We start from the raw sequence: 57,671 nt of genomic DNA, 5'->3' as shown, positions 1-57,671 counted from the left end.
ACGCCGTCTATGAGGGCACCTATCTGCTCGGCACCTCCATCGCCCGGCCGCTGATTTCCAAGCGCCTCGTGGAGATCGCCCACGAGACCGGCGCCGACGCGATCGCCCATGGTGCGACCGGCAAGGGCAATGACCAGGTGCGCTTCGAGCTCTGCGCCTATGCGCTCGATCCCGATATCAAGGTCATCGCGCCCTGGCGGGACTGGGAGTTCAAGTCGCGCACCGATCTCCTCGACTTTGCCGAGAAGAACCAGATCCTCGTCACCAAGGACAAGCGCGGCGAAGCGCCCTTTTCGGTCGACGCCAACCTCCTGCACTCCTCCTCCGAGGGCAAGGTGCTGGAGGATCCGGCCGAGACGCCGCCGCCCTACGTCTTCATGCGCACTGTCAGCCCGGAAGAGGCGCCCGACACGCCGACCGTGGTCACCATCGGCTTCAAAAAGGGCGATCCGGTCTCGATCGACGGCAAGGCGATGAAGCCGCACGAGCTTCTCGCCGCCCTCAACGACCTCGGCCGCGACAACGGCATCGGCCGGCTCGACCTCGTCGAGAACCGCTTCGTCGGCATGAAGTCGCGCGGCGTCTACGAGACGCCGGGCGGCACGATCCTGCTCGCCGCGCACCGGGCGATCGAATCGATCACCCTCGACCGCGGCGCGATGCACCTGAAAGACCAGCTCATGCCGCAATATGCCGAGCTGATCTACAATGGCTTCTGGTTTTCGCCCGAGCGCGAAATGCTGCAGGCGGCGATCGACAGGAGCCAGGAGCATGTGGAAGGCACGGTGCGGCTGAAGCTCTACAAGGGCAACGTCATCGTCGAGGGCCGCGAGAGCCCGAAATCGCTTTATTCCGACGCGCTGGTCACCTTCGAGGACGACCACGGCGCTTATGATCAGAAGGACGCTGCCGGCTTCATCCGCCTGAATGCCCTGCGGCTGAGGACGCTGGCGAAGCGCAATCGGACCTGAGGCGGCCGTTCGCCGGAACGGCATGACGGCGCGGGGCGAGTTGATCGCCTCCCGCTCAGTCCTCTCGACTTCCTGTGGGAAGCAATCTGGAGCCCCCATGGTTCGACAGGCTCACCATGAGGGTGCCGGGTTTGCGGGCTCGCCATGAGGGCACAGGCCCGCCATTAGGACGCAATGGAACGCCGCGCCGATAGCGTGATGCTGCTGGGGCAGGAACAGGGCGATCATGCCCCGTGAAGCGGATCGCCCCTCCGCAGTAGCCCTCATGCTGAGCCTGTCGAAGCACGAGGGCGCTCGGTGCCGCGCATGATCGGCGCAAAGAAAACCAATCCTGCAGGCCGACATCAGGGGGGCGCGATGCGCGCCCCATCATCACCATGCCAGTGGCGAGGCCCTTCCGGCCCCACCATTCTGCATCGTCAGACGCCGAACCGCTTCGCCAGCTCGTCGCCCATCGACCGGGCGCCCGGATCACGGCCAACCGCATTGGCGCGGATCAAACAAGCTTCGGATTTCAGAATCACCCCGTCCCCCAGCACCTTGAGGTGATTGGCCGCGAGCGTCGAGCCGGTCGAGGTGATGTCGACGATGATGTCGGCCGACCCCGCCGCCGGCGCGCCCTCGGTGGCGCCCAGGCTCTCGACGATGCGATAGCTCTGGATGCCGTGCTGACGGGTGAAAAAGCTCTGGGTCAGGCGCCAGTATTTGGTGGCGATCCGGAGGCGCCGGCCGTGCCGCGCGCGAAACGCCCCGGCGACGTCGCCCAGATCCTCCATGTTCGACACGTCGACCCAGGAATCGGGCACGGCGACCACCACATTGGCTTGGCCGAAGCCGAGGCGGGAGACGAATTCCACCGTGTGCTCGGGATCGGCGATCGTCTCGCGGATCAGATCTTCGCCTGTCACACCGAAATCGATGGCGCCGTCCCGCAATTCGCGAGCGATCTCGGAAGCCGAGAGCAGCAGGACCTCCAGCCCCTCGAACCCTTCGACACTGGTGCGATAGGAGCGTGTCTCTCCGGCCTTGACCACGATGCCGGCGCTGTCGAGCGTCGCCAGCGCCTTTTCCATGAGCCGGCCCTTGGAGGGGATCGCCAGAGTGAGGCTCATTGCGCGCCCTCTCCCTTGTCGAGGCAATGGCCGATCCGGTCGAGCCACAGCGAGAAGCCGACCGCCGGGATCGGCCGGTCGGCCCCGAGCATCGTCAGCAGCCGGTCGTAGCGTCCCCCGCCCGCGAGCGTGTCCGAGGCGCCCTTCAACCGCGCTTCGAAGACGAGACCGGTATAATAGTCGATCGGTCGGCCGAAGGCGGCGCGGTAGCGCACCCGGTTCAAATCCACACTGGCGGCCTGGAGCGCGAGATTGCGCGTCTCGAACACCGTCATCGCACGGCCGAGATCGAGACCCGCCGGCCCCGCCACTTCGCCTAGCCTTTCGCCGGCCTCGGCCAGTGAGCAGTCGATCGCCAGGAACGCCTCGAGCGTCGAGAGCGCGTCCGCGCCGAGCCGCGCCTCGGCGACCGCAACCTTCTCGATCAGCCGGCTCGCCACCTCACCCGGCGAACGACCGGAATGCGGCGGCAGGCCGGCATCTTCCATACGCATCCGTATGAGCCGCGTCAGCGCGCCCTCTTCCCGGTCGCGGGCAAGTTCGATCAGCTGCGGATCGAGGTCCGACAGAATGTCCTCTGCGCCCTTCGACAGGGCGTCCAGTGCCTTTTCGAGCGCGCGTTCGTCGCCGAATGTGCGGATCAGCCGGCGCTGCCAACCCTCCGGCAGGCCGAGCGCCCGCAGGACCGCTTCGAACAGGCCCTGATCGCCGAGAATGACGTCCAGCCGGTCGAGATCAACGCCGCAGGCTTCAAGGCCGGCCAGGGAATCCGCCAGAGCGCGCGCGTCGGCCGTTGCGCGGTTGTCTTCGCCGAGATCCTCGATTCCGGCCTGCACGAATTCCCCAGGGCCATCGGCCCGCTGGCGAAAGACGAGGCCGCGATAGGAATAGCGTTTCGGCAGATCGGCGCCTTGCGCAACATGGCGCATACAGACCGGTATCGTGAAGTCGGGCCGCAGGCAGAGATTCTCGCCGCCCTCGCCGCGGGTCAGAAAGATGCGCCGACGCAGCGCTTCGCCGGCGGTGTCGAGATAGGGTTCGGCCGAAAGCACGATCCGCGTGTCGGCCGCCTCGGCGCCGCGCTTTTCGAACAATTCGTCGAGGGCCTGCCCGATCCTCTGTTCCGTGCTGGTAACGGTGGTGGCGGAAAACATCGCTCCTCAGCCCTCGCGGGACTGACGCGCGAGAATGCGCTTCACCGCGTCGACCAGGTCGCTCTCGTCGACCGTCTCCTGGCCGGCGCGCGCCTCGCGCCACTCGGCATTGTCGGTGATCGTCGCCGACATCTCCTTGCCGAGCTTCAGGTCCTTCACCTGCACCTTGCCGGCGGCCTTTTCGTCACCGCCCTGGATGACGACCACAGGCGCGTCGCGGCGATCGGCATATTGCAGCTGCTTGCCGAACTGCTTCGGATTGCCCTGAAACACCTCGACGGGCACCGGCGGCAGCAAGGGATCGGCGTTCAGCGCATCACGCAGCTTCGTCGCCATCGCCTGATAATCGGCCATGCGGTCGCGATCCATCACGGTGACGACCACCGGGCCGGAGCGCTTTTCGGTCTTCAGCCGCCCGAGATTCTTCAGCGCCGTCATCAGCCGCGAGACGCCGATGGAAAAGCCCGTCGCCGGCACCGGTTGCGACATGAAGCGCGAGACCAGCCCGTCATAGCGCCCGCCGCCGCCCACCGAGCCGAAGCGCACGACCTCGCCCTTCTCGTTGGTCACGTCGAAGAGGAGCTCGGCTTCGAAGACCGGGCCGGTGTAGTATTCAAGGCCGCGGACGACGGACGTATTTATCGCGATGCGATCAGGCCCGTAACCGGCAGCCTCGATGAAACGATAGATGTTGTCGAGTTCATCCACGCCGGCCACGCCGAGTTCGCTACTGCCCACAACGGAACGAGCGACTTCTATCGAACCGCGAGAATCCTCCACCCAGAGAGTATCACTGTCGTCTATTCGCCGCCCCACCAAGGGACGAACTGCGCTACTCGACTGCTCCAGCGGGACGTATCCCGCGCGCCCAAAGAAAGGAGATATGCGTTCAATTTGCGCATCCGTGAGTTCGGCGCCTTTTGTGAAATCACCGCTTTCATCCAGGCGGCCCTTCCCAAGCAGGCTCCAAACACCCTCAGCCCCAACCTTGTCGAGCTTGTCGATCGCCCGCAGCACCGTCAGCCGGCGCCCCGCATTCTCCTCACCACCAAGGTCAATTGCTTCCAGCACCCCGTCGAGCACCTTCCGGTTGTTCACCCGGATGACGTACTGCCCCCGCTGGATGCCCAGCGCCTCCATCGTGTCGGCCATCATCATCGCCATTTCGGCGTCGGCCGAGACGTTCGGCGCGCCGACGATGTCGGCGTCGAACTGCATGAACTGGCGGAAGCGCCCCGGCCCCGGCTTCTCGTTGCGGAACACATAGCCCGCACGGTAGCTGCGATAGGGCTTGGGCAGGCTCTCGAAATTCTCTGCCACATAGCGCGCGAGTGGCGCCGTCAGATCGTAGCGCAGGCTCATCCACTGTTCGTCGTCGTCTTCAATGGAGAAGACGCCTTCGTTCGGCCGGTCCGAGTCGGGCAGAAACTTGCCGAGCGCATCGGTGTATTCGAACACCGGCGTTTCCACCGGCTCGAAGCCGTAGGTCTCGTAGACCCGGCGGATGGTGGCAAGCATCGCCTCCTGGGCGTAGAGCGTCTCCGCGTCCCGATCGACGAAGCCGCGCGGCACCCGCGCCGTCACCCGTTTCGGCTTTTTCCCAGCCATTGCATTTCACCAGAGTCTTAAAAGGAACGCCGGCGCGGAGTTTGCCCCCACGCCGGTTCCTGTCATTCACAATCTATCGTGATGCGGCTTAGCCGATCGATCCGTCAGGCTCAAGGCAGGGCGGATCTCCCGTGCGAAGCTCACCCCGCCAGCGCCAATTCCGGCACCGTTTCCAGCGCCAGCGCCATGTCCGCCTCGAAGGCCTTCGTCTCCCGCTCTTTCGCCGCCTGATCCGGCAAGCGGAGGATGTAGGAGGGATGGACGGTCACCAGCAGTTTCGTCTCGGGATCGAGATCGATCAGCTTCGAGCGTGTCGCCTTGATCGTCACGGTCTTGCCGAGCACCGCATTCGCCGCCGTCGCTCCGAGCGCCACGATCAGCTTCGGCTTGATCAGCCGCCGCTCCTGGTCGAGCCACCAGCGGCAGACCTTGATCTCGCTCATGTTCGGCTTGGCGTGGATGCGGCGCTTGCCGCGCGGCTCGAACTTGAAATGCTTCACCGCATTGGTGACATAGGCTTGGCGCCGGTCGACGCCGGCCGCCGCCAGTGCCTGGTCGAAGACCTTGCCGGCCGGGCCGACGAAGGGCTCGCCGGCAATATCCTCCTGATCGCCCGGCTGCTCGCCGACGAAGATCACCGGCGCGTCCTCCGGCCCCTTGCCGAACACGGTCTGCGTTGCCGGCTCCCAGAGCGCGCAGGCTTGGCAGTGCGCCGCCTGTTCCCGCGCTTCCTCGATCGTATCCGGCGCCTTGTTGTAGCCGAGGCCCGGGCTGATCTCCGGTGTCTTTTCCATCCGCGGGAGGGTCATGGCGTTTCGCTCCTTCAGTCTCTCGGAGCGGAAACTCGGCAGGCTCGGCGCGGTTTCGATCATGCGGCGCGAGGCTGCTTCCGCGCCGGCGACAAGCGGCTTGATCAGCGCCGTCTCGGGCATGTTCGCCCAGTATTTCTTCGGCATCTCTGCGGTCATCGCCTTCACCTTCAACCGCGCCGGATTGAAGATCGAGGCGTAATAGGTGAGCCAGAGCGCCTCCATGTCGTCGTCCGCCGGCGCCATGTCGCGGGTTGCGCCGGGGAGAAACGACAGTTCCTCGCCGTTCCAGTGGGCGGTGCGCTCCGGTGTCAGGATCGTCCAGACCATGCCCGCAAAGCGCCGCGCGAAGAAGGGCGCGGTCAGTTCGACGGTGTGATGAAAGGGCTCGAACCAGGCGATGGAATGCCGTCCGATCTCGTTGTCCTCGATCTCGCGAAACCGCACGAAGGCCTTCATCTTGTGACTGTCGCGGCGAACGGCCTTCTCCATTTCGGCGGCGCGGATCATGTCCGGATCGGAGGCGATGTCGAGGAGCGTCTTCTCCGTCTGGAGCCGCCACAACAGCTGATAAGCGAAGACGAAGCGATCGGCGTCGGCATGGCAGACGAGCTTTCGCGCCAACTCCGGAAACGCGCGCGGCACGGTCGGCTGCGGCGCATTCTCCGGTGGCGCCGGCAAGGGCTCGGCGAAGAGTCCCGGCGCCTCGTCCCCGACAGTAAAGCTCATATCCTCAGGCGACACCCCCAAGGCCAGCGCCGTCCGCGCAGCCGCCCGCCAGCCCTCGAAATCGGCGGGGAATGCGAGCCGGGCGTTGAACATGGCGAGGCGTTCCAAGTGCAAACAAATTGCAGCCCTAGATCGAAATCGGTATCATCAGACTGTCCGAAATGATGTCAGGTCGCGCGTTGACTGGAACCGAACATAAGATGAACGCAGACGCATTCAATCGGCGACCTTCTGCCGCAATGCGGGCTGCAGAGGAGGGGCCGGTGATCGTCACCACCAGAGGGAAGCCGACCCACGTCCTCATGACGTATCTGGACTATCAGCGATTGCTACACGGCCGTGGAACGGTGCCGGCGATTCTTACCGGTGAGTTTTGGGACGAGGTCGCTGCGCCCGATCCGCAGGAGAAGTAGTCGCTACGCCGGGCACCTATTGATTTTTTGCAGGCTTCGTTACTTGCGATGCACCCGCTTGTGCAATGCCTTGATCTCGTCAGCAAACTCTTCGAACGGCCCGACGACCTCCACATCCGGCAGCATCTCGCGGAGCGTTACCGGCATGTAGGGCAGCGAAGGGGCGCCAAACTCGGCGAGCCATTCGATCAGTTGCGGCGTGGACGTCGCATAGACCGCGCGACCAACACCGCACCAGCCTTGCGCCGTCGCGCACATCGGGCAGTGTTCGCCGGAGGTGTAGATCGTCGCCTTCGCCCGCTCCTCCTTCGACAGGTTCAGTGCAGCCCAGCGGGCGAGCGCGATCTCCGGATGGGCGGTCGGGTCTCCAGAGCCGGTGCGGTTGTGGTCTTCCTTCAGAACCGTGCCGTCGCCCGCGACCAGCACCGAGCCGAAGGGCCGATTGCCCAGATCCACGGCCTCGCGGGCGAGTTCGACGCAGCGCAGAAGGTGCTCGCGGTCGGTTTCGTGGGCAGTTCCATCCGTCATCGGGGCGCTTCCTGATCTGAGAGAGATCCTGTATCATCACCTGATACAAACTGGATCGATTGCATGATAATCTCGACGAAAGGCAAGTTCGTCGAAGTGATCGCCGCCGGCAAGGCGCCGAAAGGGTTTCCGGCCGAATTGGTGAGACGTGCCGAACGCAAGCTTCGCGCACCCGATTTCGCAACCCGGCTCGATGATCTCAGATCACCGCCCGGCAATCATCTCGAAGCCCTCAAAGGGGACCGCAAAGGCCAGCATTCGATCCGGATCAACGACCAGTGGAGAGTCTGCTTTCGCTGGACCGACGCAGTCCCGGAAGACGTCGAGATCCTTGACTACCACCACGGATAAGGAATTCGCCAAGATGCCCATTCGATTTGCCCGGCCCATCCATCCCGGCGAATATCTGCGGGAAGAATATCTGGCGCCCCTCTCCATGACAGCGGGAAATCTCGCCAAGCGGCTGGGTGTGCCGAGAACCCGGATCGAGCGCCTCGTCCTCGAAGAAGTCGGCATCTCCCCTGATACGGCGCTGCGCCTTGCGAAAGCCTTCAACACGTACGGCGCTGCGCCTTGCGAAAGCCTTCAACACGTACGGCGCTGCGCCTTGCGAAAGCCTTCAACACGTACGGCGCTGCGCCTTGCGAAAGCCTTCAACACGACACCAGCGTTCTGGTTGAATTTCCAAAACGGCTACGATCTCGAAATCGCCGCGCAAAAAATCGGTGATGAAATCGCTAAAATCGATCCGATTGTCGGGGCTGATCAAGCCGCCTGAAGGTCTCAAAAAAGCTCCAGCTGCCGCGTCTCCCGCTTTGCCTTCGGCGTGAAGCTCTCGCGCAACCCTGCGCCGTCCGTCAGGCCGCCCGGCGACCAGTCGAGCGCCAAGATGAAGGGGCGCACCTTGTCGATGGACTGGCAGAGCCGCGCGACATCGTCGAGGCGGAGCGTGCGGTGCCGTCGCGTCGAGAGGATGCGCTTCACCGCCCGTGTTCCGAGCCCTGGAACGCGCAGGAGCATTTCGCGGTCGGCGCGATTGACGTCGACGGGGAAATGCTCGCGGTTCTTCAGCGCCCAGGCGAGCTTCGGATCGATCGAGAGGTCGAGCATGCCGCCCTCCCCGCCCGAGACGATCTCCGGGCGCGAAAATCCGTAGAAGCGCATCAGCCAGTCGGCCTGATAGAGCCGGTGCTCGCGCATCAAGGGTGGCTTCATCGCCGGAAGGCGGCTGGATGAGTCCGGGATCGGCGAGAAGGCCGAATAATAGACGCGGCTGAGGCGGTAATTGCCATAGAGGTTTTCCGAGCGGGTCAGCACGTCATCGTCGCTCGACGGGTCGGCGCCGACGATCATCTGGGTCGACTGGCCGCCGGCTGAGAAACGCTTCGGCTTGGTGCGGTCGCGCTTCTCGCCCCGATGCTCCTCGATCTTGGCGCGCAGATGCCCCATGGAGCGCCGAATGTCGCGCGGGTCCTTCTCGGGCGCGAGCGAGGCGAGGGTCACATCGGTGGGCATTTCGATGTTCACCGACAGGCGATCGGCAAAAAGGCCTGCCTCCTCGATCAGCGCCGGCGATGCGTCCGGGATCGTCTTCAGATGGATATAGCCGGAGAAATTCTCCTCGAGCCTCAGCTTCTTCGCGATCCGGACCATCTCCTCCATCGTGTAGTCGGAGTTCCGGATGATGCCGGAGGAGAGAAACAGCCCCTCGATGTAGTTGCGCCGATAGAAGTTCATGGTCAGCGCCACGACCTCGTCCACCGAAAACCGCGCCCGCTCGACATTCGAGGACGAGCGATTGATGCAATAGGCGCAGTCGTAAATGCAGAAATTGGTGAGCAGGATCTTCAGGAGCGAGATGCAGCGCCCGTCCGGCGCATAGGCATGGCAGATGCCGGAGCCTTCGGTGGAGCCGATGCCCTTCGACTGCACGGAATTGCGACCCGCCGCCCCGCTCGAGGCACAGGAGGCGTCGTATTTCGCGGCATCCGAAAGGATGGCCAGCTTCTGGCGAAGATCGAGTCGGGGCATGCATCAGTGATAACGTTCCTGAAACGTTCTTTCCAGATCCCGAGCGGCACGGCGGCCGCTACCGTTTGTCGCGCCAAAGCAGGCGCGAGAGCGACCGGAATCCTCGGCATGCGCCACGGCTTGCGGAAGAGCACCTCTAACAAGCTGATCATAAAAGTTTTTTCTGAGCGTGCCCGAACTTGGCCGCCGTGTTCGGCGTTATTGCCGCGGGGGACGCGGCAGCGCCGTTCCGGCTCCCGGACGCGCATTCAGGAGACACAGACAATGCGCAAGTTCTTTACATCGATCGTTGCCGTGGCGGTGATCGCCACCGGCTCCGTCAGTCTTGGCACCGTCACCGCGCAAGCCGATCCGCACTGGCGAGGGCATGGCGGTCATTACGTCGGTCACGGCGGGCCACGACATTACCGCGGGCATTGGCCCCGCTATTATCGTGGCGGCCATCGCAACTCCGGCGCAGCGCTCGGGGCCGGGATCGCGGGCTTTGCCCTTGGCGCGATCGTGGGCGGCGCTCTTTCCGCACCGCGCTACTACGACCAGCCGAATGTCTACTACCGACCCGTCGCGCCCCGCCGCGTCTATCGCGTGGCCCCGGGCAGCTCGTCCCACGCCCGGCATGTCGCGCGATGCGAGGCCAAATATCGGTCCTACGATGCTCGAACGGACACCTTCCTCGGCTATGACGGCTACCGGCATTACTGCCGATACTGACCGGCATCACATCGGGCCAATTCGACGAAAAAACAGCCCCGGCGAAAGGATCACGCCGGGGCTGTCGCGTCTCTGGTGGTGTCGACCGGCGATCCGCGCCAGTCTCCTGTGCTATTGGCCGAGCGCCTTCTTCACCGCGCGCTTGGTCACGACCTTCACGAGGTTCGCGCGATAGGCCGACGAGCCGTGAATATCGCCCACCATGTCGCCCTCGGAAACCGACAGCCCGCCGACGGCGTCCGGCGCGAAGTTGGACGAGAGCGCCTGCTCCGCGTCGCTCCAGCGAAATGCCCCGTCGGCTCCGGCGCCGGTGACGCCGACCTTCACGCCGTCGGCGCGCTTGGCGACATAGACGCCGCACATGGCGTAGCGCGAGGCCGGATTGCGGAACTTCTCATAGGCTGACGCTTCCGGCGCCTCGAAGGAGACGGCGGTGACGATCTCGCCCTCTTCGAGCGCCGTCTCGAACATGCCGACGAAGAAGTCGTCAGCCGACATCTCGCGCTTGTTCGTGTGCACGGTCGCGCCGAGCGCCAGTAGCGCGGCCGGATAATCTGCTGCCGGGTCGAAATTGGCGACCGAACCGCCGATCGTTCCCATGTGGCGCACGGCCGGATCGCCGATCAGCTGCGCGAGGCCCGCGAAACCCGGGCACGCGCTCTGGATCTCGCTCGACGCGGCAATCTCGGCATGGGTGGTGCCGCCGCCGATGCGGATCGACGAGCCGTTGACGGAAATGCCCTTGAGATCGCCGACATGGCGCAGGTCGATCAGGGCGGACGGTGCCGCCAGCCGCTGCTTCATGGTCGGGATCAGCGTCATGCCGCCCGACAGATATTTCGCCTCGTCGCCCATCTCCGAAGCGAGACGAGCGGCCTCGTCGAGAGATGTCGGGCGGTGGTAGGTGGTCTCGTACATGGTTCTAACCTCTCGGTTCGCCGGGCTTTTCTGTCGAAAGCCGCGCGGCGCGTCTCAACGTCCATGGTTCGTTTTGTCGGCCCGGCCTCAGGACCTGTTTGTTCCGTGGCCGGGCTCCAGGCCTTTCGGCCTTATTGAACGGCGTTCAGCGCCTTCCAGACCTTTTCCGGGGTCGCCGGCATGGTGAGGTCGTTGTTGCCGATCGCGTCGGTGATCGCGTTGATCACCGCCGGCGGCGAGCCGATGGCCCCAGCCTCGCCGCAGCCCTTCATGCCGAGCGGATTGCCGGGACAGATGGTCTCGGTGGTCGACACCTTGAACATCGGCAGATCCCAGGCACGCGGCATGGCGTAGTCCATGTAGGACGCCGTGGTGAGCTGGCCGGTCTCGTCGTAATGGGTGCCTTCCAGGATCGCCTGGCCGATGCCCTGGGCGAGGCCGCCATGGACCTGGCCTTCGACGATCATCGGATTGATCACCCGCCCGAAATCGTCCGCCGCGACGAACTGGATGATCTCGGTGACGCCCGTGTCGGGATCGACCTCCACCTCGCAGATGTAGCAGCCAGCCGGGAAGGTGAAGTTGGTCGGGTCGTAGAATGCCCCTTCCTTCAGGCCCGGCTCCATGCCGTCCGGCAGATTGTGGGCGGTGTAGGCGCCGAGGCAGACCTCATGCCAGCCGAGCTTCTTGTCGGTGCCCGCGACCTTCACCTCGCCATTCTCGATGACGATGTCGCCCTCGTCGGCCTCGAGCACGTGCGCGGCGATCTTCTTGGCCTTGGCTTCGACCTTGTCGAGCGCCTTGTGGATCGCCGACATGCCGACGGCACCGGAGCGCGAACCGTAGGTGCCCATGCCGAACTGCACCTTGTCGGTATCGCCATGGACGATCTGGACGTTGTCCACCGGCAGGCCGAAGCGCTCCGCCACCAGCTGGGCGAAGGTCGTCTCATGGCCCTGGCCGTGGCTGTGCGAGCCGGTGAGGATCTCGATCGTGCCGACGGGATTAACCCGGACCTCGGCCGATTCCCACAGACCGACGCCCGCACCCAGCGAGCCGACGGCCTTGGACGGCGCGATGCCGCAGGCCTCGATGTAGCAGCTCATGCCGAGACCGCGCAGCTTGCCGCGCGACTGCGCCTCCTGCCGCCTTCCCTCGAAGCCGGCAACGTCGGCGGCTTCCATGCCGGCGTTGAGGCAAGCCTCGAAGTCGCCAGCGTCGTAGTTCATGATCACCGGTGTCTGGTGCGGGAAGGAGCGGATGAAGTTCTTGCGACGGAATTCGGCCGGTGAAATCCCCAGTTCCCGGGCTGCCGTCTCCATCGTCCGCTCGACGACATAGGTCGCCTCCGGACGTCCGGCGCCGCGATAGGCATCGACCGGGGCGGTGTTGGTGTAGACCGCCCGCACATTCGCATGGATTGCCGGGATGTCGTACTGGCCCGACAGAAGCGTCGCGTAGAGATAAGTCGGCACGGACGACGAGAAGAGCGACATGTAGGCGCCGATATTGGCGATCGTGTCGACCTTCAGTCCGAGGATCTTGTTGTCGGCGTCGAGCGCCAGTTCGACTTCCGTCTCGTGATCGCGGCCGTGGGCGTCCGTGAGGAACGCCTCGGTGCGGTCCGACGTCCATTTCACCGGTACGCCAGCGCGTTTGGAAGCCCAGAGGCAGACGATCTCTTCCGGGTAGATGTAGATCTTCGAGCCGAAGCCGCCGCCGACGTCCGGTGCGATGACGCGCAGCTTGTGCTCGGGCGCGACATTGTAGAAGGCGCTCATCACGAGCCGGGCCACATGCGGATTCTGCGAGGTGGTCCAGCAGGTGTAGTGGTCTTCGGCCGGATCATAATGGCCGAGCGCCGCGCGTGGCTCCATCGGGTTCGGAATGAGCCGGTTGTTGTGGATGTGCAGCTTGGTGACATGGGCGGCCTTGGAGAAGGCCTCGTCCGTCGCCGTCTTGTCGCCGAGCTCCCAGTCGAAGATCAGATTGCCCGGAGCCTCGGGGTGAAGCTGCGGCGCGCCTTCCTTCAAGGCGTCGACCGCCTTGGTGACGACCGGCAGTTCCTCGTAATCGACCATCACCGCTTCGGCGGCTTCGCGGGCCTTGGCCTGGGTCTCTGCGACGACGATCGCCACCGGCTGGCCGACATAGCGCACGGTCTCGGAAGCGAGCGCCGGATAGGCGCCCATCTTCATCGGCGTGCCGTCCTTGGAATTGACCGCCCAGCCGCAGATCAGATTGCCGATGCCGTCGCCCTGCAGCTGCTTGCCGTCGAGAACGGCGATCACGCCCGGCATGTCCTTCGCCGCGCTCACGTCGACCCCGGTGATCTTCGCATGGGCATGCGGCGAGCGCACGAACGCTCCGTATTTCATGCCCGGCACGCTCATGTCGTCGACATAGCGACCGCGTCCGGTGATGAACCGGCGGTCCTCCTTGCGCAAAACCTTTGCGCCGATACCTTCAACACCCATTCTCAAAACCTCCCGAGGATCTCGACCGGTCCGCGCTCACCCGGATGATCCGGCGAACGCGCCTCCCACGATCGATTCGATGTCTTACTGTCCGTTCAGTGCCGATTTCCGGCCCGGCCTAGTCCGCCGGGCAGGTGTGTTCCAAGCGGGTTTATTCGGCCGCCATGGTCTGCGGCTGCGAAGCGCCCGCTGCCGAGAGTATCGCCTTGACGATGTTGTGGTAGCCGGTGCAGCGGCAGATGTTGCCGTCGAGTTCCTCGCGGACCGTGTGCTCGTCGAGCGAGGAGCCATGCCGCGCGATGATGTCGACCGCCGTCATGATCATGCCCGGCGTGCAGAAACCGCACTGCAACCCGTGATGCTCGCGAAATGCCGCCTGAACGGGGTGCAGATCGGCGCCCTGCGCCAGCCCCTCGATCGTGGTCACGCTCGACCCGGACGCTTGCGCCGCCAGCATGGTGCAGGCTTTCACGGCCTTGCCGTCCACGTGAACGACGCAGGCACCGCATTGCGACGTGTCGCATCCCACATGCGTGCCGGTGAGGCCCAGATTCTCGCGCAGATACTGGACCAGCAGCGTCCGATCCTCGACCGAGCCTGAGACCTCGCGGCCATTCACCGTCATCGTGATGTCGGTCATGCACTCCTCCCAAAACAATCTTTGCGAGCCGGGCGGGCGCTCTCGTCCCTGAACGCTGCCCAGCCTTGCCCCCGCGATTTCCGACCGTCGGGAGGCGCCGACCGGGACATTGCCCCTTCATGGCCCGGGCTTCAAGCGCTTTTGAGAACGATTCCATATCCGAGTCTCAAAACTGAGACGGCGATTGACCGCTTGCGACTTTCCCGGCTTGCGCAGATGGCGCGGCTGTGGTGAGCGGACCGGTTGCCCCCTCCTCGAACGAAGCTCTCCGGCTTCGGCGCCCGCTATGACGTTCCGGCTGGCTGCGACAGAAAGTCCCGACAATGGGTCTTGCCTGTGATCCCGCCGGCACAGTCGATGCGCAATCACGCACCCCCAGGCCGTCGGCAGGCTGATTGTGCCCCGGATGCAGTTGTTATTTCACCATTTGCCGGCATCCTTAGGCTCCGACCTGAGGGGGGAGGCGATGCGCGAGAAAGCGACGCCCGCGGCCGTCATGACGACCGGCCGGCCCTTCGGCATGATTGCTGTTTCAGGGGATGTATGCGTTTGTCGATCACGAGCCGCCTGCCTGTCCTTTTGGTGTCGGCCACCGCGGCTCTCCTCGTTGCGCCGCAGGCGCAGGCCTTCGAAATTTTCGGCGTCAAGTTCTTCGAAAGCGCGGATTCCGACTTCGAGGTCATCGACCCCCTCGACTATACCGTTACCCTCAACGTGGAGCCCACACCGGAGGATGCGGAGGGCGCGATCGAAGAGACCATCCGCAACGCCTCGACCCTGATCGCCGACGAGGACGACCCTGTTTCAGGCTCGCTCGGCCTCCTTTCCAAGGCGAAGAACGACCGCAAGCGCCTGGTCGCCGCGTTGTTCGAGCAGGCGCGCTATGACGGGCTCGTGGACATCTACATTCAGGGGCGCAACGTCGCCGATCTGCCGCCGGACACGGATTTTGGCGCAGGGCCCGTGCCGGTGACCATCCAGGTGCGCCCGGGGCCGAAATACCAGCTCGGCCGCATTGCCGTCTCCAGTACCAGCGTGCCGGTCGATCCCTCGGAGTACGGCCTCGTCGCCGGTGGCGACGCAGGCTCGGCAAAGGTGCTCGAGGCCGAAGCCAGGATGTTCAAGGCCCTGCGTGACGACGGGCGCCCCTTCGTCGCCGTCACCAATCGCGACATCATCGCCGACGCCGCGACCGACCGGCTGGAATACGAGGTCGACATCGATCCAGGCGATCGCGTGCCCTTTGGCGAGACCTGGGTCGCCGGCGCGGAAGACGTCGACCCGGGTTTCATCGCCTATATGGCCGGCATCAAGGCGGGCGAGGTGTTTTCTCCGCAGGAGCTGGCGGCGGCGCGCGACCGGCTTCTCAAGCTCGGCGTGTTTTCTTCGGTGGTCGTGAAGGAAGCCACCGCCCAGGCGCCGGACGGCACGCTGCCGGTGCAGATCGAGGTGGGCGAGCGCAAATTCGGCTTCTACGGTGTCGGCGCCACCTATTCGAACACCGAAGGCGCGGGCCTCTCCGGCTATGTCGGCCATCGCAATCTGTTCGGCCGGGCCGAGTCGATCCGGCTCGACGCCGAAGTCTCGCGGATCGGCGCGACCGCCGTCACGGGGGAGGCACGCGACACCGACGGGATCGACTATTCCGGGTCGCTGGTCTTCAAGAAGCCCGGCGTTCTCGGCCCGGACTCGGTCTATATCGGCTCGCTCGAAGCCAAGAAGGAGCAGCCGCTCGCCTATGACCGCACGAGCTATGCGGCGACGAGCGGGGTCGAATACGACCTCACCAGCGAGCAGAAGCTCAACGTCACGCTGCGCGCCGAATATGAGGAAATCACCGACTATCTCGGCACACGCGACTACTTCATCACCTCGCTGCCCATTACCTACACCTGGGACGCGCGCGACAACGAGCTCAATCCGACGGAGGGATTCTACTTCCAGGCGCTGGCCGATCCCTCCTACGGCTTCAACACGGGGACCTTCTTCGCTCGAACCCGTGTGGACGCCCGCGCCTATCTTTCCATGACCGAGAGCGACCGTCTGATCCTTGCGGGACGACTTGGCTACGGCACGATCTTCGGCGCAGACCTGTCCGACATTCCCAACGATCGGCGCTTTTATGCCGGCGGCGGCGGCTCGGTGCGCGGCTACGAATTCCAGTCCGTCGGGCCGTATTTCCCGTCCAACGTCCCGCCCGGCTCCGGCTTCAATTCCGAGTTCACCGATACGCCGACAGGCGGCCTCTCGCTTTTCGAGGGCTCCCTCGAGGCGCGCATCGGCGTGACGGAGAACATCCAGATCGTGCCGTTTCTGGATTTCGGCACAGTTGGTGACGATCTCGCGCCGGACTTTTCCACCTTCAAGCTGGGTGCCGGCGCCGGCGTCCGCTATCTGACGAGCTTCGGCCCGATCCGCCTCGACGTCGCCGTGCCGATCGACCCGGGGCCGCGCGACGCCTCCTATCAGATCTACGCCGGAATCGGACAGGCCTTCTGATGACACGCGAACGCCTTGCCGCCCTTCTGTGCACCTTCTTCCTGGCGATCGTGGCCCTGGCCGCGCCGACCCGATCGGCCAGCGCCCAGGAATTCATCGCCAACCAGATCGAGAACCTGATCTCGACCGACACAATGCAGGTCGAGATCGAAGGTCTGTCCGGCGCGATCTCGGGCGAGGTGCGCATCGAGAGGCTGACCGTTTCCGACCCTCAGGGCGTATTCCTGACGGCCAGCGAACTCGCCATGGACTGGTCGCCTCTGGCCCTCGTGCGCTCCAACGTCTCGATCGAGAACCTCTCGGCCGGCCAGATCGTTCTGGAACGTCTGCCGGGCGGGCAATCCGCGTCCGAAGACAGCGAAGGCGGCGGGTTTTCGCTGCCGTCCATCACCGCCGATATCGAACAGATCCGGATCGAGGAGTTCATCCTCGGCGAAGCCATTGCCGGCACGCGGGCGCGGCTGCGGGCGAATGCCAGCCTGACGCTCGAGGACGACCCGACGGCGATCAGCGCCCAGGCGAATATCGAGCGCCTCGACCAGCCCGGGCAGGTCGCGCTCGACATCGCGTTTGCACCGGACGACAATCGCCTGACCGTCGACATCGAGGCCAGCGAACCGGAAGGCGGCCTGGTCGCGACGCTGCTCGGCATTCCCGGCGCGCCGCCGGTCGAACTCACCGTCAACGGTTCCGGCCCGCTTTCAGGCTTCATGGCGAATGGCGCGCTTTCGGTGGCCGGCGAACAGGCAGCGACGCTGACAGCGCGTGTCGACCGGGCAGACGAGGGCTACCGCGCTTCTCTCTCGCTCAATGTCGCGGCGCAGCGTTTCGTCCCGGATGCTTATGCGCGCTACGTCGAAGGCGGCGCGACGCTCGACGCACAACTCCTGATTCGCAATGACGGGTCGTATGTCATCGAACAGGGGACGCTCGCCTCCCAGGCGATCGAGGTCTCGGCCTCGGGCACCATCGATCCGTCGGGCCCCGGCAACGATCTCACCCTCCGCCTTGCTTCGCCGGACGGCCAGCCGATCGCATTCTCATTCGGCAGCGGCGAGGATGCGCCTGCCCTTTCCATCACCAGCGTCGAGGCGGCGCTGCAGGGCGCTCTTTCCGCAGCGACCCTCGAAGCGACCACCAATCTACCCCAGGCCTCCTTCGGCGACTACGGTCTCGACACGATCGGCGCGCGGCTCCAGAGCGACGGGTTCGACCTCCTTGGTCTCAGCGGCCCGTTCGCGCTTTCAGCCACGGCCGAATCCGCGACCGCGCCCGACGGCGTCGCCGACCGCTTCCTGGACGGCTCCCTGCGCATCGAAGGCAACGGCACGCTCGGTCCCGACCAAGTCGAGCTTGCCTCGGCCACGATCCAGACCGGGACGGCGACCGCCGAGGCCAGCGGCACGGCCGCGCTCAACTTCTCGACCTTCGATCTCACCCTCGACTCCGAGTTCCAGACGACGGCCCTTTCGGCCGCCCTCACCCCGATCGCCGGTCAGAATCTATCGGTGTCCGGCCAATTCGCCCGCACCGAAGACGGAGCCTTGAACGCCTCGAACCTTTCGGTCACGGGCGACCAGCTCTCCATCCAGGGCTCTGCTGGCCTCTCCGGTGAGACGGTGTCCGCCGACATTTCCGGCCGGCTCGCCAATGTCAGCAGCTTCAGTTCGGCGCTTTCCGGCGGTGCCAGCTTCTCGCTGACGGCCAACGGTCCTTTGGACAGGCCGGACGTCAATCTGACGGTCGACGGCAACAGCCTGTCGATCAACGGGCGGGAACTCGCCAATCTCACAGTCGAGGCCACAGGCACGCTCGATCCCGGCTCGCCGACTGGCAGCGTTTCGATCAGCGGGGTCGTCGACGGCGAAGAACTTTCCGGCAGCGCCGATCTCGCCACCCTCGACAATGGCACGCGGCGGATCTCGGACCTCAGCATCGGTCTCGGGTCGAACCGCATCACGGGCGACCTGACCCTCTCCGAGAATTTCCTGCCCGAAGGCACGCTCGACGTCAGCCTCGACCAGCTTGCGGCGCTGGCGGCACTTGGCGGTGTCACCGCCAGCGGCGACGTGACCGGCACGATCGGCTTCGATGTCGAGAGCGACGGGACGCCGGTCGCGGCCCTCGACCTTTCGGGCAGCAGCGTCACGGTCTCCGGCAACACGCTCGCCGGCGCCGAAATCGATCTGACGCTCCGCGACTATCTCGGCATTCCCCGGCCCGACGGCACGGTGACCGCGCAATCCATCGAAGCGGCCGGTGTCTCGATTGCGGATCTTGAGGTCGCGCTGTCGCCGGAGAACGACACCACCGCCGTCAGGGCCACGGCCCGCGCCAATGGCGTGCCCGTCACACTCGCCGGCACGGTCGCCTTCGAGCCGAACGAAACGCTCATCGCGCTTGAAACCCTTTCCGCCGACATCCCCGATGCCGCGCTATCGCTGACCGAGCCGGCCCGCCTCAGGATCATGGACGGCACGACGACGCTGTCCGACCTCGTCGTCGCCATCGGCGAGGGAACGCTGCGCGCATCCGGCAGCGCCGGCGAAACGCTGGACTTCTCCGCCTCGCTCGAACAGGTGCCAGCGGCTCTCGCCAATCTCGTCCTGCCCGACCTGTCGCTTGCCGGCACGATCAGCGGTACCGCCGATGCCAGCGGCCAGCCGAGCGATCCGAATGCACGCTTCGACCTGAGAATGAGCCAGATCGTCGCCTCGCGCTCCAACGGCGTTGCGACGCCGCCCGTCGACGGCACGATCGCCGGCCGGTATGACGGCGGCACGGTGACGCTGCAGCGCGCCCAGCTCGATCTCGGCGGCGGCAGCCTGTCGGCGATGGGCACGATCGGCGAAGAACTCGCCCTCTCCCTGCGGCTGAACGCGGCCCCGGTCGCGCTCGCAAACGCTTTCGTGGAAGGCCTGGACGCCTCCGGCACCCTGTCCGGCCGCGCCGAAGTGACAGGTTCGACCGCAAACCCGAATGCCACCTTCAGCCTGAACGGCGACGACATCACCGCCCAGGCGATCACCGAAGCCGGCATCGCGCCCCTGACCCTCGACGCCTCGGGTTCCTACGAAGAGGGGACGCTGACCCTCGAAAATGCCGCGATCGACGTTGGCTCGGGCTCCCTCACCGCGTCCGGGACGATCGGCGAGGAACTCGACGTCTCGGTCCGCGCGAGCAATCTCCCGGTCGGTCTCGTCAACGGCTTCGTGCCCGACATTGAGGCCGAGGGCGTGATCTCCGGCACGGCCACTGCAACCGGCTCGATCTCCGACCCTGAGGCCGATTTCGACATCACCGGCTCCGGCATCACCACCCGTCAGATCGCCCGGTCCGGGACCGCCCCGCTCGATCTCCGGCTCGCCGGAAGCTATGCGGAGGGAACCGCGACGATCGAGACCGGCGTCGTCAATGTCGGCGCGGGCTCGCTGCGGATCTCCGGCCAGGTCGGCCAGACGCTCGATGTCACGGCCGAACTCAACCGCCTGCCGGTCGGTCTCGTCAACGGCTTCGTCGACGGGCTGAACGCCGAAGGCACGCTTTCCGGTTCGGCCCGGGCATCCGGCCCGCTCGCCGATCCCACCGCGACCTTCGATCTGTCCGGCTCGGGCATCACCACCGAGGACATCGCAGCCGGCGGCATCGCGCCGCTCTCGCTGGAAGCGGCTGGTTCTCTCGAAGACGGTACGGTGCGCCTCGAAACGGCGCGGGTGATCGTCGGCGACGGCTCGCTTCGCGCCAGCGGCACGGTCGGCCAGTCGCTCGATCTCGACCTTTCGATCGAAGAGCTTCCTGTGGGTCTCGCCAACGGTTTCGTCGAGGGGCTGAATGCCGAAGGCACGATCTCCGGCACCGGCCAGGCCACCGGCTCGCTTTCCGAGCCGCAGGCGACCTTCGAACTGACCGGCTCGGGCATTACGACCGATCAGATCGCCCGCTCCGGCGTCGCTCCGCTCACGCTCGACGTCGCCGGCTCCTATGCCGACGGCACCGCGCGCATCGAAACCGCGGAACTCGAAGTCGGCACCGGATCGCTCACGGCCAGCGGCACGGTGGGCGAAACCCTCGATCTCTCGCTTTTATTGAACGAATTGCCGGTCGGACTCGCCAATGGCTTCGTCGACGGGCTCGGCGCGCGCGGCACCGTCTCCGGCAACGCCACGGCGACGGGCTCCCTCTCCGATCCCGTGGCCGAGTTCAGCCTGAGCGGCACGGGCATCACCACGGCGGATGTCGCGCGCTCCGGCGTCGCTCCCCTCACCCTCGACGTCGCCGGCACCTATCGCGACGGCACGGTCAACCTCGCCAATGCGGAGGTCGCCGTCGGCAACGGCTCGCTGACCGCCAACGGCACGATCGGCCAGTCCCTCGACATCGACGTCACGCTCGATCAGTTGCCGGTCGGCCTCGCCAACGGCTTCGTCGACGGGCTCGGCGCGCGCGGCACGATTTCCGGCACCGCGTCGGCGACCGGCTCGCTGTCGAGCCCGAATGCCAGTTTCGATCTCGCGGCCCGCGACGTGTCGGTGGCCCAGAGCCGGGCCGCCGGCGCCCCGAGCCTCAGCGCCGACCTCGAAGGCAGCTATCAGAACGGCAGCGTCGATCTACGCCAGGCCGTGGTCAATGTCGGGGGCGGCACGATCCAGGTCACCGGCAGCGCCAGCCCGAACGATTTGAACCTGACGGCGGAAATCCGAAACCTCCCGGCCTCGATCGCCAGCGCCGCCGCAGGCGGCCTCGCCCCCCAGGGCACGATCAACGGCACGGCCCGCGCCTCCGGCTCGCCGAGCAATCCGCAGGTGCGCTACGATCTCAACGCTTCCGGCGTCTCGCTTCAGCAGACCCGCGACGCCGGCGTCGGTGCCCTGTCGATAGACACGAGCGGACAGTATCAGGGCAACCGCGTCACCACAGACACGCAGCTGTCGGGCAATGGCGTCGCGCTTTCGGTCAACGGCTCGGTCGGGCTGTCCGGGACGCCCACGCTCGATCTTTCGGTGGACGGCACCGCTCCGCTGTCGCTTGCCAACCGCATCCTCGCAGAAGGCGGCCGGTCCATCGAAGGCACAGCACGGATCGACGCCCGCCTCAGCGGGCCGGCGACCCAGCCCAATGTCAACGGCACGGTCAGCGTCGACGGCGCCCGGCTGGTCGATGCCAATTACAACATCGCCCTCAACGGGATCACCACCACGATCGCCCTCAACGGTCAGTCGGCGACGATCCAGTCCTTCACCGCCCAGCTCTCGTCCGGCGGCAGCCTGAGCGTCGGCGGCACGGTCGGGCTCAACGGACAGTTCCCGGCGGATTTGTCCATCCAGCTCGACAGCGCCCGCTACAATGACGGCGAACTCATCGCTGCCCGGCTTTCCTCGGACCTGACGCTGACCGGCCCTCTTCTCGGCACACCGACGCTCGCCGGCACGATCAACGCCGAAGAAATCGACATCATCGTGCCGGAAAACCTGCCGAGTTCGCTGGCTAGGATCGACGTTACCCATCGCAACGCCCGTCCGGCCGTCTACGAACAGCAGCAAGAATTGTTTCCCGATCGCGGCCGCGGAAGCGCGGGCGGCGGCGGCGTCAATCTCGACATCACCTTCAATGCGCCCAACGAGGTGTTCGTTCGCGGACGCGGTCTCGACGTCGAGCTCGGCGGCCGGATCCGCATCACCGGCTCCAGCGCCAATCCCTCGATCGTCGGCGGTCTCGACCTGATCCGCGGGCGGTTCCAGATCCTCGCGCGCCGGCTTGAATTCCAGCGCGGCCGCCTGACCTTCACCGGCGACCTGATCCCAACGCTCGATCTCGAAGCGACCTCGGACGTCGAAGACGTCACCGTCTATGTGACCATCACCGGCCCGGCCACCGATCCGTCGATCGACTTTTCGTCCAACCCGGCCCTGCCGCAGGAAGAAGTGCTGGCCCGCCTGATCTTCGGCCAGGGCACGTCGGACCTCTCTCCCCTGCAGATCGCCCAGCTTGCCGAAGCCGCGGCGACGCTTGCCGGTGTCGGCGGCTCGACTGGACTTCTCGACAATCTGCGCTCTCAGCTCGGCGTCGACGATCTCGACATCACCACGACCGAGGATGGCCAGACCGCCGTTGGCGTCGGCAAATATCTGAACGACAACACCTATCTCGGCGTCGACTCGACCGGCCGGGTGTCCCTCGACCTCAAGCTCGGCGGCGGCGTGAAAGCACGCGGTGCCGTCAACGCCGAGGGCAATGGCGAGGTGGGCATCTTCTACGAAGGCGAATTCTGAGCGACGGCCTTGGGGTAGGAGGAGCCTGAGGGGTTTGGCGTCATACCAGCGGCTCGGGATGCTGAGGCATCGTGCCGCTGGAGACGTTCAGGCCCCGCCGGCTTCACGCTCACAGTGCACGACACATCGATAGAATTGCTGGTTTCCGGCGCCCGGCTTCTCCCAATTGAATGCGCGAATGGGAAAGGTCGTTATGCTCGAGCTCCGTCCCGAGCATCCAGGGATGCTTCGCAACCGTTTGAAATCGAATGCTTTCTGGATCCTCGGGACGGAGCCCGAGGATGATGGTGCGTGAGTGGCGACGGCCCCACCGCCCAATAACGTATACTCGACCAGCGACGTCTCGTGCACAGTGCTTCATACTGGCTGCCCCGACTTGGGACAGCAGCACTGCCGGTGTCGAAGGCCTTGCCCCTTACCCGCCGAGATATTCCTCGATCAGCGCGGTCACTTCGGCGTTGCGTTCCCGCCCCGTGCGCCCGCCCATGACCACGACGATCAGACGGCGACCATTGCGCGTGGCGGTCGCGACCAGATGGAAGCCGGCGTCGCGGATATAGCCGGTCTTCAGGCCATCAACGCCGCGCACCTTGCCGAGAAGCTTGTTGGTGGCGTGGTAGGTGCGGCCGTTATAGTTGAATTCGGTGGAACGGAAGAGCGGGGCGTATTCGGGAAAGCGCGACAGCAGCGAGCGGCCGAGGATCGCCATGTCCCGCGCGGTCGAGATCTGACGCGGGTCCGGCAGCCCCGAGGCGTTGACGAAGCGGGTGTTGCGCATGCCAAGCGATTTCGCCTTGGCGGTCATCACGGCGGCGAAGGCCGGCTCGCTGCCGGCGAGGTTCTCGGCGATCACCGCGGCAACGTCATTGGCAGACTTGATCGCTATCGCCTGGGCCGCATCGCGAACCGCGATGGTCTCGCCGGGCTTCAGACCGATCTTCACCGGCGGCTTGGAACTGGCGTATTCGCTGACCCTCAGCCGGTCGTCGAGCGACAGCTTGCCCGCGTCCACCGCCTCGAACACGAGGTAGAGGGTCATCATCTTGGTGAGCGAGGCCGGATAGCGCAGACCGTCCGGCGCCTCCTGGCGCAGGATGCGGCCGCTCTGATAGTCCATCACCAGGATCGAACGACCCCGCACCTGGGCCTGGCTCGCATCCGACAGCGTTGCGACACCCAGGCCTGCGGGGGAAAGCTCGGCGGTCTGGCAGCCTGCGAGGAGACCCAGGACAAGAAAGGCGGCAGCCCGGAGTGTTCGGGCGATACCAGGCTGTGGAAACCGTCGGGTCATGAGCTGCCACCGGTCCTTTCGACGTTCCGATCGGATCAGCTATGCGCAAGCGGGAAAAACGCGTCAAACCCTGAGACCGGGCTCGAATCTTATTCAAATTGAATGTGCTAACCTCGCCACAGAGCGCATCCGCCGCCACGGGCGATCCCGTCAGCAGGATGGGCCGGCACGAAACCTCCTGGCTACAGCCGCATTAGGCCGACATCGCCTTGTCACGAAGGATGGGGTAGCCGTTCCTCGAAGGACACAGGACACACCGACGGAAAGGTCCGGCATATGCGCGCGGCAGTGTATTTCACCCCCCCGGCAGGTTCGCCGCTTGCGCGCACGGCGGCGGAATGGCTTGGGCGCAACCCCTTCGACGGCGAAGCGACGCGCGCACCCGATCCCGAGATCGACCCGTTGATCGCGGCCCCAACTCGCTACGGGTTCCACGCAACCATCGTCGCGCCTTTCCGCTTCGCGCCGGGTATTGATCTCGAAGCCGTCGATCAGCGTCTGGCGGAGTTCTGCGCCTCGCGCGACGCCGTGACGATTCCGGCGGTGACGATCGCCCGCCTCGGACGGTTCTTCGCACTCGTCCCGGCTGAGCCCTCGACAAAGCTCGACGATCTCGCCGGCTCGGCCGTGCGGGCCTTCTCGTCTCATCGCGCGAAACTCGATGAAAACGAGATCGCGCGGCGACGGCCCGAAACGCTGTCGGAGCGCCAGCGCGCCTATCTCGGCGAGTGGGGCTACCCCTATGTCTTCGAAGACTTCCGCTTTCATATGACGTTGACAGGCCCGGTTACGGACGACGAGGCCGAGACGGTTCAAGAGAGGCTGACGACGCGCTTCGCGGACTTCGAAGGCCAGCCTCTCGTCATCGATCAACTGGCGATCTTCATCGAGCCGCAACCGGGCGAACCGTTCAGGGTGCACTCGGTTCACCGCTTCGGGGAGTAGAGCGAGACGACGCCCTTGAGCGGCCAAGAGTTGGCCGTGTGAAGGGGCGACCGTTACACCCGGCCTTCACTCACTTGCCAGCGATCTCGCGCTGAAACCGCGCTTCCAGTTCCGGATCGGGTGGCGGCGGCGACAGATCGACCCCGTCGGAAAGCCGCGCCGCGACGTGGGACAGGGCATTGACGCGCGCGAACTTCTTCTGGTTCGCGGCCACGACATGCCAGGGCGCCTCCGGCGTGTCGGTGCGTTCGAGCATATCGTTGACGGCGGCTTCGTAGTCGTCCCACCGCTCGCGATTGCGCAGGTCTTCCTCGGTCAACTTCCAGCGTTTGAGCGGGTCGCGCAGCCGCTTTTCGAAGCGCCGAGCCTGCTCGTCGCGATCGATGTAGAGGAAGATCTTGGCGATGCGTGTGCCGCTGTCGAGCAGCATCGCCTCGAAGGCATTGATCTCGTCATAGGCGCGGCGCCAGTCGCCGGGAACGGCAAAGCCTTCGACCCGCTCGACCAGAACACGGCCATACCAGGAGCGGTCGAACACGGCGATTTCCCGTTGCTTTGGCAAGCGGTCCCAGAATCTCGCGAGATAGTGCCGCGCCTTTTCCTCGTCGCTGGGTGCCCCGATCGGCCAGACCTTGAAACCGCGCGGGTCCATGACACTCGCCATGCGGCGGATCGCACCGCCCTTCCCCGCCGCATCCCACCCTTCGAAGACGACGACCCCGTGCTCGCCCGATCTCAGATAGGCCTGCTGAATAGACTGGAAGCTTTTCAGAAGTTCGGCCATGCCGTCTTCATAGGTGGCGTCATCGAGCCTGGCCGACATGTCCAGTTCTGAAAGTCGCATGGTCCGTCCTTTGGTGTCGCGCCTTACGGAGAGACGAGAAGAGACTGCCGGCCCGCCCGGCCTGTCCTGCCCGACGATCGAGACGTCCGGCGGACTGCCCATGGGGACGACAGTGCTATATGGAAACCGGAATCGGGCGGACGAACCGCCGCTCCACCCGAAGCCATCTTCTCTTTCGCTCCGATTCCGGAGCAGATCATTCTATGCATTCCACGACAAGACTTCTCTTCGGCGCCAGCCTGACCCTTGCCATCGTCATGGGCGTGGGGCGTTTCGTCTACACCCCGCTCCTGCCGCTGATGCAGCGGCAATACGGCTTCGGTCCCGACACTGCCGGCCTGATCGCCAGCGCGAACTTCGCCGGCTATCTCGCCGGTTCCATGCTCGCCACGCTGACCTCGGGCGGTACGGCGCGGATTGTCGCCTTTCGCGCCGGTCTGGCGGCGAGCGTGCTCACCACGATCGGCATGGGGCTGACGTCGGATCTGTATGCCTGGCTCGTCCTGCGGACGATCTCGGGCGTCGCGAGCGCTTTCGCGATGATCGCGGCGGCGGGCATCGCGGCGGAGGCCTTGAGCCGGATCGACGAGGAAGGGCGGCTCGCCTGGGTGTTCGGCGGCGTGGGCAGCGGGATTGCCGTCTCGGGACTTATCGTCCATGAGACACTCGATGTGCTTTCATCCTCGTCGCTCTGGGTCCTGACCGGGTTGGTGACGGCACTTCTGATGCCGATCGCGCTCGTCTTCGTCAGCGAACGCGACCTGCCGCCCTCCTCGCGCCGCCGCAACCCGAAACGGCGCGTGCCGCGTCCCCTGCCCTTCTGGCCGCTCTTCGTGAGCTACACCTGCGAGGGCCTCGGCTATTCGGTGTTCGCGACCTTTATCGTCGCCCTGATCAAGGCGCGGCCAGGGATCGAGGCCCTGGGCGACTGGGTCTGGATCGCCGTCGGACTCGCAGGGCTGCCCAGTTGCCTGATCTGGTCGAAGCTCGCCGAACGCATCGGCTTCGCCGCCGCACTCGCCGGCGCCTTCTGCGCCCAGATCGTCGGCGTGCTGCTGCCGGTGGTCAGCCTGCACCCGGCGGCGGCGATCCTCGGCGCCATCCTCTTCGGCGGCACCTTCATCGCGATCACGCTGCTGACCATGCCGCTCGGTCGTCATGGGCTCGGCGGTCGGGGATTCGCGGTACTCACGGCCGGGTTCGGGCTCGGTCAGATGCTCGGGCCCTTGGGAGCCGGCTACCTCGTCGCCGGCGACGACGCCTATGAGCCGGCGCTTGCCGCGTCGGGCGGTGTCGTGGCGCTGGGACTGGTCGCGCTCATCGTTGCGATCCGTCTGCGCCGCTGAGCGGAGGCGTCGGCCCAACCGCTCTGCCAACGTCTGCGAAGCGCTCAGCCCTGATCCGCATCTTCCGGGTCGGGCGCTTTCGTGGTGTCGCCCCCTGAGGCTTCGAGCCGCTCCAGGAAGGTGTCGCACCAGTTCGCCGCCGTGCCATGGAAGACCGCGTCGCGCATGGTCTCCCAGCGGCGCTTGCGTTCCTCGAAAGGCATGGTGAGCGCCCGCTGCAAAGCGCGGGCGACGTCGTCGGTCGAATAGGGATTGACGACGAGCGCATCCTTGAGCTCCGAGCGCGCCCCTGCGAAGCGGGAAAGGATGAGCACGCCCGGATCGTCCGGATCCTGGGCCGCGACATATTCCTTGGCGACGAGATTCATGCCGTCGCGCAGCGGCGTCACCAGACAGACGCGCGCCGCCCGGTAGATCCCGGCCAACGCCCGGCGGGTGAAGCCGCGGGTCATGATCTGGAGAGGCGTCCAGTCGAGGGTCGCGAAGCGGCCATTGATGTGGCCGGCCAGTTCCTCGAGCTCCCGGCGAAGCTCCACATAGGCGTCGAGTTCGGAGCGCGAGAGCGGCGCGACCTGCAGGAACTGCACCTTGCCGCGGTTCTCCGGATAGTCTTCCAGAAGGCGCTCGAAACCCCGGAACCGTTCGACCAGACCCTTGGAATAGTCCATCCGGTCGACGCCGATGATCTGCAGCCGATCGCCGGCGATGTCGCGCACCATCTCCTCGTGCTCGCCGGCCTCGGGCGAGACGGCGAAACGGGCATAGCCGGGGGCATCGATCCCGATCGGATAGGCGTCTGCAATGACCTCCCGGTCGCCAACGCGGACCCGTTGGTCCGGCAGTTCCTCGCCGTCCAGTTCCTGGACACAGAAGCTGACGAAGTTCCGGCGGTCGGTTTCGGTCTGAAAGCCGATCACGTCATAGGCAAGCATCGCCCGCACGATGTCGTGGCTCGCGGGAAGCGCGGTGAAGATTTCCGGCGCACAGAAGGGAATGTGCAGGAAGAAGCCGATCCGCCCCTTGTAGCCGCACTGGCGCAGCTCCGAGCCGAGATAGAAGAAGTGGTAGTCATGCACCCAGACGAGATCGTCTTCTTCGAGGAGCGGGGCGAGACGGGCGGCGAAGCGCTGGTTGACGGAGCGATAGATGCGATCCGACTGGCGGTCGAATTCGGCGAGATCGAGCCGGTAGTGGAGGAGCGGCCAGAGCGAGCGGTTGGCATAGCCGTAATAGAAGCCTTCGAGCTCCTCCTCGTTCATGTCGATCGTCGTCATCGCGACGTCGTTCTCGACCTCCGTCGAGGCTTCCTTGAAGGTGCCCTCAGCGGAAGTGCTGCCGCTCCAGCCGAACCAGAGCCCGCCCCGGCGCTTCAGCGCATCCGACAGTCCGACCGCGAGGCCACCCGCCTTTCCTTCGTCGTTCAAAGGACCAACGCGGTTCGATACGGCAACCAGACGGTGACGCCCCTCAGCCATTGTCTCTCTTTCTTCCCTTATGTTTCCTGCCTGCAACCAGAACGTCGAGGCTCCGGCATTCGTTTCCGCTCAGCCGGCGAGCCAGTCGTGGACCGCCGCCACATCGGCCAGCCGATAGTCGGCCACGCTTTCCTTGGCCCCGACCTTCACGGCGATACCGCCTTTTTTCGACACGATCTTCAAGGCAAACTCGTCGGTCGTGTCGTCGCCGACATAGATGGGGACGCGTCCCTCGAATGGCGACGACGTCATGAAGTCGTCGACCGCCTTGCCCTTGTCCATGCCGGCGGGATGGACCTCGACGATGTTGTCGCCCTTCATCACCACCAGATCGTTTCGGCCCTCGGTCGCGCGCTCCATCGCCGTTTCGGCGAGGTCAGCGAGATCGGGCGCGGTGCGATAATGAAGGACGAGCGCCGTGCCCTTGTCTTCGAGTTGCAGGCGCTGGTTTTCCTCGAGGATCGGGGCGAGCCCGTCACGCACCGGATCCAGCGCCTCGGGCGCCATCAGGATTTCGACATCAGCCTCGGGACGTCGGCGGCGTTCGAGCCCGTGAACGCCGGCAGCCGCGAAGGAAAGTGGGGCCAGAAACCGGTCGAGATCGGCAATCTGGCGCCCGCTCACCACGGCCAAAGCTCCGGAGAGCCGATCGGTCAGAACACGCAGTCGTTCGATCCGGTCCGGCGCCAGATGGACCTTCTGCGGATCGTCCACGAGATCGACGAGCGTGCCGTCGAAATCGAGGAAAAGGGCATGGGTCTCAGGGTCGATCGCGGGTGGATGTTGCATGACGTCGCCATCTAGAGCGGGGGCGATGGAAGTGTATCATTCCCCCGGATGCGCCCCACCGCCTCCCGGTCAGCGTTCGATGCGGAAGGACTGCAACGCAACGGACACGGGAATATTCGTCTTGTCGAGCATCCGCTGGAATTCGGCGAACACGGAAGGGGCTCGGGCCGGCAGGACCGGCAGCAGGGTGGCGACGGATTTCTCAGAACTCACAACCATCATCAATTGCCGTTCCGGGGCTTCGCGCTTCATCTGGAAGAACAGACTGAGCGACGCTGTGTCGGCGCTGCGGTCGAGCACCTGCGTCGCATCCTGGACGAAGCCGAGACTGTCCACGAAGAGCACCAGAACCTCGCGCGAGCCGAGATTCTTGAGGCTTGCCTCTATGGACGCGCCGCTCCTGATCAGATCTTGGTCAAGCTCGACCTGGGCCGGCGGGACCTCGCTTCGCCGCTGGTCGGCGGCGAAATCCACCGCCGCGCACTGCGGCGCGGTGACGGGGCGCACTTCGATGTCCGGCTCGAGCGAAAACCGCTCGACGAAGCGCGCGAGCAGAGTTTCCGCCTTGCTGCCATCCGTGCCGTAGGCTTCGATCCTCACCGCGCTGTCAGAGACGTGGGCGGGCACTGCGTGAAAGCAGGCGCCGGCCGAAAAGCTGCGGATGAACTCGACGAAGGCGGCCGTCTTGTCGACGGCTTCGGGCACCGGAGCGGGCTCCTGCCGCATCGCCAGTTCGGTCTCGCGGGGCTCGGCATCGGCTCGAGATTGGGGTTGAGCGGCCGGTTCCGCCTTCGGCGGCATTGGGAGAGAGGGTGCGACCGGTTCAGGCCGAGGTCCCGGACTTCCGGCGTCCCTCGCGGCCACCTCTCTCGATCCGGATTCTTTCGGGGAAAGTGCCGAAGGCTGCGGATCGTTCGTCTCACGCTTGGCCACGGTCACGGTGTCTTCGGGCTCATCCGTCGGCACGGAGTCCAAGCCTGCCAGAGCGGCGACCCTCTCGAATTCGCGGATTGTGGCATTTCGCCATTCCGGCCACAGCGCGATAATCCCCACACCCAGCCCCACCGCGAGAAGCATCATGACGAAGACGACACGCGGCCAGAGCCTGCGGGGCTTCGGCGGGGCGACGACGTTTGACCCACCGTCGCGCGTCGTCTCCGTTCCCGGCCGCCGCGGCCAACTCCCGCCCTGACGAGCATCTGGCGAATTAGGTTGCCAGCCGCCGGGACGCGCCAGCCCCGTCGTCAGCGGCCCCATGTCTGCCAGCGTTTCGTAGATTTCGCCCATATCGGCGGGACGATCGGCCGGATCGGGCTGAAGCATCTTTGCGATCAGCCCTCGCAACGGCTCCGGCAGATTGGAAATCTCGGGCACGACGCTGCGCTTTTCGATGCGCGCGTAGTCGCTGTCGCCGGTCATGTCTATCGGCCGACCGCGGAGGGCGGCGGCGGCCAGAAGGCCGAGGCTGTAGATATCGGATTTCGGCGTGACCTCGCCGTGATAGCGACCCAATTGCTCCGGCGAGACGAAGTTGAACTTGCCGGCGAAGGTCTTGCCGAGGATCGTCTTGTCTCCCGGCCGGGCCGATTTGGCGATGCCGAAATCGATGAGCTTCGCCCGGTCGACGTCGTCACCCGGCAGGATCACATTGTCGGGCGAGAGATCGCGATGGATCACGCCCGCCCGGTGCGCGACTTCGAGCCCGGCGGAAATCCGCATCAGGAGCCGGCGCACCTCTTCCGGCGACAGCGGCCGTTCGGAGGCGATCTTCTCCAGCGACCGCCCCTCGACGAACTCCATGGCGAAATAGGCGCGGTTCAGCCGCCGGTCGACAGCGACGTCGCGGGAGCGCACGATCGCGTCATGGGTCAGCCCCGACAGCGTGTTCGCCTCGCGCATGAAGAGTTGCATGAAGGTCTGGTCGCTGGCGAATTCCGGCAGAACCACCTTGATCGCCACCGGCTGGCCGCTGGCGATGTTGCGGCCGCGATAGACCTCGCCCATGCCGCCCGCCGCCAGAAGCCCGTCGATCACATAGACGTCGTTGAGTTCGACGCCGGGCGCGAGCCGCGCGGCGCCCGCTGGTGACGTGATCCGTGTTGCCTCGGCGCGGAAGCCCTCCGGCTCGGGCGCATCGCCTTCACCGTGCTGCGGGTCGTCAGCCATCGGACGGCTCGTCCCCTGCATTCGCGGCAAGGCAGCGGATGACGACGACCGTCACGTTGTCGCTGCCCCCACCTGCAAGTGCGGCCGCGATCAGCCGTTCCGTCGCCGTTGCGGCATCGCTGCCGCTGAGAAGTGGGCCGATCTGGTCGTCCCGGACATGGGCCGTCAAACCGTCGCTGCAGATCAGGAAGACGTCGCCCGGCGAGACCACGTCCGAAATCCGGTCGAGTGCGAGATCGGGATCGACGCCGACGGCACGGGTAATGACGTTGCGCTCCGGCCAGCGCTCCGCCTCCTCGGCACTGATCAGGCCGCCGTCGAGGAGTTCCTGGATCTGCGAGTGATCCCGCGTGAGCTGTTCCAGCCGCCCCGCGCGCAGACGGTAGAGCCGGCTGTCGCCGGCCCAGAGGCAAGCAAAACGGTCCGAAAAGAACAGGACCACCACCACCGTCGTGCCGATCGTCGCGCCTGCCTCCTCCGCCATGGTCAGGATGGCCCGGTTGGCGGCGAACAGCCGATCTTCCACCCGCGCGCGCAGATCCGGCGCGGTGGTGGCCACACCGATCGTCGCCAAGCGCTCGACGATCGCCGCGCTGGCCCGGTCGCCGCCGGCATGACCGCCCATGCCGTCGGCGACGGCGAAGACCCCGATTTCGGGGTCGATGAAAAACCGATCCTCGTTGAGTTGCCGGACATGGCCCACATGTGTCGCCCCGTCGGCGTCGAGGTGAAAGGCGATCAAGGTCATGGCCCTGCTCCCGTGACACCGCCATCCGCCTGCGCCAGATCCGGCGCCTTACCGTCGAGCATGGCGGCAAAGACCTGCGGCTGCGGCAGTCCGGAGCAGGAATACCAGGCGGGCGCCCCCGCATCGGCATGACCGGCGGTCCAGAAGTAGCTCGAGCCTTCCGCGAGACGGCGGTGATCGGCCCGGCAAGCCTCCTGCAGCAGACGCACGACGGCCGGCGCCGCATCATCTGCCTCCCGCTCCGCCGATCCGGCGGGCGCGGCGCCGTCGACGCGTATTGGCGGCTGGGGCAGATCGTTCAGGACCTCGGCCACATCGAAGGGCGCGCCGGTGTCTGCGCTCAGCGTATCGAGCAAACGCGCCTCCATCGCGGAAAACACCCTCTCCATCGGGTCGATCAGCGGCAATTCGATGGAGTGGTCTTCGGGCGCGAGGGCAAACAGCGTCAGGGGAAACTTCCGGCCGACACCGTCGACCGAGGGAATGAGAACGCCGCAGGCCGACACGCCGACCACCGCGCGACCGAACCAGAACCGCCAGGCCGGCATGACCATGTAACGATCGTCGAATTCCTCTCCCAGGGCTTTACGGCTCTGAGCAACGGCCTGTTCGAGCCATCCTTCCCAGGCGTTCAGAAGGGTTTTCGGCATTCCGTGCGAGACGAAGTCGCGGCGCTGCGGCAGTTTGCCGAAGAGAGCGAAGATGCAGGCCGGCGCGGCATCGCCGCAGGCGGCCCCGCTCCCGGCCGAGCCAGGCTCCGTAATGGGGTTCGGCGCGTCTTCGCTCAAAGGTCCGACGGACATTGGAACTGCCTGAGAGCCTCCAGATAGAAGGGGTTGAGCGCGGTATCGATGCGCACCGCATAACTCACCGAGCGCCCGCCGATCGGGTAGCGCACCTGGATGACGTCGCCGCTCTTGCGGGGGGAGCCGGCGGCGATCATGCGCATCAGCGCCCAGGGGCCGATCTTCTTGACGAAATGCTGCCGGCCGGGCTGTGGCGGCATCAGATGCACCATCACTTCGCCACCCCCGCCGGAATTGGGCCATTCGAAGGTCCGCGAAGGGCTCGACGAAAAGCCTTGGCGGAAAGTCTGAAGGATCTCGTTGTTGACGGTCAGAAGCGCGTATTCGGCCGGCCCATCGAGGGCGGTCTGCTCGAAGCGTAGCGCCACTTTCGGCGTACCCCCGCCCTGAGGGAAGAACGCATCGCGGATCTGGCCGGCACGCTGGAAATTGGCGAGTGTCTGGTCGGAGAGGCTGCGGCCAAGCGGCGTGTCGTCGCGCCAGCGCCACGTCGAACCGCTGAGATCGACAAAGGGCGCAAGCTTCTGCTGGAAGAAGCGGTCGATGATACCGTCCGGCGCAAAGAGCCGCGAGAATTCATCGATCGACACATCGCTTGAACTTGAACGATCGAAGGGATAGCGACCGCCGACGATGCGCTGGCAATCGCGGGTGACGCGGCCCTGCAGATCCTGGATAAGCTCTGCCTTCGACGCATCGACGGCGTCGCCCTCGATGTCGTTCAGAGCCGACTGCACCATGCGCGCGATCGGCTCCGGCAGCCGCGAAATCGATGAGCGGATCGCACCCGAATAGCGCTGCAACTCCGCCTCGCCCTGTCCCGAAGCGGTTGGGTCGCGCGCCATGATCACGAGGTTCTGGTGAACCCCGGCAAAGTTCTGGCGGACGTTGTCGATCTGCCTTTCACCACGGTCGCCGACGACGAGCCGGTGATAGGTCTGGAACTGCGCTTCGATATTGCGGCCGGAGAGCAGCTCGGCAGGGTCGGTACCGCCGCCCGCGCCGAGATAGCCGCCCACCCGATTTTGGGACTTCTTCACCGCAATATCGAGACCGATCCGCGTCCAGGCGCCGGAGCGATCGCGGAAGCGCCTCAGCGCCTCGCCGGCGAAGGCGCCGGCGACGGACTCGCCATCGCCGCCGGAGGAGGCCGTCGCATTCGCAGTCTCGGCTTTCTCGCCCTTCGACAGCTCGGTCTCGCGAGCCACCTCTTCGACCAGCACGACCAGCGGCGAGGTCGGAGCGCCGAGCGCTCCGAGCGAGCTATAATAGGGCTTGTCCGCCGCCATCTCCTGAAGTCTCAGACTGGCGAGCATGTCGTTCCAGGCGGCGACGAAATCCCGGCCGTAGCGCTCCAGAAGTTCAGGCCCCAGGGACGCCAGCTGGTCGTCGATCACGGCCTGCTCGCCCAGTTCGCCGAGAACCCAGCGGTTGTTCTCGTAGCGCTCGGCCGCCTCGGCGAGACGATCGAGGAAGACCTCGTGGAAGCCGGCATAGGTGTAGAGCATCGGCACCCGGACGCTTTCGAGCGGCGAACCGTCGACGGTCTGGAACACCTGATCGGCGTCCTGGGCGATCCGGTCGACGAGGACGAAATCCGGATAGGCCGCAGCACCCGCCCCCTCGCCCGACTGGATTGCCGCGTAGGCCTGGTCCGCGATCGACATGCGCGCCAGCGTCTTGCGCGCGCTCTGGATGAGATCGCCATTGAGCTCGAAGACCGGTTGGCGGCGGCGATCGAGATCGAGCATGGCCTGGACATGCAGCTGCAACAGGCTCTGCATCGCCAATCCGCCCTGCCCGACATAGGCCTCCTGCCAGAGATGCGTCTTGAGCCAGGCGAGGACCAGATCCTCGTCGACGCTCGGGGCCTTGCCGCCGAGCATGAGATAGACCTTGAGCGCATCGAAGATGGGCATCGGATCGTTCGAGCCGATGAGCCCCGCCAGATGCTGCTCGATGCCGAGGAGAAGGCGAGATTTCAGCATGCGGTCGAGACTTGCCTGATAGCCAGCCTCGGCGGAGGAGACGAGTTCCGGGCGCACGCTGAGGCCGAAACCCTCGCCGATCGGCGCGCCGACATCGCGGTTCGCGTAGCCCACGGGCATCGCCCGCAAGATGTCGAGATTGCGTGCCGCGGCCGTCGCATCGGCGTCGGCGACTTCGGACATGGCGAGGTCGGCCGCCGCAGCCTCGTTGAAGCGCGAGACTTCGCCGCTCGTCTCGGCGATCAGCGCGCGATTGGCGAGATAGCTCCAGCTCCACAGCCCGGTGAAGACCGCCGCGGCGAGGCAGATCGCGGCCACGGCACCGTAGCGCATGGCGAGCCCGCGCAGGACGGCGGCCCGGTCGTGAGAAACGAGGCCAGCTTCGGCGAAGATCACGTGCTTCAGAAGATCGTGGAGAAAGAAGCTGCGGCCCTTGCCCGACATCAGCGCGCCGGCGTCTGCCAGACCACCGCGTCGATCCGCCATGGCGCCGGCCATCGCGCCGAGCAACTGGTCGATCGGCGTTCCCTCCTGCGTGCCGGAGGTGAAGTAGAAGCCGCGAAGATTTGCCTTGGCGCGGTAGCGGGTCGGCTCGAAGATCCGGCCGAGCATGCCGCAGACGGCATCCTTCAGCATCGCGAACTGGGCCGGAAAGCCGTAGACGGCAATACGCGACTGGCCATCCGGCTCCTCGTGCAGCCGGTCGGTCAGTTCCTCCGTCAGCCGGCGCACCAGCGCGTCGAACTCTTCGGGGACTTGGGGCAGGAGCGAAGCGTCGCGCTTGCCGCTCTGGACCGTCGCGCCCCAGACCTTCTGCCGCCGCGACTTGGTGAAACTGCCGAAATAGTCCGAAAAGCCGGCGATCAGGTCGGCCTTGGTGAAGAGCACATAGACGGGGAAGTCGACCTTCAGCTCCCGATGCACTTCGGTGAGCCGGTCGCGGATCTGCGTGGCGTAGCGCTCGGTCTCGGCTGGCGGCAGGGTGATCAGATCTTCGAGGCTGATCGCCAGGATGACGCCATTGATCGGCTGGCGCGGCCGCTGGGCCTTCAACAGCCCCAGAAAGTCCTGCCAGCTCTTGGCGTCGGCCCGCTCGTCGGAATCCTGGGTCGTGTAGCGGCCCGCGGTATCGATCAGCACCGCATCCTCGGTGAACCAGAAATCGCAGTAGCGCGTGCCGCCGACGCCGGCGATCGCCGCCGGTCCGCCGGGTCCGGCAAGGGGAAATTCGAGCCCGGAATTGACCAGCGCCGTCGTCTTGCCGGAGCCGGGTGGACCGATGATCACATACCAGGGCAGTTCATAGAGATAGGTGCTCTTGCCGCTCGACTTCTTGAGGACGGCGATCGCGTCGGCCATGCGATCCGACAGGATCGCGCCGTCGCCATCCACCACCGGCTCGGCGTTTTCCGCGACGAGGGCGGCCTCCATCGCCTTCTCGGCCTTTCTCCGGCGCCACGCCTTGATGCCGTAGACGAGCGCGATCGTCAGCCCCAGCAGGCCGATCAGCAGAAGCCGCACCCAGACGGACGCGAAGGGGCGATATTCCGCAAAGGCCAGAAGCGGCCCGGCCAGCCAGACCACGGCGGCGAAGGCGAGAAAGCCGATGACGATCAGGAGGGGAAGGATGATCCGCTTCATGACGGCATGCCCATTCGAATCGCCATGATCACAGCGTCTCCTCCCGCGGAATCGAGATCTCGACGCGGCGGTTCTGCCGCTTGCCTTCATCGGTGGCGTTGTCGGCGATCGGCTGATCGGCGCCCCGTCCTTCGACGACGATGCGCCCCGGCTCGGACAGATGCGCGGCGATGACCGCCTCGACGGATTTCGCCCGGGCGAGCGAGAGCTCCTGATTGGACTTGAACTGGCCGAGGCCACTCATCCTGACATTGTCGGTATGACCGACGACGAAGATCTGGCCGGGTTCGTCGTCCAATGCCGATGCGATCCCCTGGGCCAGCTTTTCGAATGCCGGCGTCACGTCGGCACTGCCGCTGTCGAAGAGTAGCGTGTTGTCGACGCGGATAGTGATGGCCTCACCGACCGGTTCGACGGCGACGCCGCCCCTGTCGATCTCGGGCGACAGGGCGGCTCGAATGCGTTCGAGCTGGGTCGACTGGATCGGTGGCGGCACGAAGCGTTCCGCCGTCGGCGGCCGGACGAGCGCGATCTTTGGCTGATCTCGCAAGGCAAGGAGTTCGTCCGCCACGGCCTGGGCATCGGAAACGAGCAGGATCCGAAGGGTAAAGAAGAGGCCCACCAGGGCAACCGCCGCCAGGCTCGCCAGGACCCAGAGCGGGACCGCCGCCCGCAGGGCCCGTGCGCCGATCGCCTGGCCCTGCCAGCGGGGCGAGATGTCGTCGTCATTGCGCGCCCGGACCCGGCGCAGCGCCTCGTAGACGTTGCGCCGCTCGTTGGAAAGGCCCGCGTCGCCGCCATGACCGGTGCGATACTTGCCCTCGAAGCCGAGCGACAGACAGGCGTGATAGAGTTCCAGAAGATCGAACTGTGCGGCCGGGTTGGCGAGGATCTCGCGCAGGACCTCGAAGAACTCGACGCCCGAATCGCGCACGCCGAAGAAGCGGGCGAGCATCGGGTAACGCAGCCATTCCGCCCGCTCGCGGCTCGGCAGGTTCTGGACAATGTCGTCTGCGGTGGCGCAGAGCGCATACTGGCCGCGCCGCGCATCGTCGTTGGAGTAGCCGGCTTCCGCCGCCCGCTCGCCGAACCGTTCGATCTCGCCGATGACGTGATTCATCAAAGGCGCGGCTTGAAGCTCGACCACGCCAAGGCGCAGGCGGCCTATCAGGATCAGAAGCGGCGCGGCGGCGTCGAGCAGCGGATTGGCGCTCGCCATGCGCTCGCCTTCGCGCGCACCGATGACGGAGGCGAGCGGGATCTTCGCCTGGGGCGCGATCGGTTTCTCCTTCGCGCGATCCTCGGGAAAGAGGTTCTGCGCGGTTTCGCCCGCCCTTGGCGCGCGCCAGCCGCCCGGCATCTCGCCGGAATCCTCCCAAGCCGCGCGACGCTTCGGGTCGGAGGCCGACCAATGGCCATCGCCCTGGCGCGCCGGCTGGGCCCAGGGATCGGAGGTCGGCCCCTGCCCCGGACCATTCGGCCTTCGGCCGCCGGGATTGGGGCGAATGACGGTCCGCCCACCCCATTCGCTGTTGTCACCGCTCATCGGTAGCCCTCCTGGATCGCCCACAGATCCATCGAAAGCTCAGGCCAGTCGGCCGAGACCTGCACGCCGATGCCGGGTGCCACGGAGAACTCGCGCCACAGCGGCGATTGCTTGTCGAGGCGGAAATAGACTCGGTCGGAAAAGGTCTGGATCTGGCGCGGCGGCGTCGGCATCTCGATCAGCGCGATGCCCGGCAGATGCATGTGGACGATCTCGTCCATGCGCGTCGTCGGGCCGATCTTGCAGAGATCGGGAAAGCGCGCGCGGATCTGCGCCTGCGGCCGCGCAGCCGAAACTTCGAGCACGAAGACGGCGTCGCGAAAGAGATTGCGATTCTTGATCGGCGCGATAAACTGGTTCTTCTCGCGCTCCTCCAGATCGAGCCGGATCGGCCGGCCGATGTCGATGTTCAACAGCCGCTGGATATCGTCGAGCACCGGCTCGAACGTGCCCTTCAGATCGTCCTGATCATAAGCCTTGTAGGACTTTGCCTTCCGCTCCGGCGAGAAGGTCGAGAGTTCCCCGGCGATCGCCAGAAGCTCGCGGTAGAGTTCCACCGGGTGGGTATAGCGGGAGGCCTTCAGGTGCTTCAGCCCGCCGATCACCCGGTTGAGCATCTGAAGCCGCAGATAGTCGATGTTCTGAAGCCCCCCGCGCGACGACGGGTCGGCGGCAAAGCGGGCGAGCGTCGCCAGATGATTGTCGATCCAGCCGATCACCCGCTCGCCGAAGCCCGCGACGACCCGGTGGGCGTCGAGCGCCAGAACCGGCGGCGCGAAGCTCTGGTCGAAGACAATCGTCTTGTCCCGGACCTCGACGATGCGGGCGATGCGCATGGAGTGGAATCCGCGACGTGCCGTTTCGCGGATGTCGAAGGTCACGCGCGGATGGGCGACCTCGATCTCCTCCTCGACCTGCATGGAAGCGGCCGAATCCACGATCGTCTCCAGGTCGCGGGTGTAGCGGCTGGCGCTTTCGGCTTCCGGCATGTCGATCTCGCGCCCGTTGACGAGAGCGGCCGGCAGGGTCAGCCAGGCAAAGAGCTGCCCGGCATCCTCCGGCACCTCCACCGGCTGAGGCAGCGGACTGACCCCCGGCATGTCGAAGGGCGTGCCGTCGGGCATCAGGCCGGCGGCGCGGCGCAGCGCGAATTTCGACTGCTGGGCCAGGTCCGCGTCGATTTCGAGCTCGGAAAAGCCCCAGGGGTAAGGCGAGAGATGCCGCACCCGGCATTCGAGGAGCTTTTCCAGATAGCGATCGTGCTGCTGCAGATGATGCTGCCGCAGGAACAGCCCTTCGGACCAGGCGACCTTGCTATACCAGGACATCGCTCGCGGACCTCATGGAATGCAGCGCCCTTCTCTCAAAGCTTCTCGAAGGCGGCGGTGAAGCCCGCCAGTGAAAGCTGGAAGACGACCTTGCCCCCGGTTTCACGGACGACGCCGGCATTCAGCGTCCGGCCGGACTTCATCGCCTCGATCAGCGCCGGCTCGAGCGGCAGGCTGGCGTAGCTGCCATTCTGATCGGCCGTGCGGATCGCCACCTGCCGGTGATCGCCCGAGTCGACCCAGAGTTCGATGCCCTCCGTCAGGACGACCCCATGCGGCAGGCTGAGCCGCATTTGCGGTTGGCCGCCTTCCGTGCCTTTGGCAACGGAGGCGGCAAACAGCCGCTGTCCGGTCGCCCGCGCCCGCAGCGACTGCTGCATGGTACAGACGAGGTCGGCGCTTCTGGCCGGGGCCGCGCAGGTGACCGACCAGGGCTGCCTGACCTCTGGCGCCGGTGCCTGCGCCTCTGGGCGGGCGGCCTCGGCCGCACCGCCCGACTGGCCGTTCTGAGCCTGGCTGACGGCAGGAGCGAGCGCGAAACCGAGGCCGAGGACGAGGCACAGAACGGCTGCGACGATGCCGAGTTTGGCGGAGGCCGGGGCTGTCCTGGTCATCCTCCCCGCCTCCTTCAAAAGTTCAGCCGGATCTGGCCGGTGAGGCTGTAGGCTTCGACCTGATCGGAGAACTTCACGTCGCCGCGGACATTCGCATTGAGCTGCTTGATCGGACCGGCCGTCCCGTCGAACAGCCGCAGCGCGTCGATGCCGAGGCTCACCTCGCCGAACGTGCCGATCCCCTCGGAGGTCAGGCTCTGGCTCGCACCCGCCGCGGTCAGCCGCGAGTCGAGATCGCCACCGAACTCGTTGTAGACCGTTGCGGTGACGAAGGGCCGGACCGCTGAATCCGCCGCCTCGGAGATGAAGGTCTTGAATAGCGTGCCGCCGGCAAAGCCGACCAGGCTGTCATAGTCTTCGACCTGCAGCTTGGAGCCATCGTCGAATTCGAGCGCGCTCGAACTGATGTGGGAGTAGCTGAGGCCCGCCGTCGGCACGAAGCCGAAATCGTTCGCAAGCGGGATCGAGTAGGACACCGTGCCCGTCACGCCGACCTGACTCGAGTCGAGATCGGAATTGCCGAGGCCGAGCGACGGACCGCCGGGGTTCGTCGCGCGGTTGTTGAAGGTGAAGCCGGTGCGGCCATAGCGAAACTGCAGGTCGCCGATCAGCGTGCCCTCGCCCACGGGCTTGGAAGCCGAGGCATAGAGGCTGGCGAAGAGCTGGTCGAACTCCGCCTCGGTCACGCTGGTCTCGACGCCGTTGGTGATCACCGGCTGGGAGGTGGTGCCACCATTGTAGCCGGCGGTCGCGCCGATCGCGAGGTCGATGCCGCTTTCGCCAAGCCTGACGCAGTTGGAGTCGGCGCCGAACTGGACACCGCCATAGTCGACGTCGATATCGCTCGTCGCCGAATTGCCGATCTGGTTCGTCGTCGTGCCTTCCGCCGAGGCCGTTCCGCCCGTCCCGCGCATCCAGAGGCCGGGCGTGCAGGTGCCGTCCTCGGTCTCGTAGACCAGCGCGCTGACGAAGGGGTTGGTCGGACGGTTGACCACCGTGGTGAGCAGCGACTGCACCAGCGCGATGTTGCTGGCGACGCCGCCGGCCGAGGCGTTGACCGAGGAAACGACGGCGTAGCCGCTGCCCGTGTTGACGAAGTCGTATTCGATCAGGCTGCCGTCGATCGGAAGGTTCGCGGCCGTCAGACTGGACGAGGCGCTGCTTCCGCCGGTGGTGATCACCGCGATCGGGTTCTCCTGCAGCGTGAAGGCCTGGCTCTGCTGGTCGAAGACCACCTGGCCGGTTCCGGTCAGGTCCCCGTTGACGATGATCAGATCGCTGAGCTGCTCGCCATTGGCATTGTCGCGGCCGAGGTCGATGTCGAGAAGGTAACTGCCCCCCGCCGAGACGAGGTCGCCGTCGATCGTGAAGGTGTCCGCGACCGCGTCGTTCTGGCCGAGATCGATGGTTCCGGAGTTGGTGAAACTCGCTGCGCCGAACGTCTCGCCGCCTGAAAGCACCAGGCTGCCGGAATTGGTGAAGCTGGTCAGACCGGTGAAGTCGTTTCCATTGCCGGTGAAGAGACCGCTGTTGGCGAAGCTGCCATTGCCGGTCAGATCCCCGATCAGGCTGAAACTGCCGGTATTGAGCGAGTCGCCGTTCAGCGTTCCGGAGAGGAGCGCGGCCGCGTTGTTCGTCAGACCGCCATTGATCGTGGCGGTCGAGGTGAACGTGCCTCCATCGACCAGAACGCCATTGCCGATCGTGCCGGCGTTGAGGAACGTGCCGCCGTCGACCGTCAGCCCGCCCGAGAGCGTTCCCCCGGCCTCGTTCGACCCGGTGCCCGAACTGGTCACCCGGCCGCCGACGGTGCCGCCGGTCTGGTTGGTGAAGCTGCCGTCACTGTCGACGGTCCCACCGACCGTTCCCGCATTGGTGGCGGTGCCAGCCGCGGCGATGGTGACGTTGCCCGCGACGGAGCCGGTCCCGGCGTTCTGGAATAGACCGTCATTGACGGCGACATCTGAGCCGAAGTCGCCCGCATTGGCGACGGTGCCGTCCTGAACCGTGACGTTTCCAGCGACCATGCCGGTGTTCGTCGTCGTGCCGCTGGTGTTGGTCAGCGTCCCCGTCACGGTCCCGGCATTGCCGAAGTCGCCTGAATTCTCGACGAAGTCGATGGTTCCGGCATTGGTGGCCGTCCCGCTGTTATCGAGACCGCCCACGACCGAGCCGCCCGCCTCGTTGGCAAAGGTGCCGCCATTGGCGACCCCGCCCGAGATCGCGCCCGCATTGGTCGCCTCGCCCAGCGCGGTGATCGTCACCCCGTTCAGGATCGTGCCGCCACTGTTGTTGTCGAGAAGCCCCCCGCTTGCGACCGTCGCGCCCGCTGAGAGCGTTCCTCCGGCGTTATTCTCGACCTCGCCACCCGTGGCCGACACCAGGCCGGCGATAAAGCCGGTATTCGTGGTCATTCCCGCCGAATTCGCCAGCGTGCCGTTCAGTGTGCCGCTGTTGCGAACCGTGCCGCCGTCATTGCTGAAGTCGCCGTTCCAGATGCCGGCGTTATCGATCGTGCCGGTCCAGTTGGAGAGGACCTCGCCGTTCCAGATTCCGGCGTTCCGGATCGCACCATCGTTTTCCTCGACCGCGCCATTCCACGTGCCGCCGGCATTGTTCGAGATCGTTCCGTCGTTCCCCTCGACGGCACCGTTCCAGGTGCCGTTGTTGTCGATCGTGCCCGTGTTCGAGGCCACATCCGCGTTGTAGACGCCGTTATTCGTGACCGCGCCGGCATTCATCAGATCGTCGGAGATCGTGCCGTTGTTCACGATCTGCCCGGTCGCGAGATTGGTTACACCACCCGCCGTTGCGTCCAGCGAGCCGTTGACGGTGATCGTGCCCGCATTCGTCACGAGCCCACCGACCGTGTAGGCTCCGGCCGCCGTCACGAAGAGATCGGCGTTTTCCTGATTGTCGAACCGCCCGGTCGTCGTCACGGCGCCCGCGACGGTCACGGTGCCGGCGTTCACGACATTGCCGCCGAGCGTGCCGCCATTGGCCGTCACCGTTCCGGTTCCGGCATTGGTGACGTTTCCGCCGACGCTGCCTCCGGTCTGAGAGATAAAGCTGCCGTTATTGGCGACGTCGCCGGTGATCGTCCCCGCATTCGTCGCCGACGCGCCATCGGCGATGGTCAGGTCACGCCCGATCGTGCCCGTGGACTGGTTCGCGAATGTCCCGCCATCCACGTTGACGAAGCCGTCGATCGTTCCGGCGTTCGTGCTCGTGCCCGCCGTCTGGATCAGGTTGCCGCCGACGCTCCCGCCGTCATTGTTGGTGAAGCTGCCGGCATTCGACACGTCGTCCCCGATCGCGCCGGAATTCGTCGCCGAAGCGCCGTCCGCGATGACGACATCTTCCCCGACCGTTCCACCCGCCTGGTTGTCGAAGGTTCCGCCATTGATCGTTGCGGTGCCTGCGATGGTGCCGGCATTGCTGCTGCTGCCGCCGCTCTGGTCCAAATCCTCCGAGACCACGCCGCCGGCCTGATTGGTGAAGGTTCCGGCATTCGAGACGTCACCGTCGATCGTTCCCGCGTTGGTGGCGGTGCCACTTGTGGCGATGACGAGATCGCTCTCGACTGTCCCGGTCGCCTGGTTCCCGAAGCTGCCGCCATTGATCGTCGCCAGGCCTGCGATGATGCCGGCGTTCGTGGTGCTCCCACCGCTCTGGGTGAGATCGCCGGCGAGCGTGGCACCGTCGGCATTGGTGAAGGTGCCGGAATTGGCGATGTCGCCGGTCCAGATTCCGGCGTTCGAAAGCGTCCCGCCGGTCGTGGCATTCCCACTCCAGATGCCCGTGTTGACGATCGTGCCGCCATTCGACTGAATGTCACCGTTCCAGTCGCCGGAATTGGTGATCTCACCGAGATTGGCGACGACATCCCCTTCCACGGACCCGGCATTCGCCACCGTTCCGGAAGCCTGATTCTCGAGTCCGGCCGCAGAGACATCGAGCGCCCCGCCCGCAGCGATCGTCGCCGTTCCGGCGTTCGTCAGCGCCCCGGAAACCGTGAAGTCACCGCTGGAGGCGATGTCCAGGGACGCACCGGCCGCGTTGGCGAAGTCGCCGCCGCTCATGGCAGTGCCGGTGACGGTGAAGCTCGAATTGTTCGCGATACCGTCGTCGATGGTGCCGCCAGCCGCGATGACAGTGCCGTCATTGGTCAGCCCGCCCGCGACCAGGCCGCCGGTTTCGCTGGTGAAAACACCCGCATTCGCGACGCCGCCGGCGATCGTACCCGCATTGCTGGCACTCGCGGCCGTCGCGATCGTCACGCCGCCCGCAACGGTGGCACCGCCATTGTTGTCGAGACTGCCGCCGTTGACGGCAACCCCGCCCGACAGAGCGCCGCCGGAATTGTTGACAACGCTGCCAGCCGAGATCGTGGTCGTGCCGCCGACCGTGCCGGAATTCGTGGTGGTTCCGCCGGTATTCGTCAGATCGCCGGTGATCGACCCGTTATTAACGAAGGTGCCGCTGTTGCTGGCGGAAGCGAGCGAGCCCGACGCCTCGTTCGTCGCCGTGCCGCTGTTGGTCAGGGCGCCGGCAACCGTGCCGCTATTGGTGAAGGCCCCGGTATTGGCGACGTCACCGCCGATCGAACCCGCATTGGTTGCCGTCCCGGCATTGGTGAGGTTGCCGGTAATCTGGCCGTCATTGTCGAGCGCTCCGGCGCCCGCCACGCTCACGTCGTTCGACACGCTCGCGCCGGACTGATTGGCAAGCGTGCCGCCATCGACCGACACTGCGCCGGACAATGTCCCGCCCGCCGCGTTGACGATACTGCCATCCGCGATCGTGGTCGCACCGCCGACAGTGCCGGTGTTGGTGGTGGTGCCGCCGTTGTTGACGAGCACCCCCGAGATCGTGCCGGCATTGGTCAGCGTGCCGCTGTTGGTGGCCGACGCGATCGTGCCGCTGGTCCCATTGGTCGCCGTTCCGGTGTTGGCGAGTTCGCCGGACACCGTGCCGGTGTTGGTGAAATCGGCGGCGTTCGCGACATTGCCGTCGATCGTGCCGGCATTGGCGGCCGTGCCCGCATCGTTCGTCAGGTCGCCGGTCAGCGTGCCGCTGGCGGTGTTGGAAAACGTCCCGGTATTGGTGACGTCGCCGGTCCACCCGCCGGCGTTGACCAGGATGCCGCCGTCATTGGTGGCGTCGCCCGTCCAGCTTCCGCCGGCGTTGTTGCGCAGGATACCGGTGTTGGATGTGACGTCGCCGGTCCAGTCGCCATTGTTGGCGATGATCCCGCCGTTTGCGGTCACATCGCCATTATAGGTGCCGTCATTGGTCACCAGTCCGGCATTGGCGAGGTCGCTGGTCACCGTGCCGGAGTTCTGGATCGTGCCCGACGCCTGGTTGACGAGGCCGCCAGACGTCACTTCCAGCGAACCGTCGACCGAGACGACGCCCGCATTGGTTACCGTGTCGCCGATCGTGTAGTCGCCCCCCGCAGCGATGGACAGCGTCGCGCCCGCGGCATTGGCGAAGGCTCCGTCGCTCGTGACCGTGCCCGTCGCAGTGAAGCTGCCGGCATCGTTGACGATCCCGCCGTCGACCGCGCCGCCGGTCGCCGTGACCGTGCCGCTGTTGGTCAGACCGTTCGCGACCGTGCCGGAAGTGGTGAAGGCACCAGAGTTGTCGACGCTGTCGACGGTCCCGGCATTGGTCGCCGTGCCGGCATTGTTCAGCCCCGCAATCGTGCCGGCATTGGCGAGTGCCGCCTGGTTGACCACGTCCGAGACGAGGCTGCCCGTCGCGCCGATTTCGAGCGCGCCTGACGAGACCGTCGTGGTGCCGGAAAAGGTGTTCGCGCCGGACAGGACGAGGGTGCCATCGCCGTCGACCGCAAGATCGCTCGCCGTCGCCGGGTCGGCGTCGACAAGATCGGACGCGATCGTCGCCGTCTGGCCGCCATTGGCGACGGTCGCGGAGACCGATCCATCCAGCGCGAGCGTGCCGCCGGTGACCAGATAGCCGTCCGTCTCGAAGGCAAGTCCGCCGACAGTCTCGCTGGAGGTGACCGTGACGGTGCCACCGGTCACGCCGAAGACCGCCGAAGAGCCGGGCGTCCAATTCTGATTGGTGGTACCGCCGTCGGTGGTCCAGTTGGTGTTGCCGGCCGAGCTGTCCCAGGTGCCGGAGCCGCCATCCACCTGGGTATTGCCGCCGACCGGATCCCAGCTGAGGCTCTGAGCCGCGACGGGGGTGGCAGCGAGCCCTGCTGCCAGCAATGCGGCGGCCGGCACCGCCAGCATTGTGCTCGCCAGAAGCCTCCCCTTCCACGCAATCAATGTCGTGTCGCGTTGACCTTTGCTCGAAACCGGCATGTCTTCCATCCCCACTCCAATGTTCCGCCAACCCCCAGGTCAACTTCCCGCAAGAGAAGCAGGGCGGAGTTAATTCTCTGATAGGTTGAATTGATACTCTGAAAGCCTCCGTATTTTCAATCTTTGATAAGTTACGAAGAGTCAAAGCGTGCATTGGTTGTGACAGATTCGCATCGCATCCGATCACGGGCCCGTCGAAGAACGGGGCGTCCGCGATGGGTGGCGGATGATGCGGCGGACGGCAGAACTCGGCACACGCAGGCTTTCGGCAGAGCGCCCTACGCGCGACATTGTCAGTGCCGGTTCGAATTGTTATTTTTCGAACGTGACGATGTTTTTGGGAAAGAGACGGCCCGCGCCGCCTGCGCGTGTGAAGCTGCCGACGAGCGAGGGCTTTGCCAAGCTCTCCGACCGCGCACGCCTGCCCGGCCGCTTCTTCTATCGGCTGACATTGGCCGGCGGCTGGTAAGACCGGCGCCGCCGCTCTTCGCGGCCTCCGCCCCTTTCAAGACATGACACGCGACAGGGCCGCGCTTGCACCATCCGCGCCGCCGCCCGAGGAGAACCCGACACCATGACCATGCCGAGCGAGAAACCGCGGACGATCTATGACAAGATCTGGGACGCCCATCTGATCGAGAACCAGGAGGGCGGCTCGTCGCTCATCTATATCGACCGCCATCTCGTCCACGAGGTGACGAGCCCGCAGGCCTTTGAGGGTCTGCGCCTTGCCGGCCGCAAGGTCCATCAGCCCGCGCGCACCCTCGCCGTCGTCGACCACAACGTGCCGACGACGCCCGACCGCAAGGAAGGCATCCGCAACGAGGAAAGCCGCATCCAAGTCGAAGCGCTGGCGAAGAACGCCGCCGATTTCGGCATCGAATATTTCGACGCCGCCGACGACCGCCAGGGCATCGTCCATATCATCGGCCCCGAACAGGGATTCACCCTGCCCGGCATGACCATCGTCTGCGGCGACAGCCACACCTCCACCCACGGCGCCTTCGGCGCTTTGGCGCACGGCATCGGCACGTCGGAGGTGGAGCATGTTCTCGCCACCCAGACGCTGATCCAGTCCAAGGCCAAGAACATGCTGGTCGAGGTCGACGGGCCGATCCCCGAAGGCATCACCGCCAAGGACATCATCCTCGCCATCATCGGCGAGATCGGCACCGCCGGCGGCACCGGCTATGTCATCGAATATGCCGGCGAAGCGATCCGGCAGCTCTCGATGGAAGGCCGGATGACGATCTGCAACATGTCGATCGAAGGCGGCGCCCGCGCCGGCCTGATCGCACCGGACGAGACCACCTTCGCCTATATCAAGGACAAGCCCCGCGCCCCGAAGGGCGAAGAGTTCGAGCGCGCCGTTGCCTACTGGAAGACGCTGCGCTCCGATCCCGGCGCCCATTACGACAAGGTGGTCAAGCTCGACGCCCGCAATCTGCCGCCGATCGTCACCTGGGGCTCCTCGCCGGAAGACGTTGCGACCATCGATGGCGTCGTGCCGGACCCCAAGGACATCGAGAACGAGAACAAGCGCAAGTCCAAGCAGCGTGCGCTGGAATATATGGGCCTCACCCCCGGCACGAAGATGACCGACATCACCATCGACCGGGTGTTTCTGGGCTCCTGCACCAATGGCCGCATCGAGGATCTGCGCGCCGCCGCGAAGGTTGTCGAGGGCCGGAAGGTGGCGGACAGCGTCTCGGCCATGGTCGTGCCGGGCTCCGGCCTCGTGAAGCTGCAGGCGGAAGCCGAGGGTCTCGACAAGATCTTCAAGGACGCCGGCTTCGAATGGCGCGAGGCCGGCTGCTCCATGTGCCTCGGCATGAACGAAGACCGCCTCGCCCCCTATGAGCGCTGCGCCTCCACCTCGAACCGCAATTTCGAAGGCCGCCAGGGCTCCAAGGGCCGCACCCACCTCGTGTCGCCAGCGATGGCGGCGGCGGCGGCGATCGCGGGGCGGTTCGTGGATGTACGGGAATGGGGCAAGGCGGAAACGCTGGAGCCGGCGGAGTAATCAGGACGAACCGCCGGCCTCGCGCATCAGTCGTTCGAGCCTCGGCACAAAGTCACGGTCGGTCGGTACCAGCCGGCCGGTCGATTCGAGGTCGCGGGCAATGGCGAGTGCCGCCTGGTAGTGCATCGAAGGCTCCACACCGGCTGCACCAAGCTTCCAGTGAGAGACGATCAAATCGCGCTGCAGCCCGGCATTCGACGGGTCCGCGACGGCCAGACGCTCCCTGATCGTGAGGCCCGACTGAAACGCGGTCGCGGCCTCATCAAGCTTGCCTTGCGCGATCCGAACGTTGCCGATCTTCTCGTGGCTCACCGAAAGATCGCGCTGCAGACCGGCATTCGAGGTGTCCCCGCCGGCCAGACGGCTGAGAATGTCATGCGCCGCCTGAAACGCGGTGGCGGCCTCCTCAAGCTTGCCTTGCGCGATCCGAACGTTGCCGATCTTATTGTGGCTCACCGACAGATCGCGCTGCAGGCCGGCATTCGAGGGGTCCGCGACGGCCAGACGCTCCCTGATTGTAAGACCCGCCTGAAACGCGGTCGCGGCCTCATCAAGCTTGCCTTGCGCGATCCGAACTTCGCCAATCTTAGTGTGGCTCACCGACAGATCGCGATGCAGACCGGCATTCGAGGGGTCCGCGCCGGCCAGGCGCTCGTCGATGATGAGACTCGCCTGAAACGCGGTGGTGGCCTCATCAAGCTTGCCTTGCGCGATCCGAACTTCGCCAATCTTAGTGTGGCTCACCGACAGATCGCGATGCAGACCGGCATTCAAGGGGTCCGCACCAGCCAGACGCTCGGCGATGGCGAGACCCGTCTGAAACGCGGTGGCGGCCTCTTCAAGCTTGCCTTGCGCGATCCGAACGTCGCCGATCTTCTCGTGGCTCACCGAAAGATCGCGCTGCAGACCGGCATTCGAGGGGTCCCCGCCGGCCAGACGCTCGGCGATGGCGAGACCCGTCTGAAACGCGGTGGCGGCCTCCTCAAGCTTGCCTTGCGCGATCCGAACGTCGCCAATCATATTGTGGCTCACCGAGAGATCGCGATGCAGACCGGCATTCGAGGGGTCCCCGCCGGCCAGACGCTCGGCGATGGCGAGACCCGTCTGAAACGCGGTGGCGGCCTCTTCAAGCTTGCCTTGCGCGATCCGAACATCGCCGATCTTAATATAGCTCAACCAAAGATCGCGCTGCAGACCGGCATTCGAGGGGTCCGCCCCGGCCAGACGGCTAAGAATGTCATGCATCGCCTGAAACGCGGTGGCCGCCTCCTCAAGCTTGCCTTGCGCGATCTGAACCTCGCCGATCCTCTCGTGGCTCACCGAAAGATCACGCTGCAGCACGCCATTCACGGGGTCCTCAAAAGCTGCCGCCTCCTGGATTGCATGACATTTTTCGTATGCCGCGACCGCTTTGGACAAGCTGCCGCGCTTTACCAAAACATCCGCCTTCTTGCTCCAGGCGATCGACAAGTCGCGCTGAAGTCCATGGCGATCAGCAACCTTTTCGGCAGCGTCGTAACATGACAAAGCCTCACCGATGTCGCCGCGGAGGGTCCAAATGTCCCCGCTCTCGAAATGCGGCCAGGGGGCGGCGGGATCGAGGGCCGCCGCCTCGGCGAAGGCGGTGAGCGCCTCATCGTAGCGGTAGACGGCTTTGAGGATTTCCGCCTTTTCCATGCGCATGCGGGCGCGGCCGCGTTTGCGCGCGGCATCGGCCTCCTGTTCTTCGGCTTCGGCGCGATCGAGAATCGCCACGGCACCGTCCGGGTCGAGCTGACGCAGCTTGGCGCGGGCGGCCTTGATCGCCGCCTGAACCTCGATCGGATCGTTGAAGGCCTGGGGGCGTTGCTCCGCCCGCTTGAGGAGATCGGCGACGGCGGCGCGGATGGCCTCCTCGAACCGCGCTTCGGGCACCTCCCGACCAACGGCTTCGAAGAGCGGGCGGAGATTTTCGGGCGGGACGCCATTCCTGGCCGCGATCGCCTGAAGAACCGCCTCGTGCTTTTCGTCGCGATCCTTCTGCGCTGTGTCGAACCCTTCCGCGATTTGCCGCTCAAGGTGCTCCAGCGCCGGCACGAAGGCCGCTTCCATCCGCAGCATCACCGTCAGGACATCGAGCCCCAGCGCCTTGATCTCGGCCAGACCCTCAACGACGTAAATGTTGCGGAAAACATCGTTGGTCTTGATCTGCCGGGCGATGAATCCGCCAAAGTCCGCGACATAGCCCTTGCCGGGCTCGGATGAACGGAAATGCGCCTCGAAGCCCGGTGGCTCGGTCAGGCGCCGCTCGGCGAAGATCGCGCGGAAGGCGGCAAGCGCCTGATCCTCGGCGCCGTCCTTCAAGGCGGCGGCGCGCTCGCCGGCCGGCCCCTGATGGGGCGCAAGCAGAACCGCGTCGATGGTGCCGGCCAGAGTCGTGTTGAGGTCGAACTGGAGATCGCCTTCCTTGGCCTCTTCGGCATAACGATGGAGACGGCGGCATTCGGCGAGCATTTCGTCGTAGAAGGCGCGCTCGGCACTGGGCAGTCTATCCCAGCCGCCCGGATCGGATTTCCGGAAGTCCTTGATCAGAACCTCAAGCGCCTGGGCATGAGCGATCTGCACGGCCCGGGCGACGTGATGATTGGCCGGCAGGCCCTTCCAGGCCGTGACCTTGTTGCGCAAACCCGCAAGGACGCCGCAAAGGCCACGATCGGTCGTCGACCCCAGCGCGCCACCCGCCGCGGCACCCAGCCCCCAAAGCGCCAGCCCGCCAAGCGTGATCGGATCCGCCATGCCTGCTCCCGAAAAGACACTCCGGGACAAAGATGGCGTTGAAATGAAACAGACGCAACGTCTGCGGGCAGCATGCGGGGCTTTCCTTTGTAGAGAGCCAAGCCATGCGATTAGCCCGATCTCCCCCCTTGCGGGGGAGATGGGTGGCAACCCAGAGGGGGGTGCGGCGCCGGCATTCGAATGGTGGCGGCAGGCTTACCCCCCTCTGCCTGCCGGCATCTCCCCCGCAAGGGGGGAGATCGATGCGTCGATGTCGGTTCACTATCTCAAACGATGGCGCCAGCCTCACCCCCTACTCCACCAGCGCCCCATGCCCCCCGACCACCCGGGCGGCGAGGCGGTGGCCGGCGCGGGTGGCGTCGGCGGGGCTGGCGCCGGAGAGGCGGGCCGCGAGATAGGCGGCGTTGAAGCTGTCGCCGGCGCCGGTCGTGTCCACCACCTCGACCGATGTGACCGAGGGGATCGTCTCCTCGCCATCCGCCGAGAGCGAGAAGGCCGGTTTCGCGCCGTCCTTCACGACGATCTCGCTGACGCCGAGATCGCGGTAGTGCCGGGCGGTCGCGGCTGGCGTCTCGTCGCCGAACGCGCCTTTTTCGTCGTCGAAGCTTGGCAGGCAGTGGGTCGAGACCTTCGCCGCCGCCTCGATCGCCCGCCGGGCCGCGTCCATGTCCGGCCAGAGGCGGGGGCGGATATTGGGGTCGAAGGCGACCATGCGCCCGGCTTCCTTGGCGCGGCCGAGATGGGCGATCAGCCGGGCCCGGTCTTCGTCTGGCAGGATCGCGAGGGTGATGCCGGAGAAATAGAGAGCGTCGCCGTCCGCCAGCGCCGTTTCGAGATGCGCCGCGTCGCCGGCGAGCTGCTTCGCAGCCGAGGTGTCGCGCCAGTAGGAGAAGGTCCGTTCGCCATTCTTGAGATGGATCATGTAGAGCCCCGGCATGGCGGCGGGGATGCGCCGGATCGTGTCGGTCGCGACGCCGGACGCCTCGAAGAAGGCCAGCATCTCGTCGGAAACGGTATCGGTGCCGAGCGCCGTCAGATAGGCGACCTGCCAGCCGGCGGGCAGATGCCGCTTCAGATGCCAGGCGGTGTTGAAGGTGTCGCCGGCAAAGCCCCTTCGGTAGAGCCCCTCGCCCGCCACCGAGAGTTCGACCATGCATTCGCCGATCGCGACGAGGCGGCCTTCAGTCTTGTCGTTCAACGCATCACTCCGCACTGCCGGCGCAGAAGGAGAAAACGCGCCGATTCTTAAAGCATCAGACCAGCGTGAGACCCGATTCCGAAAGCGGGTCTCACGCTGAAGTTCTCGCCGTCGATACGTTGAGCCCGCTCTTGCAGAGCCAGCCCGCTAATCTGAGTTGATTCACTCTCAGTCGTTGGGCTTCATGCCAAAGGGCAGGCGGATCAGCGGCTTACCGTCGCCGCGGTCACGCCCCTCTGCTCCACGCCTGTCCCGATCACCGCGCCCGCCACGATCATCGTCGCGCCCGCGGCGAAAGCGGTCGTCGCCGCGGTCGGGACGACGGTCGCGCCAGTCGGGGCCGCGGCCGTCCCGGTCGCGCCAGTCCGGCCGGCGGTCTCCCCGACGATCCGGGCCACGGTCGCGCCAGTCGGGTCTGCGGTCGCGCCATTCAGACCCTCGTCCCCAGCCCGGGCGGCGATCGTCGCGATCGTCGAACCGGTCGTGCCGACGGCCGCGACGATCGCCCCAGTCGTCCCGATGGCGCCGGTCGTAACGATCACGCTGGCGATAGAAGTCCCGGCCGCGATAATGGTCGCCCCAATAGCCGTCGACCGAGAAGGTGATCACCGGGGCGGAATAGGGATCGAAGGCCCGATCCCGACCGCGCCGGACGGCATAGGCGATGTAGTTCGCCGACATCCAGCCGCGCTGGCCATGGTAGCGCACATCGCACCAGGAGCGGGTCTCGAGGCAGCCGAAGACGCGAACGGCATCGCCGCTGCCGACGACGTCGACGACGGGATAGTCGGTGGACGGCCCGGCGCGCAGATTGACGTCGGTGGTGGCGATGGCGCGCTCGGACGCTGCGGCCAGCGACGGCACGGCCATGGTGCCGGCGAGAATGGCAGCTGCGAAAAGACTGAGCTTCATGGGTTTCCCTCCTGCCCGAATTCTTCGAGGCCGAACCGCTTCCGGCCTTCTTATGAGGAGAAAAACATATTCTACCCGAACTGTTCCGGAACGCCGCCGTTATCTGCCGTTCATCTTAACCGATCGCAAAGATCGCAGGACCCGTGGCAAAGGTTCCGGCTCTAAAGCCGGGATTCGATCGCATCCCAGATCATCGCCGCGATATCGTGGCCGCCGAAGCGGCTGACCTCGCGGATGCCCGTCGGGGACGTGACGTTGATTTCGGTCAGATAGCCGCCGATCACGTCGATGCCGACGAAGAGCAGATTGTTCTTCTTCAAGGCCGGGGCGATCCGCTCGCAGATCTCGCGTTCCCGGTCGGTGAGTTCCGTCGCCGTCGCCTGGCCGCCCACATGCATGTTGGAGCGCGCGTCGGTTTCGGCCGGGACGCGGTTGATGGCGCCGGCGATCTCGCCATCCACCAGGATGATGCGCTTGTCGCCCTGGCGCACGTCCTTCAGGTACCGCTGGATGACATAGGGCTCGCGAAACATCAGCCCGAAGGTCTCGATGAAGGAGGTCATGTTGCGATCCTCCCTGGTGATGTGGAAGACGCCGGCGCCGCCATTGCCGTAGAGCGGCTTCATGACGATCTCGCCGAACTCGGCACGGAAATGCATGATTTCCGCCGCGTCCTTGGTGATCAGCGTCTCGGGCATCAGATCGGGGAATTCGGTGACGAAGACCTTTTCCGGCGCGTTGCGCACCGCGGCCGGATCGTTGACCACCAGGGTCTTCGGCTGCACGCGCTCCAGGATGTGCGTCGAGGTGATATAGGCCATGTCGAAGGGCGGGTCCTGGCGCAGAAGCACCACATCGACGTCGGACAGGCTGAACTTCTCCTGGGTGCCGAGGGTGTAGTGGTTCCCCTCCTCTTCCCTCAGCTCCATCGTCTCGCCGCGCACGGTGACCTTGCCGTCGCGCAGCGACAGACGGTCGGGCGTGTAGTGGAAGAGCCTGTGCCCCCGCTTCTGCGCCTCGAGGCAGAGCGCGAAGGTGGAATCTCCCTTGATCGAGATGGACGACACATGATCCATCTGAACCGCGACATCGAGCGCCATGGTGGCATCTCCGCTTTAAAGTCATCGTTGTGGCAGGTGGTAGCGCTGCTTGTGGGGACTGGCAATGGCCGCCGGCGTGGCCGCCCCGTTCCCCGATCGCGAACGGGCGTATTGTCGGCACAGCGGTCACATCTTGGGCAACAAGCCCTCCCGCCTGGTGCGATTTCGAACCGGGATCAGGCCGGAACAAGCAACGGCATGTTTTTTGCCTGACAAAACGGGCGATGCGGCGTTTTGGGACGCCCGACATCGCCGAACGAACGGTCCCTGCAGCTTCGAGGCTACTCGCGTGGAGCACTACGATTTCATCGTCATCGGCAGCGGCCCTTCCGGGCGCCGCGCCGCGGTCCAGGCGGCAAAGCTCGGCCGCGACGTTCTGGTGGTCGAGCGCGGCCGCAAGGTGGGGGGCGTGTCCGTCCACACCGGCACGATCCCGTCCAAGACCCTGCGCGAGACGGCGCTGAACCTTTCCGGCTGGCGCGAGCGCGGCTTTTACGGCCGCTCCTACCGCGTCAAGCAGGATATCACCGCCGACGATCTGCGCACCCGCCTGCAGCTGACGCTCACCCACGAGGTCGAGGTACTGGAACACCAGTTCGCTCGCAACCGGGTGGAAACCGCCAGCGGCGAGGCGCGCTTCATCGATGCCCATACCATCGAGGTGACCGGCGACGAGGGCGAGATGCACCGCTACTCGGCCGACAAGTTCCTGATCGCCGTCGGCACGGTGCCGTTTCGCCCGGACTACATCCCCTTCGACGGCAAGACCGTCTTCGACAGCGACGAGATCCTCGACATCCCGAGGCTTCCCCGGTCGCTTGCCGTCATCGGCGCGGGCGTGATCGGCGTCGAATACGCGACCATCTTCCAGGCACTCGACGTGCGCGTCACCCTGGTCGAGCCGCGCAACTCCATGCTCGACTTCATCGACCGCGAACTGGTGCAGGATTTCACCTATCAGCTTCGCGATGCCGGCATGGCGCTGCGCTTCGGCAACAAGGTGGAGGCCGTCACCCGGCATGAGGACGGCCTCTGCGAGATCGCCCTCGAAGGCGGCCGCAAGGTGCGCAGCCACATGCTGCTGTTTGCCGCCGGGCGCATGGGCGCCACCGGCAGCCTCGATCTTCAGGCCTGCGGTCTCGCCTCCGATCACCGGGGCCGCCTCGAAGTCGACCCGAAGACCCTCCAGACGTCCGTTCCGCACATCTATGCCGCCGGCGACGTGATCGGCTTTCCGAGCCTCGCCTCCACTTCGATGGAACAGGGCCGCATCGCCGCCTGCCACGCGCTCGGCGCGACGGCGCACGAGCCGCCCGAATATTTCCCCTATGGCATCTATTCCGTGCCGGAAATGTCGACCGTCGGCATGTCGGAGGCCGAAGTGATCGAGCGCGGCATCCCCTACGAGGTGGGCGTCGCGCGCTTCCGTGAGACCTCGCGCGGCCACATCATGGGCCTCGACAAGGGCATGCTGAAGATGATCTTCTCCTTGAAGACCCAGCGCCTGCTCGGCTGCCACATCGTCGGCGAAGGCGCGACCGAGCTGATCCATATCGGTCAGGCCGTCCTCAACCTCAAAGGCACGCTGAACTATTTCGTCGAGAACACCTTCAACTATCCGACGCTGGCGGAAGCCTACAAGGTGGCGGCGCTGGATGCGTATAACCGGATGGCCGTCATCGACGCGGCACCGCATATTTCGGGCGACGTGTGAGGGGTAAGCGATAGCGCTTTCTCGGGGCGTTGGTAAAGATGAGCTCGAATTGATTGGCCGCGACGAGAGGGACGAGCGGGATCTGAGCTGAGCCGGAAGGAGACCAGCAGCCTTGGAGCAAAACTAGCGGAAAGCTACCGTTTCGAAGACGATAAATGGGGGTTATTGCTGTCAACCGAACCGGCAATAGTTCTGATGAAGTCGAAGTGACCCAGCCAGACCGGGAGGAACCTGAATGACAAACAAGGGCAAGACAGAGACCGTTACCAGGACTGGCCCGACCGCTCCGTCGACCCTCCACGATGGTATGCCTATTGCCGACAAGCGGGTTCGTTTTGGGAAAGGCTCTGGCAAATGGTTTCTGGTTTTCTGTGCCGTGATTATCTGCGCGATCCTGCTCTACGTTGAGGGCGTTGTCTGAGCGAAAACTCCGAGCCGCTGCGCGTCTGACCCATCGGAGGCCCAGTCGCAGTTGTAGCTATGGGCCGACTGCGGACTGGCTGCTTCTTGACGATATTGTTGAAAGCTGCCCTGCGGCCCTCTGCCCTTCACCGTCATTTCAACCGTTGCCGTCGCATGGTGGAAACAGACGGGCGCTTCTTGATCTGGACGGTGAGGCTGGTTGAACGCCTGCACTGGAAAAGACGTTCATACACTCTCGTAGAATACTATCAGTGCTTTGCAGTATGAGACATTTGCGTTTGGAAATCCATTGACGATCAAATGCTTTTTGAAGTCTCGGGCATTTTTGGCTGTATTGGTGGGTCGCCAGGAGTGATACAGATGAATCACCTCGAACGAACCGATGCATTTATTAATTAGATAGCGATCAATAGCGCTTGCTGACTTCGAAAATATGGCTAGATACTTTAGAAGCGTTGAATGCGAAATTTTACCCGAAACTCGATCCACCAGATCGGAAGGCTCAGGCACATGCAGGGAGCGACCGAAACCATGGGCAAATTGGTTTCGAAGATCTCTCATCTTCTCTAGCTCTGCGACTGGAAACATGAGTGAGGTATCTGTCTCGCCGAAGATGCGCTTGAAGTTTGCCAGCCGTGTTCCCCACTCAGATCGGGTGAGTGATTTCTAGTCAGATTCGTAGTCTATTTCGACGCCGCTTTTTAGGAGAACAATGCCATCTAAAGTACGTGATGCGCCAAATCGACAAAGCGGATCAGACATCAACCCGGTTCGAACGACCCGGCTAATGTACGC

General features: G+C 65.4%; 37 protein-coding genes and 1 pseudogene (1 of these 38 running past the window's edge). 13 read left to right on the top strand and 25 right to left on the bottom strand.

The window, feature by feature from the left end; genetic code table 11:
- On the top strand, positions 1–971 hold the 3' portion of the coding sequence (locus MF134_RS13440; RefSeq protein ID WP_255339985.1) for an argininosuccinate synthase. 250 nt of this gene lie to the left of the window's left edge; 971 of the gene's 1,221 nt are visible here — the last part of the coding sequence; the start codon falls outside the window, past its left edge; its stop codon occupies positions 969–971.
- 419 nt (positions 972–1,390) lie between these two features.
- On the opposite strand, the gene hisG is transcribed toward MF134_RS13440, so the two are convergent.
- The 4 genes from hisG to MF134_RS13420 all read right to left on the bottom strand — a co-directional run bounded on the left by hisG (position 1,391) and on the right by MF134_RS13420 (position 6,476).
- Positions 1,391–2,083: an ATP phosphoribosyltransferase gene (hisG, locus tag MF134_RS13435; protein ID WP_255339984.1), complete on the bottom strand. Its 693-nt coding sequence runs from the start codon at positions 2,081–2,083 to the stop codon at positions 1,391–1,393.
- Positions 2,080–3,237, bottom strand: a complete 1,158-nt coding sequence (locus MF134_RS13430) for an ATP phosphoribosyltransferase regulatory subunit (protein WP_255339983.1) — start codon at positions 3,235–3,237, stop codon at positions 2,080–2,082. The genes hisG and MF134_RS13430 overlap by 4 nt, the downstream gene beginning before the upstream one ends.
- Positions 3,238–3,243: 6 nt before the next feature.
- Positions 3,244–4,845, bottom strand: a complete 1,602-nt coding sequence (gene hisS / locus MF134_RS13425; protein ID WP_255339982.1) for a histidine--tRNA ligase — start codon at positions 4,843–4,845, stop codon at positions 3,244–3,246.
- Between the two features lie 140 nt (positions 4,846–4,985).
- On the bottom strand, positions 4,986–6,476 hold the full coding sequence (locus MF134_RS13420; RefSeq protein WP_255339981.1) for a UdgX family uracil-DNA binding protein: 1,491 nt from the start codon (positions 6,474–6,476) through the stop codon (positions 4,986–4,988).
- 107 nt (positions 6,477–6,583) lie between these two features.
- Here MF134_RS13420 and MF134_RS13415 point away from each other — a divergent pair.
- Positions 6,584–6,712, top strand: a pseudogene (locus MF134_RS13415) (type II toxin-antitoxin system prevent-host-death family antitoxin); the annotation flags it as partial.
- A 123-nt stretch (positions 6,713–6,835) separates the two neighbouring features.
- On the opposite strand, the gene MF134_RS13410 reads toward MF134_RS13415, so the two are convergent.
- Entirely contained in the window at positions 6,836–7,324 is a 489-nt protein-coding gene (locus MF134_RS13410; protein ID WP_255339980.1) for a nucleoside deaminase, read from the bottom strand.
- A gap of 63 nt (positions 7,325–7,387) precedes the next feature.
- On the opposite strand from MF134_RS13410, the gene MF134_RS13405 reads away from it, so the two are divergent.
- Both MF134_RS13405 and MF134_RS24200 read left to right on the top strand, forming a co-directional pair.
- Complete coding sequence (locus MF134_RS13405) at positions 7,388–7,675, top strand: type II toxin-antitoxin system RelE/ParE family toxin (RefSeq protein WP_255339979.1); 288 nt, start codon at positions 7,388–7,390, stop codon at positions 7,673–7,675.
- A gap of 13 nt (positions 7,676–7,688) precedes the next feature.
- Positions 7,689–8,102 carry a HigA family addiction module antitoxin gene (locus MF134_RS24200; RefSeq protein ID WP_457589995.1) on the top strand — a complete coding sequence of 138 codons (414 nt, stop codon included), beginning with the start codon at positions 7,689–7,691 and terminating at the stop codon, positions 8,100–8,102.
- Positions 8,103–8,107: 5 nt separating this feature from the next.
- Here the strand turns inward: MF134_RS24200 and MF134_RS13395 are convergent, their stop codons facing one another.
- A complete protein-coding gene (locus MF134_RS13395) occupies positions 8,108–9,355 on the bottom strand; it encodes a putative DNA modification/repair radical SAM protein (RefSeq protein ID WP_255339978.1) in 1,248 nt (415 codons plus the stop codon).
- Positions 9,356–9,619: 264 nt separating this feature from the next.
- Here MF134_RS13395 and MF134_RS13390 point away from each other — a divergent pair, with 264 nt between their 5' ends.
- Positions 9,620–10,066 carry a BA14K family protein gene (locus MF134_RS13390; protein WP_255339977.1) on the top strand — a complete coding sequence of 149 codons (447 nt, stop codon included), beginning with the start codon at positions 9,620–9,622 and terminating at the stop codon, positions 10,064–10,066.
- A 111-nt stretch (positions 10,067–10,177) separates the two neighbouring features.
- On the opposite strand, the gene MF134_RS13385 is transcribed toward MF134_RS13390, so the two are convergent.
- From MF134_RS13385 to MF134_RS13375, 3 genes are all read right to left on the bottom strand, one after another.
- On the bottom strand, positions 10,178–10,984 hold the full coding sequence (locus tag MF134_RS13385; RefSeq protein ID WP_255339976.1) for an FAD binding domain-containing protein: 807 nt from the start codon (positions 10,982–10,984) through the stop codon (positions 10,178–10,180).
- A 131-nt stretch (positions 10,985–11,115) separates the two neighbouring features.
- Positions 11,116–13,461 carry a xanthine dehydrogenase family protein molybdopterin-binding subunit gene (locus tag MF134_RS13380; RefSeq protein ID WP_255339975.1) on the bottom strand — a complete coding sequence of 782 codons (2,346 nt, stop codon included), beginning with the start codon at positions 13,459–13,461 and terminating at the stop codon, positions 11,116–11,118.
- A 151-nt stretch (positions 13,462–13,612) separates the two neighbouring features.
- On the bottom strand, positions 13,613–14,101 hold the full coding sequence (locus MF134_RS13375; RefSeq protein WP_255339974.1) for a (2Fe-2S)-binding protein: 489 nt from the start codon (positions 14,099–14,101) through the stop codon (positions 13,613–13,615).
- Positions 14,102–14,650: 549 nt separating this feature from the next.
- On the opposite strand from MF134_RS13375, the gene MF134_RS13370 reads away from it, so the two are divergent.
- Positions 14,651–16,600 (top strand): autotransporter assembly complex protein TamA, encoded by a 1,950-nt coding sequence (locus MF134_RS13370; RefSeq protein WP_255339973.1) that lies wholly within the window; start codon positions 14,651–14,653, stop codon positions 16,598–16,600.
- The gene (locus tag MF134_RS13365; protein ID WP_255339972.1) at positions 16,600–22,869 is read left to right on the top strand and encodes a translocation/assembly module TamB domain-containing protein; all 6,270 of its coding nucleotides are present in this window, start codon (positions 16,600–16,602) and stop codon (positions 22,867–22,869) included. Before MF134_RS13370 ends, MF134_RS13365 begins: the two co-directional genes overlap by 1 nt.
- 415 nt (positions 22,870–23,284) lie before the next feature.
- Here the strand turns inward: MF134_RS13365 and MF134_RS13360 are convergent, their stop codons facing one another.
- Positions 23,285–24,160 (bottom strand): D-alanyl-D-alanine carboxypeptidase family protein, encoded by an 876-nt coding sequence (locus MF134_RS13360; protein ID WP_255339971.1) that lies wholly within the window; start codon positions 24,158–24,160, stop codon positions 23,285–23,287.
- 276 nt (positions 24,161–24,436) lie between these two features.
- Here MF134_RS13360 and MF134_RS13355 point away from each other — a divergent pair, with 276 nt between their 5' ends.
- On the top strand, positions 24,437–25,105 hold the full coding sequence (locus tag MF134_RS13355; protein WP_255339970.1) for a DUF1045 domain-containing protein: 669 nt from the start codon (positions 24,437–24,439) through the stop codon (positions 25,103–25,105).
- A 70-nt stretch (positions 25,106–25,175) separates the two neighbouring features.
- On the opposite strand, the gene MF134_RS13350 is transcribed toward MF134_RS13355, so the two are convergent.
- Positions 25,176–25,949, bottom strand: coding sequence for a polyphosphate kinase 2 family protein (locus MF134_RS13350; RefSeq protein ID WP_255339969.1), 774 nt, complete (start codon positions 25,947–25,949; stop codon positions 25,176–25,178).
- 203 nt (positions 25,950–26,152) lie between these two features.
- Between MF134_RS13350 and MF134_RS13345 the strand changes: the two genes are divergently transcribed.
- Complete coding sequence (locus MF134_RS13345) at positions 26,153–27,295, top strand: YbfB/YjiJ family MFS transporter (protein WP_255339968.1); 1,143 nt, start codon at positions 26,153–26,155, stop codon at positions 27,293–27,295.
- A 44-nt stretch (positions 27,296–27,339) separates the two neighbouring features.
- Here MF134_RS13345 and MF134_RS13340 read toward each other — a convergent pair whose 3' ends face one another.
- From MF134_RS13340 to MF134_RS13295, 10 genes are all read right to left on the bottom strand, one after another.
- The gene (locus MF134_RS13340; protein WP_255339967.1) at positions 27,340–28,770 is read right to left on the bottom strand and encodes an alpha,alpha-trehalose-phosphate synthase (UDP-forming); all 1,431 of its coding nucleotides are present in this window, start codon (positions 28,768–28,770) and stop codon (positions 27,340–27,342) included.
- Between the two features lie 69 nt (positions 28,771–28,839).
- The gene (gene otsB, locus MF134_RS13335; RefSeq protein WP_255339966.1) at positions 28,840–29,559 is read right to left on the bottom strand and encodes a trehalose-phosphatase; all 720 of its coding nucleotides are present in this window, start codon (positions 29,557–29,559) and stop codon (positions 28,840–28,842) included.
- A gap of 69 nt (positions 29,560–29,628) precedes the next feature.
- Positions 29,629–31,725 (bottom strand): protein kinase domain-containing protein, encoded by a 2,097-nt coding sequence (locus MF134_RS13330; RefSeq protein WP_255339965.1) that lies wholly within the window; start codon positions 31,723–31,725, stop codon positions 29,629–29,631.
- Positions 31,718–32,473 (bottom strand): PP2C family protein-serine/threonine phosphatase, encoded by a 756-nt coding sequence (locus tag MF134_RS13325; RefSeq protein WP_255339964.1) that lies wholly within the window; start codon positions 32,471–32,473, stop codon positions 31,718–31,720. Before MF134_RS13325 ends, MF134_RS13330 begins: the two co-directional genes overlap by 8 nt.
- Positions 32,470–33,276, bottom strand: a complete 807-nt coding sequence (gene tagF, locus MF134_RS13320) for a type VI secretion system-associated protein TagF (protein ID WP_255339963.1) — start codon at positions 33,274–33,276, stop codon at positions 32,470–32,472. Before tagF ends, MF134_RS13325 begins: the two co-directional genes overlap by 4 nt.
- Complete coding sequence (gene tssM / locus MF134_RS13315; RefSeq protein ID WP_255339962.1) at positions 33,258–36,908, bottom strand: type VI secretion system membrane subunit TssM; 3,651 nt, start codon at positions 36,906–36,908, stop codon at positions 33,258–33,260. Before tssM ends, tagF begins: the two co-directional genes overlap by 19 nt.
- Before the next feature lie 28 nt (positions 36,909–36,936).
- Entirely contained in the window at positions 36,937–38,454 is a 1,518-nt protein-coding gene (tssL, locus tag MF134_RS13310) for a type VI secretion system protein TssL, long form (protein WP_255339961.1), read from the bottom strand.
- On the bottom strand, positions 38,451–39,782 hold the full coding sequence (gene tssK, locus MF134_RS13305; RefSeq protein WP_255339960.1) for a type VI secretion system baseplate subunit TssK: 1,332 nt from the start codon (positions 39,780–39,782) through the stop codon (positions 38,451–38,453). The genes tssL and tssK overlap by 4 nt, the downstream gene beginning before the upstream one ends.
- Positions 39,783–39,817: 35 nt before the next feature.
- Positions 39,818–40,396: an invasion associated locus B family protein gene (locus tag MF134_RS13300; protein ID WP_255339959.1), complete on the bottom strand. Its 579-nt coding sequence runs from the start codon at positions 40,394–40,396 to the stop codon at positions 39,818–39,820.
- A 14-nt stretch (positions 40,397–40,410) separates the two neighbouring features.
- Positions 40,411–46,731 carry a hypothetical protein gene (locus MF134_RS13295; protein WP_255339958.1) on the bottom strand — a complete coding sequence of 2,107 codons (6,321 nt, stop codon included), beginning with the start codon at positions 46,729–46,731 and terminating at the stop codon, positions 40,411–40,413.
- 226 nt (positions 46,732–46,957) lie between these two features.
- Between MF134_RS13295 and MF134_RS13290 the strand changes: the two genes are divergently transcribed.
- Together MF134_RS13290 and leuC are read left to right on the top strand one after the other, a co-directional pair.
- Positions 46,958–47,200 (top strand): hypothetical protein, encoded by a 243-nt coding sequence (locus MF134_RS13290; RefSeq protein ID WP_255339957.1) that lies wholly within the window; start codon positions 46,958–46,960, stop codon positions 47,198–47,200.
- Between the two features lie 105 nt (positions 47,201–47,305).
- Positions 47,306–48,754, top strand: coding sequence for a 3-isopropylmalate dehydratase large subunit (gene leuC, locus MF134_RS13285; protein WP_255339956.1), 1,449 nt, complete (start codon positions 47,306–47,308; stop codon positions 48,752–48,754).
- On the opposite strand, the gene MF134_RS13280 is transcribed toward leuC, so the two are convergent.
- The 4 genes from MF134_RS13280 to gshB all read right to left on the bottom strand — a co-directional run bounded on the left by MF134_RS13280 (position 48,755) and on the right by gshB (position 54,739).
- Entirely contained in the window at positions 48,755–51,529 is a 2,775-nt protein-coding gene (locus MF134_RS13280; protein ID WP_255339955.1) for a tetratricopeptide repeat protein, read from the bottom strand. It lies immediately after the preceding gene.
- A 292-nt stretch (positions 51,530–51,821) separates the two neighbouring features.
- The gene (locus tag MF134_RS13275) at positions 51,822–52,727 is read right to left on the bottom strand and encodes a sugar kinase (protein WP_255339954.1); all 906 of its coding nucleotides are present in this window, start codon (positions 52,725–52,727) and stop codon (positions 51,822–51,824) included.
- A gap of 168 nt (positions 52,728–52,895) precedes the next feature.
- Positions 52,896–53,639, bottom strand: a complete 744-nt coding sequence (locus tag MF134_RS23855; RefSeq protein ID WP_304363763.1) for an SH3 domain-containing protein — start codon at positions 53,637–53,639, stop codon at positions 52,896–52,898.
- A 161-nt stretch (positions 53,640–53,800) separates the two neighbouring features.
- The gene (gene gshB / locus MF134_RS13265) at positions 53,801–54,739 is read right to left on the bottom strand and encodes a glutathione synthase (protein WP_255339953.1); all 939 of its coding nucleotides are present in this window, start codon (positions 54,737–54,739) and stop codon (positions 53,801–53,803) included.
- A gap of 289 nt (positions 54,740–55,028) precedes the next feature.
- Between gshB and sthA the strand changes: the two genes are divergently transcribed.
- Both sthA and MF134_RS13255 read left to right on the top strand, forming a co-directional pair.
- Positions 55,029–56,453 (top strand): Si-specific NAD(P)(+) transhydrogenase, encoded by a 1,425-nt coding sequence (gene sthA / locus MF134_RS13260; RefSeq protein ID WP_255339952.1) that lies wholly within the window; start codon positions 55,029–55,031, stop codon positions 56,451–56,453.
- A 235-nt stretch (positions 56,454–56,688) separates the two neighbouring features.
- Positions 56,689–56,874, top strand: coding sequence for a hypothetical protein (locus MF134_RS13255; protein ID WP_255339951.1), 186 nt, complete (start codon positions 56,689–56,691; stop codon positions 56,872–56,874).
- Positions 56,875–57,671: the final 797 nt, after the last annotated feature.

The organism is Jiella marina, from assembly GCF_024359545.1.
GTDB lineage: Bacteria > Pseudomonadota > Alphaproteobacteria > Rhizobiales > Rhizobiaceae > Jiella.
This window is presented reverse-complemented; position numbering and strand designations above follow the sequence as displayed.

Excerpts from the sequence above, each read along its gene's own strand:
- leuC (WP_255339956.1), top strand. The coding sequence starts at position 47,306 with ATGACCATGCCGAGCGAGAAACCGCGGACGATCTATGACAAGATCTGG.
- MF134_RS13255 (WP_255339951.1), top strand. The coding sequence starts at position 56,689 with ATGACAAACAAGGGCAAGACAGAGACCGTTACCAGGACTGGCCCGACC.
- MF134_RS13410 (WP_255339980.1), bottom strand. The coding sequence starts at position 7,324 with ATGACGGATGGAACTGCCCACGAAACCGACCGCGAGCACCTTCTGCGC.
- MF134_RS13290 (WP_255339957.1), top strand. The coding sequence starts at position 46,958 with ATGATGCGGCGGACGGCAGAACTCGGCACACGCAGGCTTTCGGCAGAG.
- otsB (WP_255339966.1), bottom strand. The coding sequence starts at position 29,559 with ATGCAACATCCACCCGCGATCGACCCTGAGACCCATGCCCTTTTCCTC.
- MF134_RS13360 (WP_255339971.1), bottom strand. The coding sequence starts at position 24,160 with ATGACCCGACGGTTTCCACAGCCTGGTATCGCCCGAACACTCCGGGCT.
- MF134_RS13330 (WP_255339965.1), bottom strand. The coding sequence starts at position 31,725 with ATGGCTGACGACCCGCAGCACGGTGAAGGCGATGCGCCCGAGCCGGAG.
- MF134_RS13350 (WP_255339969.1), bottom strand. The coding sequence starts at position 25,949 with ATGCGACTTTCAGAACTGGACATGTCGGCCAGGCTCGATGACGCCACC.
- hisG (WP_255339984.1), bottom strand. The coding sequence starts at position 2,083 with ATGAGCCTCACTCTGGCGATCCCCTCCAAGGGCCGGCTCATGGAAAAG.
- MF134_RS23855 (WP_304363763.1), bottom strand. The coding sequence starts at position 53,639 with ATGAAGCTCAGTCTTTTCGCAGCTGCCATTCTCGCCGGCACCATGGCC.
- tssL (WP_255339961.1), bottom strand. The coding sequence starts at position 38,454 with ATGAGCGGTGACAACAGCGAATGGGGTGGGCGGACCGTCATTCGCCCC.
- MF134_RS13405 (WP_255339979.1), top strand. The coding sequence starts at position 7,388 with ATGATAATCTCGACGAAAGGCAAGTTCGTCGAAGTGATCGCCGCCGGC.
- MF134_RS13340 (WP_255339967.1), bottom strand. The coding sequence starts at position 28,770 with ATGGCTGAGGGGCGTCACCGTCTGGTTGCCGTATCGAACCGCGTTGGT.
- MF134_RS13390 (WP_255339977.1), top strand. The coding sequence starts at position 9,620 with ATGCGCAAGTTCTTTACATCGATCGTTGCCGTGGCGGTGATCGCCACC.
- MF134_RS13430 (WP_255339983.1), bottom strand. The coding sequence starts at position 3,237 with ATGTTTTCCGCCACCACCGTTACCAGCACGGAACAGAGGATCGGGCAG.
- hisS (WP_255339982.1), bottom strand. The coding sequence starts at position 4,845 with ATGGCTGGGAAAAAGCCGAAACGGGTGACGGCGCGGGTGCCGCGCGGC.
- MF134_RS13420 (WP_255339981.1), bottom strand. The coding sequence starts at position 6,476 with ATGTTCAACGCCCGGCTCGCATTCCCCGCCGATTTCGAGGGCTGGCGG.
- MF134_RS13280 (WP_255339955.1), bottom strand. The coding sequence starts at position 51,529 with ATGGCGGATCCGATCACGCTTGGCGGGCTGGCGCTTTGGGGGCTGGGT.
- MF134_RS13385 (WP_255339976.1), bottom strand. The coding sequence starts at position 10,984 with ATGTACGAGACCACCTACCACCGCCCGACATCTCTCGACGAGGCCGCT.
- tssK (WP_255339960.1), bottom strand. The coding sequence starts at position 39,782 with ATGTCCTGGTATAGCAAGGTCGCCTGGTCCGAAGGGCTGTTCCTGCGG.
- MF134_RS13395 (WP_255339978.1), bottom strand. The coding sequence starts at position 9,355 with ATGCCCCGACTCGATCTTCGCCAGAAGCTGGCCATCCTTTCGGATGCC.
- MF134_RS13355 (WP_255339970.1), top strand. The coding sequence starts at position 24,437 with ATGCGCGCGGCAGTGTATTTCACCCCCCCGGCAGGTTCGCCGCTTGCG.
- tssM (WP_255339962.1), bottom strand. The coding sequence starts at position 36,908 with ATGAAGCGGATCATCCTTCCCCTCCTGATCGTCATCGGCTTTCTCGCC.
- MF134_RS13375 (WP_255339974.1), bottom strand. The coding sequence starts at position 14,101 with ATGACCGACATCACGATGACGGTGAATGGCCGCGAGGTCTCAGGCTCG.
- MF134_RS13345 (WP_255339968.1), top strand. The coding sequence starts at position 26,153 with ATGCATTCCACGACAAGACTTCTCTTCGGCGCCAGCCTGACCCTTGCC.
- gshB (WP_255339953.1), bottom strand. The coding sequence starts at position 54,739 with ATGGCGCTCGATGTCGCGGTTCAGATGGATCATGTGTCGTCCATCTCG.
- MF134_RS13300 (WP_255339959.1), bottom strand. The coding sequence starts at position 40,396 with ATGACCAGGACAGCCCCGGCCTCCGCCAAACTCGGCATCGTCGCAGCC.
- MF134_RS13295 (WP_255339958.1), bottom strand. The coding sequence starts at position 46,731 with ATGCCGGTTTCGAGCAAAGGTCAACGCGACACGACATTGATTGCGTGG.
- tagF (WP_255339963.1), bottom strand. The coding sequence starts at position 33,276 with ATGTCCGTCGGACCTTTGAGCGAAGACGCGCCGAACCCCATTACGGAG.
- MF134_RS13325 (WP_255339964.1), bottom strand. The coding sequence starts at position 32,473 with ATGACCTTGATCGCCTTTCACCTCGACGCCGACGGGGCGACACATGTG.
- MF134_RS24200 (WP_457589995.1), top strand. The coding sequence starts at position 7,689 with ATGCCCATTCGATTTGCCCGGCCCATCCATCCCGGCGAATATCTGCGG.
- MF134_RS13365 (WP_255339972.1), top strand. The coding sequence starts at position 16,600 with ATGACACGCGAACGCCTTGCCGCCCTTCTGTGCACCTTCTTCCTGGCG.
- MF134_RS13380 (WP_255339975.1), bottom strand. The coding sequence starts at position 13,461 with ATGGGTGTTGAAGGTATCGGCGCAAAGGTTTTGCGCAAGGAGGACCGC.